Annotated in this window: 53 protein-coding genes and 1 pseudogene (1 of these 54 running past the window's edge); 24 read left to right on the top strand and 30 right to left on the bottom strand. The window is 59.0% G+C overall.

Annotated features, from left to right (window positions below; genetic code table 11):
- The 4 genes from KF827_RS09095 to KF827_RS09080 form a co-directional block, all read right to left on the bottom strand.
- Positions 1-27, bottom strand: partial view of an ABC transporter ATP-binding protein gene (locus tag KF827_RS09095; RefSeq protein WP_291003759.1) — the 5' portion only. Its footprint begins 741 nt before the window's first position; only the first 27 of its 768 coding nucleotides appear in the window; it begins with the start codon at positions 25-27; its stop codon lies beyond the left edge, outside the window.
- On the bottom strand, positions 20-820 hold the full coding sequence (locus KF827_RS09090) for an ABC transporter permease (protein WP_291003756.1): 801 nt from the start codon (positions 818-820) through the stop codon (positions 20-22). The genes KF827_RS09095 and KF827_RS09090 overlap by 8 nt, the downstream gene beginning before the upstream one ends.
- Before the next feature lie 10 nt (positions 821-830).
- Positions 831-1,805, bottom strand: coding sequence for an NrtA/SsuA/CpmA family ABC transporter substrate-binding protein (locus KF827_RS09085; protein ID WP_291003753.1), 975 nt, complete (start codon positions 1,803-1,805; stop codon positions 831-833).
- A gap of 246 nt (positions 1,806-2,051) precedes the next feature.
- A complete protein-coding gene (locus tag KF827_RS09080) occupies positions 2,052-2,993 on the bottom strand; it encodes an acetamidase/formamidase family protein (protein ID WP_291003750.1) in 942 nt (313 codons plus the stop codon).
- Positions 2,994-3,148: 155 nt separating this feature from the next.
- Between KF827_RS09080 and KF827_RS09075 the strand changes: the two genes are divergently transcribed.
- Entirely contained in the window at positions 3,149-3,811 is a 663-nt protein-coding gene (locus KF827_RS09075; protein ID WP_291003746.1) for a TetR family transcriptional regulator, read from the top strand.
- A 310-nt stretch (positions 3,812-4,121) separates the two neighbouring features.
- Here KF827_RS09075 and KF827_RS09070 read toward each other — a convergent pair whose 3' ends face one another.
- From KF827_RS09070 to KF827_RS09020, 11 genes are all read right to left on the bottom strand, one after another.
- Positions 4,122-5,402 (bottom strand): PepSY-associated TM helix domain-containing protein, encoded by a 1,281-nt coding sequence (locus KF827_RS09070; RefSeq protein ID WP_291003743.1) that lies wholly within the window; start codon positions 5,400-5,402, stop codon positions 4,122-4,124.
- 71 nt (positions 5,403-5,473) lie between these two features.
- Positions 5,474-7,741, bottom strand: a complete 2,268-nt coding sequence (locus KF827_RS09065; RefSeq protein WP_291003740.1) for a TonB-dependent receptor — start codon at positions 7,739-7,741, stop codon at positions 5,474-5,476.
- Positions 7,742-7,884: 143 nt separating this feature from the next.
- Positions 7,885-8,856: a FecR family protein gene (locus tag KF827_RS09060; RefSeq protein ID WP_291003737.1), complete on the bottom strand. Its 972-nt coding sequence runs from the start codon at positions 8,854-8,856 to the stop codon at positions 7,885-7,887.
- A 90-nt stretch (positions 8,857-8,946) separates the two neighbouring features.
- The gene (locus KF827_RS09055) at positions 8,947-9,477 is read right to left on the bottom strand and encodes a sigma-70 family RNA polymerase sigma factor (RefSeq protein ID WP_291003734.1); all 531 of its coding nucleotides are present in this window, start codon (positions 9,475-9,477) and stop codon (positions 8,947-8,949) included.
- Positions 9,478-9,818: 341 nt separating this feature from the next.
- The gene (locus KF827_RS09050; protein ID WP_291003732.1) at positions 9,819-10,595 is read right to left on the bottom strand and encodes an ABC transporter ATP-binding protein; all 777 of its coding nucleotides are present in this window, start codon (positions 10,593-10,595) and stop codon (positions 9,819-9,821) included.
- Complete coding sequence (locus KF827_RS09045; protein ID WP_291003730.1) at positions 10,592-11,434, bottom strand: ABC transporter ATP-binding protein; 843 nt, start codon at positions 11,432-11,434, stop codon at positions 10,592-10,594. Before KF827_RS09045 ends, KF827_RS09050 begins: the two co-directional genes overlap by 4 nt.
- Positions 11,427-12,317 carry an ABC transporter permease gene (locus tag KF827_RS09040; protein ID WP_291003728.1) on the bottom strand — a complete coding sequence of 297 codons (891 nt, stop codon included), beginning with the start codon at positions 12,315-12,317 and terminating at the stop codon, positions 11,427-11,429. Before KF827_RS09040 ends, KF827_RS09045 begins: the two co-directional genes overlap by 8 nt.
- Positions 12,314-13,342 (bottom strand): ABC transporter permease, encoded by a 1,029-nt coding sequence (locus KF827_RS09035; protein WP_291003726.1) that lies wholly within the window; start codon positions 13,340-13,342, stop codon positions 12,314-12,316. The genes KF827_RS09040 and KF827_RS09035 overlap by 4 nt, the downstream gene beginning before the upstream one ends.
- A 10-nt stretch (positions 13,343-13,352) precedes the next feature.
- Positions 13,353-14,945, bottom strand: a complete 1,593-nt coding sequence (locus tag KF827_RS09030) for an ABC transporter substrate-binding protein (RefSeq protein ID WP_291003724.1) — start codon at positions 14,943-14,945, stop codon at positions 13,353-13,355.
- Between the two features lie 39 nt (positions 14,946-14,984).
- Positions 14,985-15,473: a GAF domain-containing protein gene (locus tag KF827_RS09025; protein WP_291003721.1), complete on the bottom strand. Its 489-nt coding sequence runs from the start codon at positions 15,471-15,473 to the stop codon at positions 14,985-14,987.
- Positions 15,470-16,132: an XRE family transcriptional regulator gene (locus KF827_RS09020; protein ID WP_291003718.1), complete on the bottom strand. Its 663-nt coding sequence runs from the start codon at positions 16,130-16,132 to the stop codon at positions 15,470-15,472. Before KF827_RS09020 ends, KF827_RS09025 begins: the two co-directional genes overlap by 4 nt.
- 251 nt (positions 16,133-16,383) lie before the next feature.
- Here KF827_RS09020 and KF827_RS09015 point away from each other — a divergent pair, with 251 nt between their 5' ends.
- Positions 16,384-17,265, top strand: coding sequence for a helix-turn-helix transcriptional regulator (locus KF827_RS09015; protein ID WP_291003714.1), 882 nt, complete (start codon positions 16,384-16,386; stop codon positions 17,263-17,265).
- An 11-nt stretch (positions 17,266-17,276) separates the two neighbouring features.
- On the opposite strand, the gene KF827_RS09010 is transcribed toward KF827_RS09015, so the two are convergent.
- The 4 genes from KF827_RS09010 to KF827_RS08995 all read right to left on the bottom strand — a co-directional run bounded on the left by KF827_RS09010 (position 17,277) and on the right by KF827_RS08995 (position 21,191).
- Positions 17,277-18,074: an ABC transporter permease gene (locus tag KF827_RS09010; protein ID WP_291003711.1), complete on the bottom strand. Its 798-nt coding sequence runs from the start codon at positions 18,072-18,074 to the stop codon at positions 17,277-17,279.
- Entirely contained in the window at positions 18,071-18,913 is an 843-nt protein-coding gene (locus tag KF827_RS09005; protein WP_291003708.1) for an ABC transporter permease, read from the bottom strand. Before KF827_RS09005 ends, KF827_RS09010 begins: the two co-directional genes overlap by 4 nt.
- Positions 18,910-19,998 carry an ABC transporter ATP-binding protein gene (locus KF827_RS09000; RefSeq protein ID WP_291003705.1) on the bottom strand — a complete coding sequence of 363 codons (1,089 nt, stop codon included), beginning with the start codon at positions 19,996-19,998 and terminating at the stop codon, positions 18,910-18,912. Before KF827_RS09000 ends, KF827_RS09005 begins: the two co-directional genes overlap by 4 nt.
- Positions 19,999-20,075: 77 nt before the next feature.
- Positions 20,076-21,191: an extracellular solute-binding protein gene (locus tag KF827_RS08995; RefSeq protein WP_291003702.1), complete on the bottom strand. Its 1,116-nt coding sequence runs from the start codon at positions 21,189-21,191 to the stop codon at positions 20,076-20,078.
- A gap of 400 nt (positions 21,192-21,591) precedes the next feature.
- On the opposite strand from KF827_RS08995, the gene KF827_RS08990 reads away from it, so the two are divergent.
- Both KF827_RS08990 and KF827_RS08985 read left to right on the top strand, forming a co-directional pair.
- Positions 21,592-23,184 (top strand): amidohydrolase family protein, encoded by a 1,593-nt coding sequence (locus tag KF827_RS08990; RefSeq protein WP_291003699.1) that lies wholly within the window; start codon positions 21,592-21,594, stop codon positions 23,182-23,184.
- 19 nt (positions 23,185-23,203) lie between these two features.
- A complete protein-coding gene (locus tag KF827_RS08985; protein WP_291003696.1) occupies positions 23,204-24,175 on the top strand; it encodes a 2-oxoglutarate and iron-dependent oxygenase domain-containing protein in 972 nt (323 codons plus the stop codon).
- 68 nt (positions 24,176-24,243) lie between these two features.
- Here KF827_RS08985 and katG read toward each other — a convergent pair whose 3' ends face one another.
- The gene (gene katG, locus KF827_RS08980) at positions 24,244-26,427 is read right to left on the bottom strand and encodes a catalase/peroxidase HPI (RefSeq protein ID WP_291003693.1); all 2,184 of its coding nucleotides are present in this window, start codon (positions 26,425-26,427) and stop codon (positions 24,244-24,246) included.
- Between the two features lie 420 nt (positions 26,428-26,847).
- On the opposite strand from katG, the gene KF827_RS08975 reads away from it, so the two are divergent.
- Together KF827_RS08975 and kynU are read left to right on the top strand one after the other, a co-directional pair.
- Positions 26,848-27,717 (top strand): alpha/beta hydrolase, encoded by an 870-nt coding sequence (locus KF827_RS08975; protein ID WP_291003690.1) that lies wholly within the window; start codon positions 26,848-26,850, stop codon positions 27,715-27,717.
- Positions 27,718-27,724: 7 nt separating this feature from the next.
- Complete coding sequence (gene kynU, locus KF827_RS08970; RefSeq protein ID WP_291003687.1) at positions 27,725-28,972, top strand: kynureninase; 1,248 nt, start codon at positions 27,725-27,727, stop codon at positions 28,970-28,972.
- A 3-nt stretch (positions 28,973-28,975) separates the two neighbouring features.
- Here kynU and KF827_RS08965 read toward each other — a convergent pair whose 3' ends face one another.
- Genes KF827_RS08965 through KF827_RS08950 form a run of 4 tightly spaced genes read right to left on the bottom strand, consistent with a single transcriptional unit; the run spans position 28,976 to position 32,305 of the window.
- On the bottom strand, positions 28,976-29,932 hold the full coding sequence (locus KF827_RS08965) for a branched-chain amino acid ABC transporter permease (protein WP_291003684.1): 957 nt from the start codon (positions 29,930-29,932) through the stop codon (positions 28,976-28,978).
- Complete coding sequence (locus tag KF827_RS08960) at positions 29,929-30,819, bottom strand: branched-chain amino acid ABC transporter permease (protein WP_291003681.1); 891 nt, start codon at positions 30,817-30,819, stop codon at positions 29,929-29,931. The genes KF827_RS08965 and KF827_RS08960 overlap by 4 nt, the downstream gene beginning before the upstream one ends.
- The gene (locus KF827_RS08955; RefSeq protein WP_291003678.1) at positions 30,816-31,550 is read right to left on the bottom strand and encodes an ABC transporter ATP-binding protein; all 735 of its coding nucleotides are present in this window, start codon (positions 31,548-31,550) and stop codon (positions 30,816-30,818) included. Before KF827_RS08955 ends, KF827_RS08960 begins: the two co-directional genes overlap by 4 nt.
- Positions 31,547-32,305, bottom strand: coding sequence for an ABC transporter ATP-binding protein (locus tag KF827_RS08950; RefSeq protein ID WP_291003675.1), 759 nt, complete (start codon positions 32,303-32,305; stop codon positions 31,547-31,549). Before KF827_RS08950 ends, KF827_RS08955 begins: the two co-directional genes overlap by 4 nt.
- A 186-nt stretch (positions 32,306-32,491) precedes the next feature.
- On the opposite strand from KF827_RS08950, the gene KF827_RS08945 reads away from it, so the two are divergent.
- The 5 genes from KF827_RS08945 (at position 32,492) to KF827_RS08925 (ending at position 37,109) form a co-directional block, all read left to right on the top strand.
- Positions 32,492-33,199, top strand: a complete 708-nt coding sequence (locus KF827_RS08945; RefSeq protein ID WP_291003668.1) for a GntR family transcriptional regulator — start codon at positions 32,492-32,494, stop codon at positions 33,197-33,199.
- 9 nt (positions 33,200-33,208) lie between these two features.
- The gene (locus tag KF827_RS08940; protein WP_291003664.1) at positions 33,209-33,574 is read left to right on the top strand and encodes a TIGR04076 family protein; all 366 of its coding nucleotides are present in this window, start codon (positions 33,209-33,211) and stop codon (positions 33,572-33,574) included.
- Positions 33,575-33,612: 38 nt separating this feature from the next.
- Positions 33,613-34,668, top strand: a complete 1,056-nt coding sequence (locus tag KF827_RS08935) for an aldo/keto reductase (protein WP_291003661.1) — start codon at positions 33,613-33,615, stop codon at positions 34,666-34,668.
- Between the two features lie 77 nt (positions 34,669-34,745).
- Positions 34,746-36,017, top strand: coding sequence for an ABC transporter substrate-binding protein (locus KF827_RS08930; RefSeq protein WP_291003659.1), 1,272 nt, complete (start codon positions 34,746-34,748; stop codon positions 36,015-36,017).
- Between the two features lie 54 nt (positions 36,018-36,071).
- On the top strand, positions 36,072-37,109 hold the full coding sequence (locus tag KF827_RS08925) for an aldo/keto reductase (protein WP_291003656.1): 1,038 nt from the start codon (positions 36,072-36,074) through the stop codon (positions 37,107-37,109).
- Positions 37,110-37,118: 9 nt separating this feature from the next.
- On the opposite strand, the gene KF827_RS08920 is transcribed toward KF827_RS08925, so the two are convergent.
- Positions 37,119-37,922 carry a tryptophan 2,3-dioxygenase family protein gene (locus KF827_RS08920; RefSeq protein WP_291003653.1) on the bottom strand — a complete coding sequence of 268 codons (804 nt, stop codon included), beginning with the start codon at positions 37,920-37,922 and terminating at the stop codon, positions 37,119-37,121.
- Between the two features lie 259 nt (positions 37,923-38,181).
- On the opposite strand from KF827_RS08920, the gene KF827_RS08915 reads away from it, so the two are divergent.
- The gene (locus KF827_RS08915) at positions 38,182-38,556 is read left to right on the top strand and encodes a RidA family protein (protein WP_291003648.1); all 375 of its coding nucleotides are present in this window, start codon (positions 38,182-38,184) and stop codon (positions 38,554-38,556) included.
- 13 nt (positions 38,557-38,569) lie between these two features.
- On the opposite strand, the gene KF827_RS08910 is transcribed toward KF827_RS08915, so the two are convergent.
- Positions 38,570-38,911 (bottom strand): hypothetical protein, encoded by a 342-nt coding sequence (locus tag KF827_RS08910; RefSeq protein WP_291003645.1) that lies wholly within the window; start codon positions 38,909-38,911, stop codon positions 38,570-38,572.
- Between the two features lie 327 nt (positions 38,912-39,238).
- Between KF827_RS08910 and mgtA the strand changes: the two genes are divergently transcribed.
- The 12 genes from mgtA (at position 39,239) to KF827_RS08850 (ending at position 54,580) form a co-directional block, all read left to right on the top strand.
- Positions 39,239-41,794 (top strand): magnesium-translocating P-type ATPase, encoded by a 2,556-nt coding sequence (mgtA, locus tag KF827_RS08905; protein WP_291003642.1) that lies wholly within the window; start codon positions 39,239-39,241, stop codon positions 41,792-41,794.
- A 9-nt stretch (positions 41,795-41,803) separates the two neighbouring features.
- Entirely contained in the window at positions 41,804-42,301 is a 498-nt protein-coding gene (locus KF827_RS08900) for a peptide deformylase (RefSeq protein ID WP_291003639.1), read from the top strand.
- A gap of 155 nt (positions 42,302-42,456) precedes the next feature.
- Complete coding sequence (locus KF827_RS08895) at positions 42,457-43,941, top strand: PLP-dependent aminotransferase family protein (protein WP_291003633.1); 1,485 nt, start codon at positions 42,457-42,459, stop codon at positions 43,939-43,941.
- A 104-nt stretch (positions 43,942-44,045) separates the two neighbouring features.
- Positions 44,046-45,686 carry an amidohydrolase gene (locus KF827_RS08890; RefSeq protein WP_291003630.1) on the top strand — a complete coding sequence of 547 codons (1,641 nt, stop codon included), beginning with the start codon at positions 44,046-44,048 and terminating at the stop codon, positions 45,684-45,686.
- Positions 45,683-46,687 (top strand): GTP-binding protein, encoded by a 1,005-nt coding sequence (locus tag KF827_RS08885; RefSeq protein WP_291003627.1) that lies wholly within the window; start codon positions 45,683-45,685, stop codon positions 46,685-46,687. The genes KF827_RS08890 and KF827_RS08885 overlap by 4 nt, the downstream gene beginning before the upstream one ends.
- A 56-nt stretch (positions 46,688-46,743) precedes the next feature.
- Entirely contained in the window at positions 46,744-48,258 is a 1,515-nt protein-coding gene (locus tag KF827_RS08880) for an aldehyde dehydrogenase family protein (RefSeq protein WP_291003624.1), read from the top strand.
- Entirely contained in the window at positions 48,258-49,040 is a 783-nt protein-coding gene (locus tag KF827_RS08875) for a sulfite exporter TauE/SafE family protein (RefSeq protein WP_291003621.1), read from the top strand. The genes KF827_RS08880 and KF827_RS08875 overlap by 1 nt, the downstream gene beginning before the upstream one ends.
- Positions 49,041-49,068: 28 nt before the next feature.
- A complete protein-coding gene (locus KF827_RS08870; protein WP_291003617.1) occupies positions 49,069-50,667 on the top strand; it encodes an ABC transporter substrate-binding protein in 1,599 nt (532 codons plus the stop codon).
- 35 nt (positions 50,668-50,702) lie between these two features.
- The gene (locus KF827_RS08865) at positions 50,703-51,674 is read left to right on the top strand and encodes an ABC transporter permease (protein WP_291003612.1); all 972 of its coding nucleotides are present in this window, start codon (positions 50,703-50,705) and stop codon (positions 51,672-51,674) included.
- On the top strand, positions 51,671-52,573 hold the full coding sequence (locus tag KF827_RS08860) for an ABC transporter permease (RefSeq protein WP_291003609.1): 903 nt from the start codon (positions 51,671-51,673) through the stop codon (positions 52,571-52,573). Before KF827_RS08865 ends, KF827_RS08860 begins: the two co-directional genes overlap by 4 nt.
- Before the next feature lie 4 nt (positions 52,574-52,577).
- Positions 52,578-53,567, top strand: coding sequence for an ABC transporter ATP-binding protein (locus KF827_RS08855; protein ID WP_291003606.1), 990 nt, complete (start codon positions 52,578-52,580; stop codon positions 53,565-53,567).
- The gene (locus KF827_RS08850) at positions 53,564-54,580 is read left to right on the top strand and encodes an ABC transporter ATP-binding protein (protein ID WP_291003603.1); all 1,017 of its coding nucleotides are present in this window, start codon (positions 53,564-53,566) and stop codon (positions 54,578-54,580) included. Before KF827_RS08855 ends, KF827_RS08850 begins: the two co-directional genes overlap by 4 nt.
- Here the strand turns inward: KF827_RS08850 and KF827_RS08845 are convergent.
- From KF827_RS08845 to KF827_RS08830, 4 genes and pseudogenes are all read right to left on the bottom strand, one after another.
- A complete protein-coding gene (locus KF827_RS08845) occupies positions 54,577-55,347 on the bottom strand; it encodes an SDR family oxidoreductase (protein WP_291003601.1) in 771 nt (256 codons plus the stop codon). The two genes, KF827_RS08850 and KF827_RS08845, sit on opposite strands and share 4 nt — an antisense overlap.
- A gap of 27 nt (positions 55,348-55,374) precedes the next feature.
- Complete coding sequence (locus tag KF827_RS08840; RefSeq protein ID WP_291003598.1) at positions 55,375-56,430, bottom strand: SDR family oxidoreductase; 1,056 nt, start codon at positions 56,428-56,430, stop codon at positions 55,375-55,377.
- 15 nt (positions 56,431-56,445) lie between these two features.
- Positions 56,446-56,865, bottom strand: coding sequence for an OB-fold domain-containing protein (locus tag KF827_RS08835; RefSeq protein WP_291003596.1), 420 nt, complete (start codon positions 56,863-56,865; stop codon positions 56,446-56,448).
- Positions 56,866-56,870: 5 nt separating this feature from the next.
- Positions 56,871-57,671 (bottom strand): annotated as a pseudogene (locus tag KF827_RS08830) (thiolase family protein); the annotation flags it as partial.

The raw sequence follows: 57,671 nt of genomic DNA, 5'->3' as shown, positions 1-57,671 counted from the left end.
AATAGGCTGCATCTGGCGGTCAAACATGCTGTGGACTCCAGCGCAGCAGCCAGCGTCCGAGCAGTTGCACGACCTGATCGGACAGAAAGCCGAGAATGCCGATCGTAACCATGCCGCACAGCACGACTTCCGTGCGCGACATCTGCCTGGCTTCCATGATGATCGCCCCGAGGCCGGTCTGCACGCCGGTCATTTCACCGATGACGATGACGACCCAGGCAATGCCCAGCCCGAGTCTCAGGCCGGTAAAAATCGATGGCAGGGAGGCGGGTAGTACGACTTTCCAGAACACGGCCTGCGACGAAACACCAAGCATCGCGGCGGCTTCGAACAACCGCTCCTCCACATTGCGTACGCCAAACACCGTGTTCATCAGGATGGGATAGAAAGAACCGAGGAAAACCAGAAAGAATGCGGATTTAGGCCCGATACCGAACAGGATGAGCGCCAGCGGTAGCCAGGCCGTCACCGGAATCGGTCGCAACAGCTGCAGCAGCGGATCGAACAGATTCCGGATCAACGGGACACGCCCGATCAGCATGCCGAGCGGTATTGCAACGACTGCCGCCAGCGCAAAGCCACCAAAGACCCGACCAAGGCTGGCCAGCGTATGCGTCATCAACATGGCGGAATACGCATCGTTCCAGACGCCGCCGACCGCCAGATCCCACCACTGGACTGCCACGGTCCAGGGCGGTGGGATCAGACTGTAACCACGGTTGCTGGTCGCCAGATGCCAGGCGGCCAGCCCCAGAGCCGGTACTGCCAAAGCGAGCAGTATCCGGCTCAAGGACATGCTTTTTCCGAGACGCAGGCGCATTGCCGCTCCGTCAGACCTTCGCCAGGGCGTTCGAGAAGCTGGGGTCCATCAGCGTGGCAAAGTCCGGGATCGCCCGAATCTGCTGCATATCCAGCATATGCTTGGCGTAGATGCTGGCTCGGCGGATCAGTTCAGGGGAAAGCTGCCAGTTCAATTCAATATTCGGCAGGCTGATTTCCACCGCTTCACGCTTCATGCCGAACAGCTTCACTGCCGCCACAATGGTTTCCTCGCGGTTTTTCATGCAGAACTCGCTCGCCTGACGGTGCACATCCAGCATCGCCCGCACCAGATCCGTCTTCTCTTTGATCAGCGCCGGATGGGTAGCCAGAATCACATTGAGCGACCCCATCGGCGTCGAATACGGATATTCGATGATCTTGCCAATGCCGGATGACACCGAAATGCCCGGGGCGGGTTCGGCACCGACATAGGCATCGACGTCCCCATTCGCCAGCGCCGCATGCATTTCGCTGAAGAATATGCGAACCGGCGTGATGTCCGTCTTGCTCAGTCCCTCAGCGCGCAGGCGCTCCATGATGAAGATTTCCTGCGTCGAGCCGGGCCAGATGGCAACCTTGCGACCCTTCAGATCCGTCAGTTTTGCAATCGGCAAATCTTTTTTGGCCACCACGGCCATACCGCCATCGCACAGCCCGCCAATCACCGTCAGAGGCTCACCCGCGGCCGCGCCCGAGATAGCGGCCGCCACGCCAAATCCGGCGAAATCGATCGAGCGGCCAACCACGGCATTCTTGCACTCGGCGGGACTGGCAAAGGGGACAACTTCGATTTTCATGCCCGTGGGGGCGAACCGTTCATACATGAACTGGGCAATGGCTGGGATCGTGCGCAATGCGCCGACCTTGACGGTCGCCTGCTGCGCGAAAACGCGGGACGGTGCAAAACCAGCCGCGCCCGCGGCAACCAACGCCAGGTTGGAAACCGCAAGATGACGGAGGAACGTGCGTCGGGTCGATATCATGGCATTACTCTCCTATTAGTATATATTCACTTACTATTATTTCAAAAGCAATTGTCGTGCCATTTCTGCTCACACGAAATTTCAATGGTTTGACCTGCGAAGGCGAAACCGGTCGCGCTGAAAATTTGGATGTCAGATTAAATAGTGAGCATCGATTGAGGATATGCGTGCTTCGCCTGCACCGGTTCCGCACAACGATAGCCCCTCTCTCGTCGCAGAGAGTGGGCCACCGCACCTGATGGCAAGTTATGGCTGCGACAACACGCTTTTCGGGAGCATTACATGGATGCCCTTATGCTCGTTCACCAGCTGGGTGACACGAACATCCGCACTCAGGCTCATCAGCATGAAGGCTTGGTGCCGCGACAGGTTTGAATTGGTCGTCACCAGTTCCATCATGCGACGCAAGGCATGGCTCGCGGCATCATCGAGGTCCGGGTCCATACCCATTGTTACGTAATGCGTCGGCGTTTCTGCATGCGGATAGGTGAAGTTCAGATCCTTGCGCAGAATCACCTCGATCGTGCCTTCCAGCGCCGTTTCTATGGCGGTGGTGCAGACTTCACCATCGCCCTGGACACCATGCCCGTCGCCCAGCGACAAATGCCCGCCCTCCGTAAGAACCGGCAGGTAAAGCGTCGCGCCGGGAATCAGCTCTTTATTGTCGAGATTTCCGCCATGCGCGCGCGGCTGGATCGATGAAATGCTGCCCCAGGCCGGCGGCGGCGCAACGCCCATGACGCCGAAGAACGGGCGCAGCGGCAACTCCGTCCCCCAGGGGAGACGGGCCATATTCCTGTCACGATCCAACGCGACGATCATCTGCTCGCCGGTGTCGAAATCATTCGGCAGGGCGCCGGCCAGCGGGCGGATGAAGGTATATCCCCAGTCCTGCCGGAGGCTGATGTCCAGAATACGGATTTCCAGCACGTCGCCAGGTTCAGCCCCGCGTATGCGGATCGGACCGGTCAGGATATGGCCCGGCAGCCGGCGCTGGCATTTCTCGTGGATACGATAGAGTTCCGGGGGAACGTAAAAGTCTTCGCCCGGCAGATTGCCCGGACCGCCGGAGACCGTCTCGACCGTCACCCGGTCACCGCTCTCAATCGTCAGGACAGGCGGTAAGGCGGCCTCAAACCACCCCCAATGCACAGTCTCAGGTTCCGCAATCAGCCGATGATGCTGCATGAGCACTCCTGTCCAGGCAATCCTGACAGAAACCTGCCAGATCACAATAGTAATTATATGCTTATTATTTGTGCATCCCATGACTTTTACAAAGACAGACTTGTCCGCTCCAGTTGATCTCGTTAATCATGAGCCTACGGCGAAGCGAGGAAATCGTGCGAGCGAAAAAGAAACCTATCGGGGCACCCGTCGGTCCACGCGCGGCCAATGTGGCCGAGACCAAGGAAAAGATCCTGCGCGCCGCCATCGACCAATTTGCCCAGAACGGCTTTGCCGGCGCGAGAATTGATGTGATCTGCGAGATGGCAGGCGTCAATGCGCGTATGATCTACCATTACTACGACGACAAGGCTGGATTATATGTTGCCGTTCTTGAGCACGTTCTCGGCCAGTTGCGCACTGAAGAGCTTAAGCTGGATGTGACGACCAGCGAACCGCTCGAAGGCCTGATCAGCATGTTCAACTTCACCTTCGAGCACTTTTCCAGGCATCCGGAACTCATTCGCCTGCTCTCTGCTGAAAATCTCGAGGAAGCCAAATTTCTCAAGGAATCCATTGCAACGCCGACTGTCGCCTCGCCCGTGCTGGATCAGATCGGCACCCTGCTGAAACGAGGGCAGGCACAGGGCACCATCCGCGCAGGCATCCCCCCCCTGCACCTGTATGTCACCATGGTCGCGTTAGCATATTTCCATAAATCGAACGGTTATACCCTGGCCGCGATCTTTGACAAGCGCGTCCTGTCGAAGCCTTGGCAGAATGAGCATTACTCCATGGCCCGAGAAATTCTCGCGACGTATCTTAAGAAGCCGGCCTGAACGAGGGACATCAATGCGCAGGCAACGATGCGCTTCATACCTGGTTGGCAAGCTTTTGCATCCCCAAGCGTCGTCGCTGGTACCCACAACTCTACCCACAAATCCGTGGCCGCTTTGTACCTCATTGGAATAATTAGGTAAACACAGCTCGTATCTAACTATTTGCTTTTCAAAGAATATTGCCGACGCGATCTTACGCAGCCTTACGCGCAAGTATGGCGGAAGCATCCTCCCTCTCCGCCAAAATTTCATAGCCTTCGGCGCGCAGTCAGGTCAGGTAAAGCAGTCAGGTTAGGTAAAGCTGGCCCAATCATTCAGCCGGCTGCTTGGCCAATCTGCCTGCCAATACGGCCTTCCGCTGTCGGCTTACCCGCTTGCGATACCAGATCACCACACCGGTAACCGACAGTACCGCACAGACGATCCCCATGATCGAGATGAGGATGCGCCCCGGCAGACCGAGGATACGCCCCGAATGCAGCGGGAACTGCGCCTGCATGAAGATATCGGCTGCGGTGCCTTGCCATGGAATACGGGCGCCGAGCACCTCGCCAGTCATGCCGTCGATGTAAATCCGCGCCGGTCCAACGCCGGCATTGCTATGATCGTCGCCGGCCTCGTAAAAGCGTGGACTGTAAAAGCCAAACCGCGGTGCATAGGAAATCGCGCCGACCGGAGTGTTCCAGCCGCGCCGCGCTGCTTCCGCCTCAGCCAGCCCCTTGATCTGCTGGTAATCCAGCACCGGTTCGATCTGTGCCGTGGCGGGAAACGGCTTGCGTGTATCGAATGGCGTCGGCGTCAGCCGTGACACGGCCGAGAGAACAGGGCGGAAAATCTCGCTGTACAGGTTCAGGTAGATGCTGGTGAAGGCCAGCATGAACAGCAACAGCCACGTCCAAAGACTGAAAGCGCGATGAATATCGAAATTGATGCGATAGGCGCTGCCGGACCATTTTACCATCCAGGCCGGTTTCCAGCGCGTCCACCAGCTCTTATCGAGCTGCCGCTGCACGCTGGCGGTACGCGCGGCGCGCGCCTGCCGCCGCAACGGCAGTGTCAGGTAAAAACCGACGAAACAGTCGAACGCCCAGATGATGGCGATGGCGCCCAATAGCCATACGCCCCATTTGTCGGTGCCCCAGATTTTCGGAATATGCAGTGTGTAATGCAGCTTGTAGAGAAATGGGATCAGGTTCTCGCTGCTGACCGGCCACATCCGCCCCCATTCGCGCCGACCGAGTTCAGCACCGGTCACTGGATCCAGGAAAATCTGGTTGTAGTTCAGCACATATGGCCGCTTCGTCTCTGGATCGGTGCGCGGCACCCCGAACAGAGCCAGCGGCTTGCCAGGTTCGACCAGCAAAGGGAGATACGTGATGCGGATATGCGGGTCGCGTGCCTCCACCTGACGCACCAGTTCGACGGCCGGCAGCGCCGGACCACGGCTGCTCACCCGCATCAGATGCGGGTTGAGTAGAGCATCTAGTTCATGATCCCAGGCGATGATCGCGCCGGTGATACCGGTAACGAAAACAAAGGCGGCAATCACCAGGCCGAACCAGCGATGGATAATGGTGAATATCGCGCGCATCGAATCCCCGAAAACGGAATTCCCCGGGTCGCGGCGGCGGCCCGGGGATCAAATATGAAAGACCGCTCGCCTCAGAACTTGGCTTTGGCCATCAGCATCACCGACCTGCCCGGCTCATAAAGCGGACGCACATTGGTGAATTCCTGACCATAGGTGGCACGGTCGGCATAGATTTCGTCGAATAGATTGTTGACCTCCAGCCGCAGGGTGAGGAATTCGGCCTGGGCTGGCTGGTATTCCGTGTAAAGGCTGACGACCGTATAGCCCGGCAAGGGACCGGTGTTGGATGCCACTTTGGCATTCTTGAGGGTCTTGTCGATCGTGCCGCCGACCCGGACACCCAGATCCTCGAAGCGATGCGACGCTTCCAACGAAATGATGCGGCCGATCGGCGTGCCGAGATACTGGCTGGCATCAGACTCCGTAAGGGCGCCATTCAGTTTGAGCAGCGCATTCGTGTAGGTGGCGCGGACGAAGCCGTTTCCCCAGTTATAGCCGCCACCGAGATCGTAACCGCGGGTCTCGAAATTCAGCATGATCGCCGGACCGCCGTTGAAGCTGGCATCGCGGAAGTTCTCGAAGTTGTTGCGGAACAAGCCCGCATTGAACGTGAAACCGCCGACATGGGCATCGAAGCCAGTGGTGTAGTTCTCCGAATGGACCGGGCTAATGCCCGTTCTGTAATTCCAGTTCCGGTTAAAGATGAAGTTCTCCGCCAGCGCCACGCCACCCCAGATATTCGAATAGCCGGCCTTGAGCGTCAGATTATCGGTCACATCCGACGCGGCTGAGACATTGCCGCTCAAGCCGGTTTCGGTTTGCGAGTATCCGCTGACCCCTTTGAATTCCTGACGGTCGCCGCGACCGCCGAACGACAGCCGCAGCAGGTCGTGCGGCTGAATGCGGGCCTGTGCGTAGACGCCGGTATTCGACGCCGTCTCGGCGATCTCTCTGGTTGTTGCATCGTGGTAGGATGCTTCGTCGTCATAAAAATCGACACCCGCAGTCAGAGTATTCCGGCTGTCGAAGTTGAAATCATTCTCGAATTTTCCGGAGATGCCGCCGGTCTCGCCGATGCTGCCAGACGGCACGCCGAGCCGCAGCTCGGACGCGCTATACGCCAGCACGATCTTCGGATCCCACAGACCGGTCGCGTCTGGCATGGAATAATTCAGTACGAAATTCCGGCGCTGCAGATCGTATGTACGCTCACGCTCCGCTGGTCGATTGGTCAGGGATCCTATGTTGCCACGATATGGACGTGCCGCGCGGTCCCTCACCTGCTCTGCCGAAAGTTCCAGTCGGTGCCGGTCGGATTCCAGTGCGGTCTTGAACAGGCCCGAGCGCATGTCGGCGCCGGTGCCGATGGTCTGGGCGCCGTTGCCGGCGTCGTAGTCGTCGCCCTTGGTCCATTTGAAAAAGCCCAGCACCTCGGCGCCACCGATCTTGCCATAGGCCGAGTTGCCGTTGGTCACGGTACCGCCATTGCTTTCGTAGCTGAGCGTGGCGAAGCCGCCGAAATTGCGGCCGGGGGCCAGCACGTCGGCAACATCGACGGTTTCGTAAACGATGGCGCCACCCAGCGCGGCCGGACCGGCATCGGCCGGCGCCACACCGGGATCGATGCGCGCCGCCTTCAGCAGGCTAGGATCCATCAGATTCGTGCCGCTGTGATGGAATATCTTGTTGTTCTGGCGCGCGCCATCGATGCTGACGGCGAGATTGGTTTCCTCGACGCCATGCACATAGACCTTCTGGCTGAGCGGAATACCGCCGCCGACCGAGACACCCGCCTCGCCCGCAAACACCTCGCGGATATTGGTCGGCGCTCGGCGCTCCAGATCGGTCTGCGTGACCGTCAGCGACGAGGCACGATCCGCAGCGCCGAAACGGTCATCGGTCATGCGGCCTTCAACGGTGATGTGACTCAGCATGGTGACAGAAGACGTGGTCGCACCGCCGGCCTGCAGCGTGATAGCGCCGTCCGCGCCGATGCGATACAGCAGGCCGGTTCCGGCCAGCAGCTGGCGCAGCGCCACCTCGGTCGGCATCGAACCCTTCACCGGGCTCGAGCGCAGGCCGCTCACCAGATCGCCATGGGCCAGAATCTGCACATTGGCCTGCCGGCCGAACAGCGCCAGCGCATCCGACAACGGCAACGCAGCAATGTCGAAATTATGCTGGGCCGGACCGGCCTGTGGCACCGGAGACGGCGCCTGCGTCTGGGCGCGGGCGAGACTGGCTGCCACAGGCAGGGCCAGAACCGTCGTGGCGAACAACACGCAACGCAACACTGTGGCCGACCGGGCACGCGCCTGCGGCAGAACTTCCCCCAACATCTTCCGATTTCTCCACTTTACTACTACGCCAACGGGCCTACTGCACATGCGACTGATGCGCAGATTCCCAATGGATTGACGATGGCGGAGCTCGGCCGTTCAGAAAAAAATCGCGCCAGGCAGAAAAAACTGCCCCAGGAGGGTCAGTTGCTGGAAATCACCAGCAACCAGGGCGAAATCTCGTGCACCGTCGCCCCCTGTACCCGGGCAATAGCCGCGAGCGAAGCCCTGGGGTTGGACAGCGCATAGACGCCGGTCAGCGGCTGCCGGCCCAGATTGTCGTCGGCGACGATAATCCAGCCGTCGAAATAGCGATTCAGCGCGGCGGCTGCTTCGCGGATGGTCTGGTTCTTGGCCACCAGCTGGCCGCTGCGCCAGCTGGCGATCAATTCGGGACTGACCTTCTCGACCTGCAGCTGGCGGCCGTCTCCGAGATGCAGCACTTCGCCGGCGCCAAGAACCTGCGACATCGCCGCGAAATCAACCTGCACGCGGCCATGATCGACGGCCACACTGACATCCCGGCCATCGCGGCGAACCTCGAAACCGGTACCGAGCACGCTCACCTTCACATCGCCGGCGACCACGCGGAAGGTCTGCCCGGTCATGGGCACGACATCGAACCAGGCTTCCCCGCGCAGCAGTTCGACCTGCCGACGATCGGCATCAAAACTGAAAGCGACAGTACTTTGCGGTGCCAGCTGTAACCGGCTGCCATCCGGCAGATCGAGGGTACGGATTTCGCCACTGGCCGTCGCCACGTCGGCCCCGAGCCGGCGGATTGTGTGCGGCAGGACTGCGACGGCAAGCACTGCGGCAATTGCAGCTGCGGCTGCAAGCGCAACGCGACCTCGGCGCTGCGGCAGCGGCACGACAGTGTCGCCGCAGGCCTTGCCAAGCTGACGCCCCCAGGCCTCGACATGCGCCGGCACGGTGCGATCCAGCATCTGCCAGACATGCAGACTCTCGTTCCAGTCGCGGCGGTTTCTGTCGCTCTGTTCCAGCCACTGGCTGTGCTGTTGGCGCAATCTGCCGTCCGCCGGATTGTCGTTCAGGGCGACAATCCATTCATCGGCAGAATTGGGGGCGGAATTGGGTATGGTCCTGTAGGTCACGAGCGGGCTGGTCCTCGAACGATCTTAAGACATAGACCTGAAAATGGGGCAGATGCAATTGGGTTGGCGGCCCGGGCCTTGATCATGGGCTTACCGTCCAGTGTAGACGCGCTGCCGGCAATGCCGCAGAGCCTCAACCACAAGCTTGTGCGCCGTGCCGACCGATACGTCGAGATGCTCGGCAATATCGCTGAAGCGACAGCCTCCGAAGCGGTACATCTCCAGCGCGATCCTCGAGCGTTCCGGCAATTCCGCCAGCGCATCCGTCAGCAGGCGCAGTTCGTTACGGGCAATGGCGGTGGCTTCAGGACCGGGACGCTCCTCGGCAATGGCCGCGGTATCGGCCAGCGCATCGGAGACGATATGCGCGTTTTCGCGGCCCAGCCGCCGGCGATGGTCGATCGCAAGATTACGCACAATGCGGAACAAATAGGCGACAGGGCCATCCAGACGGTCTGCGCCACCGGCCACGCCTCTGCCGACGCGGTCTATACGGATATAGGCGTCCTGCACGATATCCTCGGCCAGACCCTGGTCGCCGACGATGGCACGCGCATAGCCGATCAACTCGCGCTGGTGCGAAACAAACAGGCCAAGGATGTCGTGATCGGTGGCTCGCATACCCGTTCCGTCGCGCTGTCCCCCGATAGGCCAGCCTGCTATTGCGAATTGTTTGCATTTAGCTGCAGTGTCTGTTGCTTGTCAAACGAAGCGCAGGGGCCAGCCCCCACGTCAGCAGGCTGGGAGAGGTTGCCCGGCACGGTCTGTGCCAGAGCCGGCACGCGGCACGCGCGATATCAGGCCCCAGCGGCAAAGACAGTCAACTCGCGGCACGCAGAACAACCTTTGGTTGCTCAGCCGAACCGGACCGCATCACATGATCGGTGACCAGGGCTTTGATCCACTCACCCCCCCCCTCTTCTGTCGAGGCTTTGGGCTGAACCGTCAGCGCCGGCGCGCCATCAGGCCGCTGGGTCGATGCCGGAAAGGCCTTCCGATGCGGCCAGCAATTGGCGGGTATAGGGGTGGCTCACCTGCCGGGAAATCAGTTCATCGGCGGTAAGGTGTTCCACAATACTGCCATGCTGCATCACCGCAACGCGGTCGCAGATATGTGCGATCACGGCAAGATCGTGGCTGACGAAAACGCAAGTGACCGGGCGTTGCTGGCGGATCGTCATCAGCAGGTTGAGGATTTCCGCCTGCACCGATGCATCCAACGCACTGGTCGGCTCATCCAGCAGCAGAATCTGGGGTTCTAGCGAGATGGCGCGGGCAATCGCCACGCGCTGGCGCTGGCCGCCGGATAGTTCGTGGGGATAGCGGAAGCGGAAACGCGGGCCGAGGCCGACCTGATCCAGCACATCGCGGATACGCTGTTCGGCATCCCGGAATCCATGCAGAGCCAAGCCCTCGGAAAGGATGCGATCCACCGTGTGGCGCGGATTGAGCGAGGCATAGGGATCCTGGAACACCATCTGCACATGGCGATGGAATGCGCGCGGCGGCCGCTGGCCAGGGGGCATCGCCTCGCCGGCCATGGTGATGCTGCCGCTCCAGTTTGGCGACAGGCCGGCCAGCACGCGCAGCAGGCTGGATTTGCCGGAGCCAGAGCCGCCCACCAGACCAAATGTTTCGCGCGGTGCAATCGAAAGAGAAGCCTGCTTCACGGCATGGAAGCGCTGTGCTCCCTGGCCATGGAACACATCCACGCCCTGTATGACGATGGTCGCGTTCATGCCTGCTCCCAGGCCGGATCACGGCTAAGGCTGGGCAGCATCTGCCCACGATAAGCCGGCTGCGGCAGGCAGGCCATCAGCCCCTTCGTATAGGGATGGTTGGCACGATCGAGATGATGCGCATCAAGGGTTTCGACGATGCGGCCGCGATACATGACCAGAATGCGGTCGCAGAACCGCGCCACCATGGGCAGGTCGTGGCTGATCAAGATCAAGCCGATGCCACGTGTGGTGACAAGATCATCGAGCAGCTTCAACACCTGTTCGCGCACCAGCACATCCAATGCACTGGTGGGTTCGTCTGCGATGATCAATTCGGGACTGGAAATCAGCATGGCGGCGATCATCGCGCGCTGCCCCATACCGCCTGACAATTCATGCGGATAGGCAGCATAGACACGCTCGGGATCATCGATGCCCACGGCCTGCAGAATGGCAATGGCGCGGCGGCGTTGTTCGGCACGATCGAGCTTTTCATGCAGGCGCAGGGTTTCGGTGATCTGGTCGCCGATGCGCATTACCGGATTGAGGGAGAATTTCGGATCCTGCATGATCATGCCGGCATACTTGCCGCGTATGCCCCGCCAGCCGGCAGAATCCAATGCCAGCAGATTTCTGTTGCCGAGTTGCATACGCCGCGCCGTGGTTTGGCCAGGATGCGGCACCAGCCCCAAGATCGCCCGCGCGGTGATCGACTTGCCGGAGCCGGACTCGCCCACGATGCCGATTTTCTCGCGCCCCATGCGCAAGGCAAAGTCCCGCACCACGGAAACCCGTCCGCTGTCGGATGGAAAGCTGACCGTGAGGCCTTCGATATCCAGCAGGGAAGCGTCAGTCATGATGCTTGGGATCCAGCACATCGCGCAGGCCATCGCCCAGCAGGTTGAAGCCCAGGCTGACCAGCAGGATGGCAATGCCGGGCACGGCAGCCACCCACCAGGCATCGAAAATATGATCACGGCCGGTGCCGATCATGGCGCCCCATTCGGCCATCGGCGGCTGCGCGCCAAGCCCCAGAAAGCCCAGGCCCGCGGCCGTGAGAATGATGCCGGCCATATCCAGCGTGGCACGGATGGCGGCAGACGACAAACACAGCGGCAATATCTGGCCGATCACGATGCGCGTGCCGGTCTGGCCCAGGCCGCGCGCGGCCTCGACAAAATCGGCATGGCGCAAGGCAAGCGTTTCGGCGCGTGCCAGGCGCGCATAGGATGGCCAGGCCGTAATCGCGATGGCGATCACCGCATTGGTAAGGCCAGGCTTGAGCGCCGAGACCAGGGCCAAGGCCAGGATCAGGCGCGGAAACGCCATAAAGATATCGGTAAGGCGCATCAACGCGCTTTCAACCCAACCGCCCATATAGCCTGCCACCATGCCGATGATGAGGCCAAGCGGCGCCGAGAAGGCGATCACCAGAATAACGATCATCAAAGTGGGTTGCGCGCCGTATAGCAGCCGGCTGTAGATATCGCGGCCCAATTGATCGGTGCCCAGCCAATGCTGCGCGCCCGGGGGCGTAAGGCGATCCACCAGGCTTTGCGCCATCGGATCATGGGTGGCCAGCAGCGGCGCCAGCGCCGCCATCACCAGCAACAACAGCACAAGAATGCCGCCCACCAACGTGGAGGGATTGCGCAACACCCGGCGCAGACCGATGCGCAACTGAATCAGCCGCGCTTCGCGCCGCGAATTCGGGATCAGGCTATCGGCGGCGGCACTCATCGGGCGCGCGTCCTGGGATCGAGGAAGGGATAGATCAGTTCGGTGGCCTTGTTCAACAACACGAAGCAAACGCCCACCACCAGCGTGCCGCCCAGCACGGCGGGCATATCGGCAGAGAACAGGCTTTTGGTGATATAAAGCCCAAGGCCCGGCCAGGCGAAAACCGTTTCGGTGAGCACGGCCCCCTCAAGCAGATGGCCGAAAGACAACGCAATCACGGTGACAACCGGCACCAGCGCATTGGGAAAGGCATGGCGCCAGAGGATGCGGGTTTCCGAGGCCCCCTTGATGCGCGCCATGGTGACATATTCCTTGTTCAATTCCTCGATCATGAAATTGCGCGTCATCCGCGCGATATAGGCAAGCGAGAAATACCCCAGCAGCAGGCCGGGCAGGATGATATGCGAGAAGGCGCTGCGAAAAGCATTCCAATCGCCGCTGCGTAGGGTATCGATCAGCAGCAGGCCACTCCATTCCTGCACCGTGTAGCGATAGGCGGTGCCGATCCGTCCCGGCCCACTGGTCCAGCCCAACTGGGCATAGAAGATCAGCAGCGCAATCAGCCCAAGCCAGAAGACCGGTGTGGAATAACCGAACAGCGACATAAATCGCGCGGCATGATCGAACCAGGTGTTGCGCCGATGCGCGGCATAAACACCCAGCGGCAAGCCCACCAGCACGCCGATCACGATGGCGAAAACCGAAAGTTCCAGTGTGGCCGGGAAAGCCCGGGCAATATCTTCCACCACAGGCTGGCCGCTGGAGGAAGACTGCCCCAGATCGCCACGCGCAACGCCCTCGATATAACGGCCGAATTGCACCCAGATGGGTTTATCGAGGCCCATTTCCTCGCGGGCGCGGGCATAGGTTTCTTGCGAAGCCTTGTCGCCCACCACCGCAACCACTGGGTCGATCGGCATCACCCGGCCGATCACGAATGTGATGAAGAGGAGCCCCGCCAGCGTGATCACCAGGGTGGTCACGCCGCGCAGAAAGGCAAATGCCTTCACGGAGCTCCTCTGCATCTTACGGCGCTTACTTGCTTACGTTGCGGTACAGCACCAGGTCGTTGGTCGGGCCATGGATGAAGCCGGACACTTCCTTGCGCAGGGCCACCTGGGCCTGGGCCTGGAAGGTCATCACCCAGGGCGACGACTTCAACACATCGCGCTGCAATTCACGATACATGTCGAGCCGCTTGGCCGGATCGCGCTCAACTAGCGCGGCGCGGGTGCGAGCCGACAATTCGGGCACCAGCCAGGAATTGCGCCAGGTGGTGGTGGATTGCGGCGCGGTATCGGCATTGTCCACGTTATAGGCGAAGGCCTTGGCGTTGGAATGCGGATCCATAAAGTCCGGGCCCCAATAAAGCAGCATCATTTCATGCTGACGGGCACGGTACTTGGTGATCACCTGGGCCGAGGTGCCCGGCAGCAGGTTCAGCTTGATGCCGGCCTGGGCCATGGTGGCCTGCATGGATTGTCCGATATCGGTAAATGGCGCCGACGAGATCATGTCCATGTCGACGGTCAGGCCCGGCTGGATATTGGCCTTGGCGAGAATTTCCTTGGCCTTGGCTACATCCAGCTTGTAGGGACGATCTTCCACCGCGCCCGGGAAACCGGTGGGCCAGAAGGTTTGGTGCACCTTCATCTGGCCGCGCAACAGCGTGGTGGCGATGCCATCATAATCGATCAGGTAACGCATGGCTTCCCACAAGGCGGGATCGCGCAGCTTTTCATGCTTCAGATTGAGGCTGAAGAAATGCAGCGCGGCCTGCGGATAGGTTTCGATCTTGATCGGCGCCTTGTCGCGCAAAGCCGCGATCTGATCGGGGCCCAGGTTGCGAGCGATATCCACATCGCCGGATTCGATCATCAGGCGCTGGGTGGATGCTTCGGCCACGTGATTGAGAATCACCTGGTTCATCTTCGGTGCACCGCCGGCAAAATTCTTGTTGGCTTCAAGAACCAGCGATTCACCCGGCCGCCAAACGCGCAGCGTGAACGGGCCGGAACCGGCCGAATTGCGCGACAGCCAGGCATTGCCAAGATCGTTATCCTTGGCATTCTTCACCGCTTCTTTTTCATCCACGATGGAAGCTGGGCGGGCAGCCAGCGCATTGAGCACGAAAGACGGAGCAAAATTTTCGGCAATGGTGATGGTCACCTGATCATTGCCGGTCTTGCGCACCATCTGGTCGATATTGTCGGCATTCCAGCCGAACTGCGCCAGGATGAAAGCAGGCGCCTTCTTCAGCACGATCACGCGGCGCAGCGAAAACACCACGTCTTCAGGGCGCACCGGATTGCCGGAGGCGAATTTCACGCCGCTCTTCAGCTTGAAGATGATGGTTTTGCCATCATCGGAGATGGTCCAGCTTTCAGCCAGGCCGGGCATCACCTTCTCAACATCGGCCGGGTTGTATTCCACCAGCTTGTTATAGATGTTGGAAACAACTTCGCCGCTGGTGAATTCATAGGCCTGAGCGGGATCCAGGCTCACGATGTCGTCGATATTCTTCGCCACCACCAACACGTTGGGCGGCGTCTTCGCCTCCAGGTCGGCAGCGCCGGCAGCCAGGGCGAAAACCGCAGCCGTCAGCGCAAGGCTCACTCTCTTGATCATGGCACTCCCCTCTCCTGTTGAGACTTCAGTTACGTTGTTTCAAGAGTCCGCCGTGATGAAAGCCGGCAGCAATTGCCGCGCGATAATCATGGCCGGTTCGAGATGATGGGTGTCGTAGGCGCCAGGGCGATCCAGAATATTGACCGTGCCCAGAACATGGCCGCCATACACCACCGGCAGATTGATCACAGAGCCAAGGCCAAGGCCGGCAATGGTTTCATGATCGGGAAAATACGGCGCGAAATCCGCCACCTGGCGGCCCAAAAACGGCTGCTGCTGTTTGCGGACCCGCTCGTTGAACGCATTGGGCAGAACGGCCTTGCGGCCCCCGACGGGATACACATCCGGATTGGTGGAATACAGCCGTTCCACCTCGCGTCCGCCCTTCAACATCTGCGTAGCAGTGTAGAGCCGATGACCAGCCACCTTGGCCAAGGCCGCGCCCACGGCTTCGAACAGCGGCTGCGGCTGGCCGGGCTGCGCCCAGGATTTCTGGATATCGAGAACGAGTTCGGCAATCTGGCTCATGGATGAAATCCTTGGGTATTTTCGTTACTGCGAAAAACCGGCACCGTACCAACCCAGATCACCGCCGTGGGGACGGCACCGCGATTGCCATAGGAATGCGGTGTATCGCCACGGAAATGGCAGGTATCGCCCGGCCCCAGGGTTACGGTTTCGCCATCAATGGTCTGCTCCAATTCGCCGGCCAGCACATACAGCCATTCCTCGCCGGCATGGGCGATGGTTTCAGCGCTATAGCCCGGCGGCACATGGATGATCACGGCATCCATCTGCTGGCCCGGAAATACGGTGGACAAACGCTCGTAGCGCAGGCCCGATTCTTCCACGCCGAATTGCGCCCGCTGATGCGCCCGGGTGATGGCGCCGGCGGTGGAACTGACATGCACGAAGGTGGAAACCGGCACATTCAGGGCGGCGGCAATCCCGGCCAGACTGCCCAGCGAAGGCGTAGCCAGGCCACGCTCGACCAGAGACAGGAAAGCCGGCGACAATCTTGCCTTTTTGCTTACCTGGGTAAGGGTGAGTTTGCGCTTCTGCCGCTCCTGCCTGATCATCAGGCCGATGCTGGAAACCATGGAATCCGTGCCGGAGGCCAGTTCGGCTGGCTCATCATGATCGGCAAAATCCTTGGCATCGCGCTCCATGGCGTCCTTATAATGCATTTTTAAACAAACTTAAATTTTTTTAGTCTGATAAAAATTCAGTGATAATCGGACCGAGACGGGAAATTTCCTGCCCTCTCGCAAAGACACCGGTGAATCCCGATTCGTAGCCGCTTGTTGCTGCTGAAAGCCGCCGTTTTCCGTGCCCAAGGCTGCTTGCGACCGGCCCACGATCCTGGCCAATCGAGAAGCCGCCGTGCCATAGTGGCTGCCCTGTTTCGCCTGTTCATTTCGGACCTTGAAACCGCCGCATGCCTATTCGCTACGACCAGATTGCCGAACGCCTGCGGGCTTATCGCCTGGGCAAGGGGCTGAGTTCGGATGAAGTGGCGCAACAACTCGGCCTGTCGCGCGCCGCCGTCTACCGGATGGAGAAAGGCGAACTCATCAAGATCGAAACGCTGGAGCGAGTGTCTGAATTGCTCGGCGTGTCGCTGGCTTCGCTGCTGGATGCCGGCGTGGAATACCACAGCAACGCGGTCAGCTTCCTGGAACGCATGCGACAGATCGAGCAAACCTCGGAACGCGTGCTGGCGCATTACGAGCCGATCTCCTTCCTGCTGACCACCGATGCCTATAACGACCATCTACGGCAGATGATGATGGAAACCATGCCGCCTTCGGCCTCACGCGCCGAATTCAAGCGGCAGGTGGATGATGTGCTGAGCATCCTGCTGGAACGCAAACAATCGGTGCGGCAGCGCCAGCCGAATATCGCCAGCGTGATCGGCCTGCTGGAAATCGAGCGCTTCCTGCGACTGGGCCTGGTTGGGCGACTGGACTTGCCGCCTGCCATACAGCGCCAGCGCCGCAAGGCTGCCGCCGTGGAGGTGGAACGCATTGCCGATGTAATGGAACAGGAGCCGGTGGGTGTGCAGATCGGCTTGGTGGAAGGCGTGCTGCCCAGCCAGACCTTCCAGATTTTCCGCCGGCCTGAAGGCGCGCTGGTCTCGGTGAGCCCTTATCGCCTGGGTGAATTGCCCAATATCAATACCGGCGTGGCCACTGTAACTGCCGCCGCCGAGGCCGTGGCGCTGCATGAAGCGATGTTCCGCCAGCTCTGGAGCCAGGCTGTGCGTGGGTCGGTTGGTGCCAATATCCTGCGCAAGCTGATCCGCAAGATCGAAGCCTAGCGCAAGCGCCGCTATCCGCGCCTTGCGCTGGCGCGCTGCTCGATGCTCAGCATGATCACGGTGACCACGATCAATGCCACCGCCACACAGGCAATCGCCGGATCGAGATTCTCGCTCAGGCCCTCCCACATCTTGCGCGGCAGGGTGTGAACCGCACGGCTAGACACAAACAACGTGACCACCACTTCATCCCAGGAATGCAGAAAGGCGAAAATCGCGGCCGATATCAGCCCGGTCTTGATATTGGGCAAGATCACCGACACCGCCGTGCGCAACAAACCGGCCCCCAGGCTGCGCGCGGCCCGCACCAGAGCGATATCCACATATTCAAGATTGGTGCTGATCGCCACGAACACGAACGGCACCGAACCTACGGTGTGCACCATGATTACGCCGATCAAAGTGTCGTATAGCCCGATCTCGACGAACACACGGTACACACCAAGCGCATAGATGATCGATGGGATCACCAGCGGCAGCAGATTCACCACCCGGAAAAGACCCACCTTGCCCTGCTTTGCACTGCCATGGCCAAGCATCCAGCAGCCGATAGCGCTGAACACGCCCAGAAACAGCGCCAGAAAAGTAGAGGCCACGCCGATCAGCAGGCTTTGCAAAGCCGAACCCAGCCATTCGCGGCTGTTGAAAACGGTTTCGTAATGCTGCAGCGAAATTCCATCCACGGGCAGAGACAACATACGCTGATCGGTAAGCGATACCGGTATCACCACAGCCAGAGGGGCTATCAGGTAGACCAGCGCCAATACGGCGCAAAGCCGCAACAGAAGTGTGGGCAATTGCGCCTTCATGCTCCCCCCTGCCGCAATACGGTAAGTTTGCGGAAGGCAAACACGAAAAGCAGAACCACCACCAGCAGCGTAGTGGCCAGCATCGTACCAAGGCCCCAGCGCAAGGTTTCGGTGATCTGTACGCTGATATATTCGGCCACCATCACCACCTTGCCGCCACCGAGCACGATGGGCGTGATGTAAAAGCCGATACTGATGATGAAAACCAGAATCATCGCGGCGCCGATGCCTGGCAAGGTCAGCGGAAAGAAGATGCGCCAAAAGGCAGGCCAAGATGTCGCGCCCAGGGAACGGGCCGCCTGATTGAGCCGCGGATCTATGCCGCGCATGGCGGAATAGATCGGCAGCGTGGCGTAGGGCACCATCACATGTACCATGCCGATCAGCACGCCAAGTTCGTTGCGGATCAAAGCCGCCGGCCGATCAAGCAGCCCTATCTGGATCAGCCAAGCATTGAGCAAGCCGTTATTCTGCAGCAGCACCACCCAGGAAAACGCCCGCACCAGAACGGATGTCCATAGCGGAAACATCAAACAGAAAACGATGATGCGCAATTCCACCGGCCCGGCCATATGCATGCGATAGGCCAGCACATAACCGATGATCACCGATATCAGCATGGTGAGCACGGCAATGCGGATCGTGGTGAGAAACACCCGGCGGAGAGCTGGATTTTCCACCAACAGCATATAATTGCCCAGGCCCGGCTGCGGATCGGAAACGCTGATCATCAGCACTTTCAACACCGGATAGATGAATAATCCGCCGACAAACAAAAAGGCCGGCAGAAGGAAGAGCAGGATTATCCTGGCCTCCAGTGAGCGCAGCAGCGTGTTCATTGCGCGCCGTCATCAGGCAGCAGAAAACCCGCCGATGCGCTCCAGGAAAGCTTTACACGTTCGCCTATGCGCGGCATCGCATGCAGACCACCGGTATCCAGCCGAACATTCAGCAGGCCCAGATCGGTGCGGACCGCAGCACCGATATCCGCGCCGCGATAACTGAGATCGACAATCTCGCCAGCCACGACATTGGCATCGCCATCCACACCATGGCCATTCACCAGGCGGATGCGTTCGGGCCGGAGGGCAAGCACCATGCGGTTATTGGAAGTATTGCCGGGCAGCGGCGCGTGCTGGCTATGCCGCAGGTTTTGGCCTGCCGCCTGCAAGGTCATGGCATCCGGTGCGCCGGAAGCCGCCTGAACCGGAATGAAATTGCTCTTCCCCAGGAATTCCGCCACGAAGCGGCTGGCCGGTGCATTATACAGCGTGGCTGGATCGGCGAATTGCTCCAGCCGGCCATTGTTGATGATCGCCACGCTGTCGGAAAGCTCCAACGCCTCATCCTGGTCATGCGTTACCAGGATGAAGGTCATTCCCACTGCCTTGTGTAAATGACGCAGTTCCTCGCGCAGACTGTCGCGCAAGCTCTTGTCCAAGGCGCTCAGCGGCTCGTCCAGCAACACCAGGCTGGGATCGAAAACCAATGCGCGCGCCAGGGCAACGCGCTGCTGCTGACCGCCCGATAACTCGCGCGGATAGCGTTCGGCATAGGGCTGCAACTGCACCAATTCCAGCGCCTGCTTCACCTTCTTTTCGATATCGGCCTTGCTCAAACCGCGCATACGCAGCGGAAAGGCAACGTTTTCGTGCACCCGCAGATGCGGAAACAGCGCATAGCCCTGGAACACAATGCCGAAATTGCGTTTCTCAGCGGAAACATCCAGCAGCGAACGCCCCTCCAGCCGAATATCGCCGGAAGTAGGCGCCACGAAACCTGCAACATTGAGCAACAACGTGCTCTTGCCCGAGCCAGATGGCCCGAGAATGGTGGTGAAACTGCCTTTATTGATCGAAAACGAAACATCCGTCAGCGCATGGGCCGAGCCGTACGTTTTGCTCAGGTGAAGTATATCGAGCACCTTGCCCCCAACGCTTCAAATCCGCCGCGGCAATCCTGCCCGGCCCACACTGACGCGATAATCGATTCCAACGCTGTTTACGACAGGACCGTGTCGATGAACTGGTTGAGCGTGGCAGCTGCATTGGCAGCATACCAGTTGGGGTCCGTAATCACCATGCGCTTCATATTTTCGGGCGAAGACGGATTGATCTGCGCCAGTTCCGGCGGGATCATCGCCACCGCAGCAGGATTGACCGGGCCATTGCCCATCTGCTTGAGCATTTCGATCTGTGATTCCGGATTCAGCGTGGCATCGATCAACTTCCAAACCCGCTTGCCGCCCGGATTGCCCTTCGGCACGATCCAATTCGACACCCAGAAGATGCCCTGATTGAAGGTGAAGTCCACCGTGCCATTGGTGTCGCGCTTCAACAGCACGGCGCGGGTATGCGCCAGGCAGCCCATGGTGGCTTCGCCATCGCGCAACAGCTTGTAGCTATCGGCATGGCTGCTCCAGAAGGTGACGCGATCCTTGATCTGCTTCACCTTGGCGAAAGCACGCTTCACATCGATAGGATAAATCTTGTCGATCGGCACGCCATCGGCCATCAACGCGGCTTCCAGGGTGCTGTCGGTATGCCGGCGCAGGGTGCGGCCGCCAGGAAAATCCTTCAGATTCCAGAAATCCGCCCAGGTTTCCGGTTTGCGCCCGCCAAAGGCGTCGGTCCTGAAGGTGAGCACATTGGCAAAACTGTAATTGCCCACGCCCCAGCGATTGGCAAAGCCGGGCAGGGTCTTGTTCTTGTCGACGATGCTGTAATCCACCTCTTCCAGCAAACCGACCGGGCCGAGTTCGAGTGAGCTTTGGGAGGCACGATCGCACATATCCCAGATCACGCGGTTGGCATCCACCATGGCCTTGATCTTGCCATTGGTGGGGCCGGAAGAATCGATTTTCACGCTCTCATTGGGATTCGCGGCCAAGAAAGGCTGCACATAGGCGGTATCCATCGCCTTCACGGAATCGCCGCCCCAATTGGCCAGCACCAAATCCGGTTCTTTCGCATTCACAGATGTGAGGCTGACAAAGGCCGGCGACAGGCCCAACGCGGCCAGTGCAGCGGTGAATGCGCGCCGGCTCACGGTTTTGCCATCGGTGGCGCGTTGAAGCTCGAGAATATCGCTTTCAAGATCACTCAGGTGGCGTCGCATTCTTTTCCCCTCTGCCCTGCTGTATCCGGCCTGCTGTATCCGGGATGCTTTGGCTGGATGTTTCTGCTGTCTATGTAACGGCCCCGCAGCATGGTTCCGAGGGGTCATCACAGTTCGTATCAAAATTGAGATATCTCTCTTTTCCTGTCAAATGTTTTTCTTATCGTTGATATAACAAGTTCGAAATTGCTCAATAATCCCTTTATATTCGGCAATATGTCTAAGATTTCGGCGCTTGGCTATTTTTTCTGCAAATTCTAATTTTTGAGAAAAAACTGTTGACTTACGCATCGCGGCGCAGAATTCTGGGGCCGCCGGAAGAGCGCAGAGCTTCGCCCGGCTATATCCGTGGATGCCGGGCCGGTGCCTAAGCATCGGAAATTCAAGACGGTATGGGCGAATGAGCAGTCAGTCGAAAGCGATTCTGATCACTGCAGGTAGAGTATACGACCACTTCGACACGTCGGACCGCCCTGCCCGTGCCGATATCCTGATCCTTGGCGACCGTATCGAGGCGGTGGAGCCCAACCTCGCTGAAAAGCTGGGAGGCGCTGCCGGCCCGCAGGTTTTCGGCGCGCCGGTGGAAACCGTGATCGATGCCAGTGACCGCCTTGTGCTGCCTGGCTTGGTGAATGCCCATTATCATTCGCATGATACGCTGCTGAAAGGCTGCTTCGAGACCATTCCGCGCGAAACCTGGCTGCTCAATGCCCTGCCGCCGAATTACAGCCGGCGCAGCCCGGCCGAGATTCGTGCGCGCACTCTGCTTGGCGCCGTGGAATGCCTGCGCGCCGGGATCACCACGGTGCAGGACATGCTCACCCTGGCACCGCTGGATCCCCAGGATATCGAGGTGGTATTGCAGGCCTATGAGGATGCGGGCATACGCTGCGTACTCGGCCTGCAAACCGGCGATGTGCACGGCGCCAAGGTGACGCCATTCTGGGATGAAATCTTTCCCGAGGCTGTGGCCAATGGCCTGAGCGGTGTGGTGGTGAATGATTCGGGCGCGCTTGCCCTGGCCGAGGAATTGCGCCGTATCCACGAGCGCTTTTCAGGCCGCAAGGAAACCATCAGTTGGGGGCTGGCCCCTTCCAGCCCGGAACGTTGCTCGCCGGCCTTCCTGCGCGCTCTGGCACAACTGGCCACCGATATGAATCTGCCGGTGTTTACCCATATCTACGAATCACGCGCCACCACGCTGATTGCGCGGCAGAAATTCGCTCAATGGGGCGGTTCGCTGGTTTCCTATCTCGCTGCCCATGACATGCTGGGCGCGCGCACCAGCCTGGCTCATGGCGTATGGATGCTGCCCTATGAGATCGACATGGTGGCCGAAGCCGGCGCCAGCGTTGTGCTGAATCCGGTGGGCAATCTGAAAACCCGCAGCGGCGTGGCGCCTGCCGCGCAATATCTGGCGGCTGGAATCAATCTCGGCCTGGGTTGCGACAACAATTCCTGCTCTGATGCGCAAAATCTGTTTCAGGCCATGAAGGCCCTGGCCGGTTTGGCTGCGGTGAGCAATGTGGAAGCCGAGCGGCCCACCGCGCGCGATGCCTTGCTCGCAGCTACTGCCGGCGGCGCCCGTGCGCTTGGGCTGGCTAACGCTGTCGGCGCCATCCGGCCCGGCCTGAAAGCCGACCTGACGCTGCTGCGCCTGGATGACCCGTCTTTCATGCCGTTCAACAATGCCGCCCGACAGGTGGTGTTCAGCGAATGCGGTCGTGCGGTGGATACCGTGCTGGTGAATGGCCGTATCCTGGTGCGCGATGGTCGCTGCATAAGCGTGAATGAATCCCAATTGCGCGATCAGGTGGAAGACGCCATGGCGGCCCTGCGGGAAGAAATCGCCAGCGTATCCGCCCGCACCGAAACCTTGCGACCGCAATTGTCGGAAGCGCATCGGCGCACCTGGGATGCGCCTTTGGAAGTTCATCGCTATGTCGGCAACGACACCCCCGCCTTCACTGTTGCTGCGGGCAAGATCAACTAAGATAACCAGGGAGAATCGCATGCTTGGTCAACCCACCCAAACCAAACTGGCGGCCTTCAACGAAGTGCCGATCGTCGATATCAGCGGCGCCGGCGATCCGCAGCAGCGGCCCGCCTTGGTGAAACAGGTGATATCCGTGGCCGAGGAAGTGGGTTTCATGTATGTGGTTGGCCATGGTATCGGCAACGATATCCTCGATGGCATTTTCGATATGAGCCGAAGCTTCTTCGACCTGCCCGATGTCGAAAAGCGCAAGATTCATATCACAAAATCGCGCGAATATCGCGGCTATCTTGGCCTGCTGGAAAAAGGCAATACCGACCCCACCTTCAAAGGCAACAACCTGGAAGCCTTCCATTGCTCGGTGGAACTGAGCGCTGATGATCCGGATGTGAAGGCCGGCAAGCCGTTGCGCGGGCCGAATCTCTGGCCCGATGCTCCGGCCGGATTCCGCGATATCGTCTATTCCTATTACGACCGCACCTTCAAGGTGGGCACCACCTTGCTGGAATTATTCGCCGAAGGCCTGGGCCAGCCCAGCGATTTCTTTACCCGGCATTATCAGCACAGCCTGGCCCAACTGCGCCTGTTGCGCTATGCCCAGATAGACGATCCGAAGGTGGAATTGCTGGCCCGCTCGCATTGCGACACGGGCATGATCACCATCCTGTCGCAGGACGATACGGGCGGGCTGCAGGTGCTGAACAAGGCCGGCGAATGGATCGCTGCGCCGCCGGTGCGCGGTGCCTATATCATCAATATCGGCAACACGCTGCAATTTTGGAGCGGCGGCCGCTTTTCTTCCACCAATCACCGGGTAGCCAATCGCGGCGGCGTACCGCGCTTCTCGATCCCGTTCTTCATGACCCCGGATTTCGACACCGTGGTGCGGCCGTTGGGCCAAGAGAACGATCCAAGTGCGCCGACCTTCCATGTGGGCGATGAAATGATGGCCACCTATCGCCGCATCTGGCCGTCGGCTGCGGATTGACGCTATAAAAAACAACGGCGCGCCAGGATTGCTCCGGGCGCGCCGCCGCGTGAAATGTATCCCTAATCTTAGGCCAGATCGAAACGATCCAGGGTCATCACCTTGGCCCAGGCCTGCACGAAATCCTGCACGAATTTCTCGCCGGCATCGGCGCTGCCATAAACTTCGGCAAGGGCCCGCAACTGCGAATTCGAGCCGAACAGCAGATCGACCCGGGTTCCGGTCCACTTGACCGTACCGGTCTTGCGATCACGCCCCTCGAATAACTCCTGTCCATCCGCCGCAGCCGGCTTCCACTCGGTCGCCATATCCAGCAGATTGACGAAGAAGTCGTTGCTCAGCACTTCAGGCCGCTTGGTGAAAACACCATGTTTGCTCTTGCCGGCATTGGCGCCCAGCACACGCAAGCCCCCCACCAGCACCGTCATTTCCGGCGCGGTAAGGGTAAGCAATTGCGCCTTGTCGATGAGCAATTCCTCAGCCGATATGCTGTACTTGCCCTTCACGTAATTGCGGAAACCGTCGGCAATCGGTTCCAGCACCGCAAAGGCCTCAACATCGGTCTGCTCAAGCGCGGCATCGGTACGGCCCGGCGCGAAGGGAACCGTGACCGAATATCCTGCCGCTTTGGCGGCCTGCTCTACGGCGGCAGAACCACCCAGCACGATCAGATCGGCCAGGGATACCTTTTTGCCACCGGTTTGCGCGGTATTGAAAGCAGCCTGAACCTCCTCCAGCGCCTTCAACACCTTGGCCAACTGAGCCGGCTGATTCACCGCCCAGTCTTTTTGCGGGGCCAGACGAATGCGCGCGCCATTCGCACCACCGCGCTTGTCGGAACCACGGAAGGTGGAAGCCGAAGCCCAAGCCGTGGCGACCAGTTCGGAAACCGAAAGGCCGGATGACAGCAGCTTTGCCTTAAGGGCCGCGATATCGGCATCATCGATCAGCTTGTGATCGACGGCGGGCACCGGATCCTGCCAGATCAATTCCTCCGCCGGCACTTCCGGGCCGAGATAGCGTGCGCGCGGCCCCATATCGCGGTGCGTCAGTTTGAACCAGGCCCGGGCAAAGGCATCCGCGAACTGATCCGGGTTTTCCATGAAGCGACGCGAAATCTTTTCGTAGGCCGGATCGAAACGCAGCGAAAGATCGGTGGTGAGCATCGCTGGCGCATGGCGCTTGGACGCATCATGGGCATCAGGCACCGTGCCGGCACCGCTGCCATGTTTCGGTTTCCATTGATGGGCGCCGGCCGGGCTCTTGGTCAATTCCCATTCATAACCGAACAGATTCCAGAAAAAATTGCCGCTCCATTTGGTTGGCGTCGTTGTCCAGGTCACCTCAAGGCCGCTGGTGATGGTGTCTCCGCCCTTGCCCGAGCCGAAGCTGCTCTTCCAGCCCAAGCCCTGTTCCTCGATGCCCGCGGCTTCCGGCTCCGGCCCAACATGGCTTGCCGGACCGGCGCCATGGGTTTTACCGAAAGTGTGGCCACCAGCAATCAGCGCCACGGTTTCCTCGTCATCCATCGCCATGCGGGCGAAGGTTTCGCGGATATCCTTGGCCGCGGCAACCGGATCAGGATTGCCATTCGGGCCTTCTGGATTCACATAGATAAGGCCCATCTGCACAGCGGCCAGCGGGTTCTCCAGGTCACGATCCCCGGAATAGCGTTTGTCGTCGAGCCATTTGCTTTCCTTGCCCCAATACACATCGCGATCCGGCTCCCACACATCTTCGCGGCCGCCGCCAAAGCCGAAGGTTTTGAACCCCATGCTTTCCAGCGCCACATTGCCGGCGAGGATCATCAGATCGGCCCAGGAAATCTTGCGGCCATATTTCTGCTTGATAGGCCATAACAGGCGTCGCGCCTTGTCCAGGCTTACATTGTCTGGCCAGGAATTGAGCGGAGCGAAACGCTGCTGCCCACGGCCACCACCACCACGGCCATCGCCGGTGCGATAGGTTCCGGCGCTATGCCAGGCCATGCGAATGAATAGCGGCCCATAATGCCCGAAATCCGCCGGCCACCAATCCTGCGATTGGGTCATCAGGTCTTTCAGATCTTTCTTCAGAGCTTGGTAATCAAGGCTTTTAAACGCCTTGGCATAATTGAAATCCTGCCCCATCGGGTCGGACTTTGAGGAATGCTGATGCAGCAAATCCAGCTTCAACTGATTGGGCCACCAATCCTGATTTGTCGTGCCGCCACCGGCAGGCGGATGGAACGGGCATTTAGCTTCGGTAGACATGGGGCTTTCTCCCTCGCTGGCCAGAGTTTATTTTAGAACTATTCTAAAGTTATTGCACTTTCCCACCAAGGCAATAGGATAGGCAAACAAAAACGCGTCCCTTTCAGCGCCTTCCGCTATACCGGATCCGGAAGCAGCAGAGCCTGTGCTGTGCCGTCTGTGCACGGCACCTATGGGCAGCATGATACAAAGCCGACAGGGCAAATCCATGATGCTTGAGTATAACGAAACCGTGCTCAGGTATGCGTCTGGTGCGAATGCTGATGCGTAGGGCACAGCTTTCATTGCGTATGATTGCCTAGCGCATCTATCACCAACAAAAGGACTTGCCCGCTTGCCCGGATTTTTTTGTTCCAATCCTGCCCGTCCGGATATACTTTATATCTAAAGTATTTTCTCCGTCGCGCAGATTGGAAGGCCATGTCGGATTTCCGCTTCCCGGATTGGCGCAGCCTTGATCAGGCCAGGCTTGACCATGAATATTCGCCGAGCCGGATTGCCAAGGATTTCCATGGCGACCTCGCACGCTATGCCGCGCAAACGGCACAAGCACGCCAGACCGGCATCTGCCTTGAACGCGCCTATGGCAAAGCCCCGCGCCAGTTGCTCGATATCTATCTGCCACCCACCCCAAGCAGCAGCGCAGCGCCGATCCATGTGTTTATCCATGGCGGCTTCTGGCAGGATCTGAACAAGGATTATGCCGGCTTTGCCGCCCCCGCTTTCACCCGCGAAGGGATGATTTTCATTGCTGTGAACTACACCCTGGCACCGCAGGCCAGTCTGGCTGCCATCACGGCCGAGATTCGCCAGGCAATGGATTGGATCCTGGCACAGGCAACCACGCTCAATGGCGATAGACAGCGCATCGTGGTATCCGGCCATTCGGCTGGCGGCTATCTGGCAGCATCGTTGATTGCCGGCAGTCTGGCCGAAACGCGAGGCCCCGCCCCCATTGCCGGCCTGCTGCCGATCAGCGGCGTGTTCGATCTGCCGCCGATTGCCGCTTGTTATGTGAATAAGGCACTGGGGCTGGATGCAGCCGAAGCGACGCGGCTGGACCTGATGCAGGCGAAGCCCTTGCTGGATATCCCGGTGCATTTCGCCGTGGGTCAGGATGAATCCGCCGAGTTCCGCCGCCACAGCCAGGCTTTGCATGCCGCCTGGGCGCCGCAACTGCGGCAATCTGTTTGCGACCTGCGCCCCGGCCGCGACCATTTCGATATTCTGTTCGAACTTTCCACGCCGGGCGCTCCGTTGCATCGTGCCGCCATGGCCCTGATTTCGTGAGGATGATATGATCTTGCTCAAAGATGCCGAAGCCCTGGATGCCAAGGATCCGCTAGCATCTTTCCGCACTCGTTTTGCCCTACCGCAAAATACGATCTACCTGGATGGCAATTCCCTGGGTGTGCTGCCCAAGGGCGTTACCGAGCGTGTGGCCGGCACCATCGCCGGCGAATGGGGGCAGGATTTAATCGCAAGTTGGAACAAAGCCGGCTGGATTTCGCTGCCATTGGCGGTGGGCGACATGATCGCGCCGTTGATCGGCGCCGATGCAGGCGATGTGGTGGTGGGCGATTCCACCTCGGTGAATTTGTTCAAATGCCTGAGCGCCGCATTCGCCGCCCAATCCGCGCAACCGGGGCAAAACCGCAAGGTAATCGTTTCGGAAGCGGAAAACTTCCCCACCGATAATTACATCATCCAAGGCGCGGCCAAGCTGCTTGGCGCGGAAATCCGCTATACCGCACCGGGCGCATCGCCCATCCCGCTGATCGACGGGCAGACCGCCGTTGTATTGCTCACGCATGTGAATTACCGCACGGCGGCGATGTATGACATGGCAGCCATCACCAAGGCCGCCCATGACAATGGCGCTTTGATGATCTGGGATCTATCGCATTCCACCGGCGCCGTGTCGCTCAACCTGAAGGCCTGCGATGTCGATTTCGCCGTGGGCTGCAGTTATAAATACCTGAATGGCGGGCCGGGCGCGCCGGCTTTCACTTATGCACCCAAGCGCATCGCCAACACACTCACACAGCCGTTGAGCGGCTGGATGGGCCACAAAAACCCGTTTGCCTTCGTGCTGGATTACGAGCCGGGCGACGCCATCAAACGCTTTTTGTGCGGCACACCGCAGGTGTTGAGCCTGGTGGCATTGCAAGCCGCGCTGGCGCTGTGGCGCGATGTGGATATGGCAACACTGCGGGCGAAATCCTTAAGCCTGACCAGCTTATTCATGGATCTGGTGGCGCAGGAATGCGGCCGGTTCGGTCTGAAAATCGTAACCCCCAGAGACCCGGCCCGGCGCGGCAGCCATGTATCCCTGCGTTTCGAGCATGGCTATCAGGTGATGCGGGCCATGGCCGATCGCGGCGTGGTGGGCGATTTTCGCGCACCCGATCTGATGCGCTTCGGCTTTACGCCGCTTTACATCTCCCATGCCGAAACCTTCGAGGCCGTGCAGCGGCTGAAAGCTGTACTGGAAAGCGGCGCCTGGCAGGATGAAAAATATCAAACCCGCCTTGCGGTAACCTGAGAGCTATTTCTCCGGCAAACGCGCCTCGGGCGAAACCACGCGCTCCTCGGGGAACAGGCCCTGCGGGCGATACAACAACATGCCCACCAGGATGATACCCACCAGCACAACGCGGGCCGATGCCACCTGGTTTTTCAACACGGCCGGCAATATTGCTCCCAGGATGGTTTCGGTAACGGTCCATAGGCCCCAAATCAAAAGGCTGCCCACGATGGCCCCTTTGTTGTTGCCATTGCCGCCCACGATCAGCATCACAAAAACCTGGAAAGTGAAAATCGGCAGCATGTCTTGCGGGCTGACAAAACCGGTGAAGCTGGCATAAAGCGCCCCGGAAAGCCCCATCAGCATCGAGCCAAGCACGAAGGATTGCAGGCGGAAGCTGAAAGCATTTTTGCCCAGGGCGCCGGCGGCTTCTTCATCCTCGCGGATCGCCCGCAGCACCCGGCCCCAGGGCGAGCGCAGCATGCGTTCCAGCGCCCAGTAAATCAGGCCGACCAGGAAGATCACGATACCGAGGAAAACCAGGTTGTTGCCCAGCGGCGTGCCCGGCCAGCCGGCAAAGGGCTTGGGGATGCCGAACAGACCATCGAAGCCGCGGGTTACGCTTTTCCAATTCATTGCCAGCAGCTGAATGCAAATGGCGATGCCGAAAGTGCCGATAGCCAGAAAATCATGGCGCAATCGTATAGTCGGCACCCCCACGATCAACGCAAAAAGGCCCGAAAGCAGCATGGCACCGAGCCAGCCGACAGGCACCGGCAAGCCGAAACCGCCCAGTGCATCGGGATAATGCGGCCCGGTAAGAAACGCAGTTGCATAAGCGCCCACGCCGAAAAAGCCGACAATGCCCACGCTCATCAGCCCGGTGAAACCCCATTGCAGATTCAGGCCAAGCGTGCTGATCGAATAGATACCGGCAATGATCAGGAAAAACACGATATAGGAGAAGAGATCCATCATTCCTTCTCCCCGAACAGACCTTGCGGGCGGAACATCAACACCACGATCACGGCAAGGAATGATACCGCCTGGCGATATTCGGCTGCGAAATATTTCACCGTGATGCTTTCCGCTACGCCGATCAGGATCGCGCCCAAAATGGCGCCATAGATATTGGTCATGCCGCCAACGATCAGCGCGGCGAACATCGGGAGCAAAAGCTCGAAACCGAAAAACGGCTGCATGCCGATAGCCATGCCAAACAGCACGCCGCCGATGGCGGCAAGCCCGGCCCCTATCAGCCAGGTCCAGCGGATCACGCCATCCACATCGATGCCATTCACCCGCGCCAGCGAAGGATTTTCGGCAACAGCGCGCATCGCCTTGCCCAGTCGCGTGCGGCTGAGAAAGAGATGCAGCCCAACCACCATAACGGCAGTAACACCAAGCACCACAAGTTCATTCGGCGTGATGCGTATGCCCCAAAAGCGAATCGCCGGCTGGATGGCAAAACTGTAATAGACCGGATCTGGGCCGAAAAACATCACCACAATATGGCGCAGCATCAATGCCACGCCGAAAGAGGCGATGATCAGCGTGATGCGCGACGATCCCTTGCGGCGCAACTGGCCATAAATCGCGCGATCCAGAATTTGTGCCAACAGGCCAGTCAGTATCGCAGCAAAAAAGGTGGCAACAATAAGCGGCCAGCCGAAAGTGAGTACGCCGATGCTGCCCGCCGTGCCTATCACCAACACCACCACAAGGCCGAAATAAGCCCCGATGGTGAGGTGGTCGCCATGAGCGAAGCTTGGAAAATTCAGAATATTGTAAATCAGCGACAGGCCGATCACGCCCAGCGCAATGAAGGAGGCGGCGACCAGCCCATCGACCAGAACCTGTATCATGATGCAAGCCTCGTATGCGCACCCAGGTACAGCGCGCCAACTTCCGGGCTGGTTAAAAGATCGCTGGCCGCGCCGGCAAAGCGCTGCTGGCCCTCGGCAAGCACATAGCCACGATCGGAAATCGCCAAGGCTGCCTTGGCATTCTGCTCCACCATCAAGATGCCAATGCCCTGGCTGCGGATTTCTATCAGTTTGGCGAACAGGATTTCCGTCATCTTCGGCGAAAGTCCGGCCGATGGTTCATCCAGCATCAGCACTTGCGGCCCCGCCATCAGCGCGCGGCCAACCGCCACCATCTGGCGCTGGCCGCCGGAAAGCTTGCCAGCCGCCAATTTGCGAAATCGCGCCAGATCGGGAAACAGCGTGAAAATCTGATCCAGCCTGTCGGGCGGCAGCTTCTCGGCGGCAAACCCGCCCAATTCCAGATTCTCTTGCACCGAAAGCCGCACAAACACATTGCCGGTCTGCGGCACATAGGCCAGGCCTTCACGCACCAACAAATGGGTTTTGCGACCGGTGATGTCCTTACCCTGCAAGAACACCTTGCCGGACTGGATCGGCACCAGCCCGACTATCGCCTTGATCATGGTGGATTTGCCGGCACCATTAGGCCCCAGCACCGTAACAATCTCATTGGCTCGCAATTCGACCGAAACGCCGCGCAAAATCGGCATGCCGGGCACATAGCCGGCAACCACATCCTGAATGCTGAGGGGCAGTTGCTCACTCATGCAGGCACCCCGCCCAAATAGGCATCCAAGACGCGCGGATCGCGCTGCACTTCGGCCGGCTCGCCCTGCATCAGCAGCTTGCCGGCTGCCAACACCACCACGGGCCGGCACAGATTCATCACCAAGTCCATGTTATGCTCGATGATAAGAAAGGTGATGCCGCGCTGATTGAGCGCTGCGATACGTTCGGCGATCTCGCCCAGCAAGGTGGGGTTCACTCCCGCACCAGGCTCATCAAGCAACAGCATCTTGGGATCTGACATCAGCGCCCGACCGATCTCCAAAAGTTTCTGCTGACCGCCGGAAAGAATACGGGCCGGTTCGTTGGCCAGCCGCGTGAGACCGACAAAATCGAGAATATCGCGGGCCTTGTCGCGATTCCGGCGCTCTTCCGCGCGCACCGCCGCCGGCCGGAACCAGGTATTCCAGAAATGCTCGCCCAATTGCCCCTTAGGCACCAGCATCATGTTTTCCAGCACCGACATTTCGCCGAACGGCCGCGGAATCTGGAAAGTGCGCACGAGGCCACGGGCAAAAATGCGATAATGCGGCAAATGATCGATGCGTTCGCCATCGAAGCGAATTTCACCCGCCGTGGGGCGATAAGCGCCGGCCAGCAAATTGAACAAGGTGGTCTTGCCCGCGCCATTTGGGCCGATCAGACCGGTAATGGTGCCGCGCGCGATGGAAAAGGACACATCATCAACGGCGCGCAAGCCGCCGAATTCCTTCACCACGCCAACGAGTTCCAGCATCGCGCGCGCCGCCTTAGTTAATTTGTCGCCATCGCTTTTATCGCCGCGCCGGGCCGCCAAATACCCCCTGGCCAAGCCCGACCGTCTTTGGTAGGATATCTTTGATCAAAGATCATCGCAAGATGAAATTACCGCCGCGCGCGGACCGGCATCAAGCGGTGGCAGCAACAAGCAAGGCGGTGAAGCATGGCCGTTCTGTCCAGCCTTTCGACTGCAGATCTGGGCGTTACCCCAATCCAGCGTGAAACCGTGCAGGACCGCATTCATCGCCAGTTGCGCGACCTTCTGATGCGCGGGCGTTTTCAGCCTGGCCAGCCGCTGAAAATCCAGGAGATGGCCGATCTGTTCGGCACCAGCACCCAGCCTGTGCGCGAAGCGATTCGCCAATTGGTGGCCGAGAATGCATTGGAAGCCCTGCCCAACCGTTCGGCCCGGGTGCCGATCTTCGACCGCGAGCGGCTGGACGACCTGCGCCGCGCCCGCATCGCCATCGAAGGTCTGGCCGCCGAACTAGCCACCACGCGGGCCACCAAGGCCGATATAAAGATGCTGGAATCCCTGGTGGATGAGGAAACCGCCGCAGACGATGCCGATCAGGCGGAATTGAGCGTGGCGCAGAATCAGCGTTTTCACTTCGCGCTCTATCGCATGTCGGGATCCAACGTGCTGCTGCCGATCATCGAAGGGCTATGGCTGCAGATTGGCCCCTTCATCCGTAAATCCGCGGAATATTTCGATGCCCGCGGCGGTCGCGGTGCGGAATTCCATGTAGCGGCGCTTTCGGCTATCAAGCGGCGTGATGCCGCCCGCGTGCGCCGCGCGCTGGAAGCCGATATCAACCGCTCCTGCGATATTGCGCGGGATGCCATGTTTCCCGATGAACGCGCAGCCTGAGGCAACAGCATGAGCTATGGCGAGATCAAAGGCGAGATCGAAGATGCCTTCGAACTCTACGATCTGCGGGTGGAAGTGGTGGCTCCGCCGGGTGCGAAGCTGATGTGCAACAGCGAGGTTGGCGATTATTTCGAGGTGCGCGGAGAATTGCTGCATTTCCCCCAAGGCAAGGGATTCAGCATGTATAACCTCGCCGCCATCATCCCGATGCTGCCGGCGAAACAGCGCCCTACCCACAAGAATGATTGGATGACCACCGATGCCGAGGTGGCCTGCCCCGATCCCAATTGCCCAAGCCGCTTTCGCATCACGCGGCTGGGCAAGCGGCGCTTCAGCCATGCCGAAACCACTTTCGTGCCATTGCCGCAAGACTGAACACCACACGATTTCGCGTTATCCCGGAGGATTGAACTTTGTCACAGGTTGAACGCATCGAACTGACCCCGGGCTACACCATGTCTCGCCTGCTGAAAGGCGGCTGGCACCTTGCCGGTGGCCATGGCCAGGTTGATCGCAGCCAAGCAATCAAGGATATGGCTGCTTTCGTGGAAGCCGGCATCACCAGCTTTGATTGCGCCGACCATTATATCGGCGTGGAGGAATTGATCGGCGATTTCCGCCGGGATTATCCCAGTCTGGCACCGCTGGTGCAGGTGCATACCAAATTCGTGCCCGATCTTAGCGCCCTGGCTAGCATGAACCGCCAGAGCGTTGTTTCGATCATCGACCGCTCGCTGAAACGGCTGCGCGTGGAACAGCTCGATCTGGTGCAATATTTCTGGTGGGATTGGAATGTGAAGGGGGCGGTGGAAACCGCCCTGGTACTGAAAGAATTGCAGCAGGAAGGCAAGATCGCACGCATTGGCGTAACCAACTTCAACACGGATTATCTGGCCGAACTGGTGGATGCCGGCGTGCCCGTTGTGGCCAACCAGATTCAGTATTCGCTGGTCGATCGCCGCCCCGATTGGAAAATGAACGCCTATTGCCAGGCGCACGGCATCAAGATTCTGACTTATGGCCATCTGCTGGGCGGCTTCTTCTCGGAGGATTGGCTGGGCAAGCCGGAACCGAAAGGCCCCTTCGAAAACCGCTCCTGGACCAAATACAAACTGATCATCGACGAATTCGGCGAATGGTCGCTGTTCCAGGAACTGCTGGCAGCCCTGCAGCGCGTCGGCCAACGCCATGGCGTGGGCATCGGCGAAGTGGCTGTGCGCTGGGTGCTGGATCGCCCCAATGTGGCCGGCTGCATCATAGGCGCCACATCCACCCGGCATCTGGCGCGCAACCTGAAGATTTTCGATTTCGCGCTTAGCCGCGAAGACCGTGCCGAACTAGCGCTGGTAACCGACAATCGCCGCGGCCCGCCCGGCGATTGCTATCAGCTCGAGAATGATCGCAACGGCCCCCATGGCCGCATCATGCGCTACAATCAGAATGAGATTAATCAAAAGCCGGCAGCCTAAGACCGGCGCATCGTCGGGGAACAGCCCAGATTCAACCAGTCGAAAAACACCGCAAGAAACAGGAATGGAGGCTTAAGATGATCAACAAACGGCATATGATGCTGGCGGCATTCGCCGCAGCAGGATTGAGTGTCAGCGCGCCTGCCCTGGCATGCCCGGCCAAGATCGGCGCCACATTGTCGATGACCGGCAGCTACTCCACCTTCGGCATTCCGATCAACAACGCGGCACAGCTCGCCGTGGAACGCCTGGCCGAAGCCGGCTGGAAAGTGGGCGATTGTGCCAAGCTGGAATATGTGGTGCGCGACGACCAGACCCAACCTTCCGTAGGTGTGGATGCCGCCCGCCGCCTGGTGGACCTGGATGGCGTGAGCGCCATTGTCGGCCCGATCAGCTCCGGCGTCACCGGCCCGATCCTCTCCTCGGTTACCGTGGAGAAGAACGTGCTGATGATTCCGGCCGCCTCCTCCTCGCCCACCTTCACTGAGATGGCACGTCAGGGCAAACTGAATGGCCTGTTCTTCCGCGTGCAGCCATCCGATGCATTGCAGGCCGTGGCTGCTGCCAAAGCCGCCATCGAAGCCGGCCACAAGAAGATGGCCGTGGTGAATCTGAACAACGATTGGGGCAACAATCTCTCCAAGCAGTTCATCGCCACCTATAAGGCACTGGGCGGCACCGTCACCGGCCAAGTAACCTACAATGCCGAACAGCCCAGCTATCGCGCCGAAGTGAACAAGTCGCTGGAAGGCTCGCCGGACAGTCTGTATCTCGCCGCCTCGGTGATCGATGGCAGCAAGATCATGCGCGACTGGCTGGCACTCGGCGGCCCGCAGAAATTCATTTTCCCGCTGGGTCTGAATGATCAGAAGTTCATCGACCAGATCGGCGAACAATATCTGAAGAACGCGCTGTTCATGACGCCAGGCTCGCCCTCGCCGAATTCCGCAACGATCTATCGTGAGGTCTATGAAAAGCGCTGGAATTCCTCTGGCGTGGGTCCGGGGCGCGATTCCGGCTATGATGCCGCGTCCCTGATCGGCCTGGCCATGCTGGCGGCCAAGGATTACAAGGACGGCAAGAAGATTGCCGCCGCCTTGCCAAAGGTGACAGATCCCAAGGGCGAAGCCATCACGCTGAGCCCTGATGACCTGAAGAAGGCCGTCAAACTGCTCTCGGAAGGCAAGACCATCCGCTATATCGGCGCCACCGGAGCGATGAGCTTCGACCAGTATGGCGATGTCAGCACGCCCTTCGTGGGCTGGGCTGTTGAAGGCGGCAAGTTAGTGCAGAAAAAAGATATCAGCGCGCAGGACGTGGCCGATACCAAGGCCAAGACCGGCACCTGATAGATCCACTGAACAAACGGGCCGGTACAAGCCGGCCCGTTTTTTATTGCCGCCATGATACCGCAGATCATACTCAAACCCGGCCTTGCCATTCCCCGCCTGATACGCGGCACATGGCAGATGCATGAACGTGCCGGCAAACTTGATGAAGCTGCATTATTCGCCGAGTTGCTAGCCGGATACGACCTTGGCTTCACCGCGATAGAAGCCTCCGACAGCTATGCCGGCGTGGAAGAAACGCTCGGCCGTTTCCGTTCGTATCTGCTGCAAAAGCGCGGCAAGGAAGCCCTGCAAAACCTGCGCATTCATACCCGCGTAACGCAATCCGGCGCGGCAACCTTGTCTAGCCACGATATCGCGGCCTCCATCAAGCGCTCGCTGGCAAGGCTGGGGCTTCAGCAATTGCCCCTGGTGCAATTGCAATGGTGGAATCTGGCCCTGCCCGGCTGGCGCGAAGCCGCCGCAACATTGGGGCGCTTGCAACAACAAGGCGTGATTGCCGATATCGGCCTGACCAACTTCCCTACTCCACAGATGCAGCAGTTACTGCAGGATGGCATCCCTGTTCTATCCAATCAGGTGCAGATTTCATTGCTTGATCCGCGCGCCGGCAATGGTTTGGCCCAGGCCTGTCAGCAAAGCGGCGTCAATCTGTTTGGCTATGGTCCGCTGGCCGGCGGTTTTTTAAGCGAAGCCTGGTTGGGGCAACCTGACCCTGGCCTAGAACCCAAAGCCGAAAAACCATTCGGCAAGGTTTACCGGCAATTGATTGAGCGCTTCGGCGGCTGGGATTGGTTGCAAACCCTGCTGCAGACCCTGCATCGCTGCGCCGAAAGCAGACACACCGATATTGCCAGTATTGCCCTGGCCTGGAGTTTGCGAAGCAGCGGAGTGACAGCACTGCTGGTGGGCATGTCGTCGCCCCAACGGGCCGCGATTTATGCAAAAGCCGCCCATCTTGGCCTTGATGATCGGGATATTGCGGCCATCGCAGTCATTCTTGCGCAGCGCGGACCTATATCGGGCGATGTGGCCGATATCGAACGCAGCGAAATGCTGGCTGCTATCCAAGCCAGCTATCAAGGTTCTTGAGCCGATCTGTTACGGCTTGGCAATCTCACCGCCATGCAACGCGGCAATATCATGGCGCAATTCCCAAAGTTCGGGGAAGAACAGATAGCCCATGGTGGCGCTGAGATAATCCCGGCCAAAGGTGCCGCCAGTACCCTTGGTGCGCATGCCGATCTGGCGGCGTACCATCAAAATATGGTTGAAACGCCAGGATTGGAACCGGCGATCCAACTCCATGGCATTTTCAGCCAGGGCAAAAAGCTGTGGATGTTGCCAACGCTTATCGTAGATTTCGAGCAGGCTGGTTTCTGAACGGTTGATCAGGTTGAAAAAAGCCTGCCGGAGCGTGACCGGATATGCCTCGATCATTCCAGGCCAGGCCTTGCGCACACTGGCGACATAATTCTCCCCACCCAATTCGCAGAGGCCGCATATCACCTCAACCTCGCGGAATTGCCGCGACTGCATGCCACTGGCCCCGGTAAGGTAGGGCCGGAATTCATGGAAATCAGGCGACGACAGGGTTTCCAGCACGGTCCAATGCCCGTCTGCCAGCCGCATGATCTCGCCAAGGCGCTTCAGCAGCCAGTTGGCCTCAGCCAACCGGTCGGCCTCCAACATCGGAATGATGCGCTTGAGGTCGTAAATCACGTGCTTGAACCAGATTTCCAGCGCGTGATGGGTGGTGAGGAAAATATGCTCTTCCGGGTGCGGGGTGATCGGCTTCATGGCCGATAGCAGCGTATCCAACTGCAGATGCGTGATATAGCTGAATTGGTCAGCGCTCGGCGGCGCACCTACGGGCTTGTTGTCGGTCTGGGGTGAATCTGACATTGAGCACCTATCCGGCCTGACTCCAGGCAGCAATTACTTTAGATATAAAATATATCGCAAAATCGCCGCTTGTAATAGGGAAAAACAGCGTCGTCTTGCATATAAAGACAACGCCCGTGACATAGATTCCGGCGCCGCTGAAACAGCCGATAGCACTGGCTGCCAATCTCTTTCTGCAAAGAGCAGCTTACGCTATACCACGCTGCGGCCGACGCTGAACCGGCCTCCCTCTCAGCACATAAGATTGGAAGACAGAGCAATGATTTCCGTTGTGAAGACCGGCATCGCAGCATCCAAGGCCCCGGTAAGCGGCACGGTGAGGGCCGGCAATATCGTTTATTCAGTGCATGTCTCGAAAGATCCGGAAACCGGAGCGGTGGTAACAGGCGACATCGAGACGCAAACCCGACGCGCGCTGACAAATCTGAAGATGGCGATGGAAGCCGCCGGTGGCAGCCTGGCCAATGTGGCGCAGATGACGATCTATCTGATCGACGATGCCGATGCCCCCGGCATGAATACGGCTTACCGCGAGATCATGCCCGAACCCTATCCGGTGCGCGCAACCGTGGTGGTGAACAAACTGCTGGGCATCGGCACACGCATAGAATTGGTGGCCATGGCGGTGATTTGAAGCCGCCAGCCGCTCAGCGGTCGAATGGCAGCAGCGAAAGCGCTACAACATTCGGCACACCCAGCCAATCGGGCGGCAATGCCAGAGGATCTACCAGCGAATACGCATCCTCGTCATGCCTGACCGGCAGATCGCCGCCCGTTACGCTTTGTGCAGCGCCGGTGCGCACATCATGCAGCAGCCGCTCGGCGGCACGCTCAGCCTCCGAAGGCCGGCGAAACAGCTTGTTTTCGATGGCGGCGAATAATGCGCTGGCCGCGAAAAAACGGAATCCGCCGCGTTCGCGTTTTACCAAACCAGCCTCAATACGCTCGCCGAAGCGCCGACCTGTTTCAATAACGTATACTTCACTCATTTTGTCCTCCAGGCCGTTGCACGGCCGTATGCACTTGCTGCTTGCCTTGTGATGCCGTGGTCTGGGGAGGCCTCAGCAGCAACACATTCGGGCGCAGCACATGCGCGATGGGTGGTTATGAGCTGTGATACGGTTCATGGCCGCGATTTTTGCCGCAGCTGGTCGCCTGTTTCAAATCAATAGAATTTGGTCCTTTCCGTAAGAAAATTCATCATCTCAATTGTGTAATTTGGGGCTGTTTCCCGCCCTGAACCGGGTGTATATCAATGAACAAGACGCTTGATATTCCCTCAAGTTCGCAACAAGCCGCATGGTCGCAGATTGAGCATGCCCGACCCAAACGCCCCTACCCTTGCAGACCCCACACAAACGGCCTGGTCTGCCCCCTTGGCAGACATCTGCGGCCTCATGCAAAGCAGCGCCGATGGTCTAAGCCAAACGGAAGCTTTGGCGCGGCTGGCCAGCACAGGTAAAAATCTGCTGGAAGCGCCCGAAAGCCAACGAATGGCAATTGCGCTGCTGAAGCGCTTCGGCAATCCACTGGTGCTGATCCTGCTGTTTGCCGCAGGTATTGCCGCGATCAGTGGCGAGCAAGCCAGCTTTTACATCATCGCCACCATCGTCGTCCTATCGGTTCTGATCGATTTCATCCAGGAACATCGGGCGGAAAACGCCGCAGCAGCCTTGCGCCAGCGCGTGGCATTGAGTGTGCGCGCTCTGCGCGATGGCAAAGTACAAGATATTCCGGCTGCCGATCTGGCGCCCGGTGATATCGTGGTGCTTTCAGCCGGCAATCTTGTGCCTGCCGATTGCCGGCTGTTGGAAGCCCGCGATCTATTCGTGAACGAAGCCCTGCTTACCGGCGAACCCTATCCGGTGGAAAAGAATGCCAAGGCAGAATCGCCGCCGGTAGATGAAGCGACCCCGGATAACGCAGTATTCATGGGCAGTTCGGTGATCAGCGGCAGTGCCAAAGCCATTGTCTTGGCAACCGGGCGCCGCACCCGGATCGGTGCGATTGCCGGAGTCTTGCGTAAGCCACCGCAGCCGACCGCCTTCACTCTAGGCATTCATAATTTCGGCCTGCTGATCATGCGGATCACCGCGCTGTTGCTGTTGTTTGTGTTGCTGATCAATCTGCTGTTCGATCGACCGCTGATCGAATCCTTCCTGTTCGCTCTGGCCCTTGCCGTGGGCCTCACGCCGGAATTGCTGCCGATGGTGGTGTCGGTCACCCTGGCGCGCGGGGCCGTGCGCATGTCGCGCCAGCATGTGATCGTTAAGCGATTATCGGCAATCCACGATCTCGGCAGCATGAATGTGTTGTGTAGCGACAAGACCGGCACATTGACGGAAGCGCATATCAAACTGGTGCGCGAAGTTGACATCGCCGGCGCCAAAAACAACGATGTACTGCATTGGGCCTATATCAATGCCGCTTTTGAAACCGGCCTCAAAAGCCCGCTGGATGATGCCATCATGGAAGCGGCGCCGACCGATATTGGCGGTTGGCGCAAGATCGACGAAGTGCCGTTCGATTTCGAGCGGCGGCGGGTATCCATCCTGGCCGAGCAGGCAGGGCGCCGCTATCTGGTTGTGAAAGGCGCGCCGGAGGATGTGCTGAAGCATTCATCCACCTATCGCCAAGCAGGCAGCGATGCATCTCGACCGCTGGATGATACAGCCCGTTCCAGCGCGTTGGCCACGTTGGAACGCCTGGGCGATGAAGGCTTCCGGCTGCTGGGCATCGCCTGGCGCGAGGTGGAACCAGACCGCGACCATGCCGACATTGCCGATGAAAGCGAACTGACCTTCGCGGGTTTTGCCGCCTTTCTCGACCCACCCAAGGAAAGTGCACGCGAGGCTATCGCTGCACTGGCCGGGCTCGGGGTGGCTGTGAAGGTGGTGACTGGCGATAACGAACGGGTTACGCGCCATGTCTGCGCGGCGCTTGGCATTGCCGTAAGCGGCGCCATAAACGGACCAGAGTTAGAGAAAATGACCGACGAGGCGCTATCGGCCCGGTTGGCCGATACCACGCTATTCTGCAGGGTATCCCCACCGCAAAAAGCCCGGGTGATACGCGCGCTGCGCCGTCGCGGCCATGTCGTGGGCTATCTGGGCGATGGCATCAACGATGCGCCCTCTCTGCAGGCCGCCGATGTGGGGCTTTCGGTGCAAGATGCCGTGGATGTGGCCAAGGAAGCCGCCGCTATGATTCTGCTGAAGCAGGATCTGAATGTGCTGGCCGAGGGTGTGCGCGAAGGCAGGCGCACATTTTCCAACATCATGAAATACGTGATGATGGGCACCAGTTCCAATTTCGGCAACATGTTCTCCATGGCCGGAGCGGTGATTCTACTGCCCTTTCTGCCGATGCTGCCAATCCAGATTCTCCTCAACAATCTGCTTTACGACGCATCCGAAATCGCCATTCCGCTCGATAAGGTGGATGATGCGATGATCACCCAGCCGCGCCATTGGGACATGGCTTTTGTGCGCAATTTCATGTTGGTGCTGGGATCGGTGAGTTCGCTATTCGATTTTCTCACCTTCGGATTGCTATTGTGGATATTCAAGGCCGGCGAGAGCTTGTTTCAAACCAGTTGGTTCGTGGAATCGCTGATGACCCAGGTGCTGGTGATTTTCGTGATTCGCACGCGTGGGCGGCCTTGGCAGAGTTGGCCGCATCCCGCACTGATGGCGTGTTCCCTCGGCATAGTGGCCCTGGCCATATTGCTGCCGTATACGCCACTGGCTGCATGGTTCGGCTTCGTGCCTCTGCCGCCGCAGATTCTGCTCAGCCTGCTGGGTGTCAGCGCTGTCTATCTGGTGATCGCGGAACAGGTGAAACGCTGGTTTCTCAGCCGGCATGCCGACTAGAATCCAACCATGACGATCCGATCCATCCTGCGCTATCCTGATCCCCGCCTGCGTCAACAGACCGTCGCTATCACACAATTCGATGCAGCGCTGGCCGCCTTGGCCGTAGACCTGCAAGAGACAATGCGGGCAGCACCCGGCATTGGCATCACCGGACCGCATATCGGCGCCATGCAGCGGCTTGTAGTGCTGGAACTGGAGGGGCCGGCCAGTACGCGCATCTATGTGAATCCCATCATCACCTGGCAATCGACAGAAACCGCACGGCATGTCGAGGGCAGCGTATCCATGCCCGGTATCTCCGAAGAGGTGGAGCGGCCAGCGCGCATCCATCTCACCTACCAGGACTTGAACGGCCAGAACCACGCCGAGGAAGCCGATGGCTTTCTGGCTGTATGTCTGCAGCACGAGATCGATCAGTTGGACGGCGTCTTCTGGATATTCCGCCTATCTCGCCTGAAACGAGACCGCCTCATGAAACGATTCGAACGCCAACGCAGTGGATAACCCCCTATAAAATAAAATCTTTTTTTCACAAAAGATATTTGCTTAATTTTACGGCAAATATTCATTTGCCCTTTTCATGCGCATGCAGCTTGTAATCGGCAGGAGCTGCTCGCCATAATTCCCGCCAACCGCGACCAGAGCCATGAGCAAACCGGGTGAATTGGGCCTTTCTCCTCCCCCAGCGTGAAGCCGGGCAGACCATACAAAGTGCGCTGCGCCAATCCATCGTTGGCGCCATCGGCGATGGCCGGCTGGCGTCTGGCCAGCAGATGCCCCCTTCTCGGGCGCTGGCCGAACAGATGGGCGTGGCCCGCAATACGGTGATTGCGGTTTATGAGGAATTGGTGGCACGCGGTTATCTGGTTTCGACCGAGCGGCGTGGTTATTTCGTGGAAGGCAATGCCAGCCAGCTGGCCGTAAACGAGCGTGCGGTGAATGAAAATGACGCCGGCCCAGCCCCTCGCGCACAAACCGACTGGACCGAGCGTTTTGCCATCACGCCAGCAGCCTGGCGCAATATCTCCAAACCCACCAACTGGCAGGATTACCGCTACCCTTTCATCTACGGCCAGGTCGACCCCGAATTGTTTCCCATCGCCGTATGGCGCGCATGCTCACGCGATGCCTTGGGCCGCTCGGCTGTGAATTACTGGGCAGCCGACCATGCGGTGAACGACGATCCGCTGCTGATCGAGCAGATTTGCCGCCAGATACTGCCCCAGCACGGCGTTTTCGCCCGGCCAGAGGAAGTGTTGATCACGCTCGGTTCGCAACATGGGCTGTATCTGCTGTCGCAATTGCTGGTGCGGCCAGGCGAATGGGTTGGCATCGAGGATCCCGGCTATACCGATGCCCGCAACATATTCAGCCTCAGCCGTGGCAAGGTGCGTTCGGTACCGGTGGACGAAAGCGGCCTGCGGCTGGGGCCTTGGCTGGATAAACTGGGGTATCTGGTGGTGACGCCGGCGCATCAATGCCCCACCATGGTGACCATGCCCAATGATCGCCGCCAGGCCCTGCTGGATTGGGCGCGGGCCTCCGATGCCATCCTGATCGAAGATGATTATGAAGGCGAAACCCGCTTCGAGGCGGCGATGCCGGCCCTGAAGTCGCTGGATCGTGATGGCCGCGTGATCTATCTCGGCACATTGTCGAAATTGCTGGCGCCCGGCGTGCGCATCGGTTTCATGGTGGCCCCCGCCGCAGTGATCCGCGAGGCCCGCGCCTTGCGCCGCCTGATGCATCGCAGCGCACCGCTCAACAATCAGCGCACAGCCGCCATCTTTCTGGCCGAGGGCCATTGCCAAGGCCTGGTACGCACGTTGCGCAATGCGCTGAAAGACCGCTGGGAGGCCATCTGCGCCGCCGTGGCCGTGCATCTGCCGGATTTCCAGCGCTCGCCCAGCATAGGCGGCTCCAGTATCTGGCTCACCTGCCCGCCCGATATCGATCCGGTGGATTTACTGGAAACGGCCGCAAAACGCGGCGTGCTCTTCGAGCCCGGCGAGCCCTTCTATGCAACACCGCCAAGCAGCGGACATCTGCGCCTGGGTTTCTCGTCGATTCCGGCCAGCAGGATTCCAGACGGCGTGCGGGCTTTGGCAGATGCCGTGTCGGACCTGCGTAAACAAAGGCACTAAAGCCGCCTGGACCATTCCGGCATACTCTTCTGGACCTACCATGCAAACCCCGGGCAAGACCAATCTGGGGCAATAAGAAAGTCCCGCCAGCCTCAGGAGTAGCCATGCCGGCCACCACGATTATTACCGCCCGCAAGATCATCACCATGAACCCGGGCCTGCCTGAGGCCAGCCATGTCGCCATCCGGGATGGCCGAATCCTTGCTGTCGGTAATGCCGAGGACATGAAATTCTGGCCCGACGCTGTGATCGATACGCGCTTTGCCGACAAAGTGTTGATGCCCGGATTCGTGGAAGGCCACAGCCACATCATGGAGGGCAGCATCTGGCCCTACAGCTATGTGGGCTATTTCGACCGCGTTTCGCCCGATGGCGTGATGGTAAGCGGCCTGAAAAGCATCGATGCCGTGGTGGAGCGCCTGAAGGCAGTTTCGGATGCCATGAGCGACCCGAACGCCATCCTGTTTGCCTGGGGCTTCGACCCGATTTACTTCAACGACCGGCGCATGACCCGGCTAGACCTGGACCGCGTTTCCACCACCCGCCCGGTTTTGATCATCCATGCCAGCTTCCACATCATCAATACCAACAGTTTCACCCTGCAAAAGGTCGGGATCGATCGCAGCACGAATATCGACGGCGTGCCTAAGGATGCGGATGGCGAGCCGGCCGGTGAATTGCAAGGCCCGGCAGCGCGGATAAGGCTATTTCGCGGCCTGCAATGGAATGCCCTGAGCGATAGCGTATCATCCGATAGCGTGCGGCGTTTCAGCCGGTCTGCGGTGATCAACGGCGCCACCACTGTCACCGATCTGCATAATGAACTGACCGAACTATGCCTGGCGGATTTCCGCAAGGAAACCTCGGCTGCCGATTTCCCTATGCGTCTTGTGCCGGCGCTTTCGCGGATCGGCGCCACCACCGAGCAGATCATCGAACGCATCGGCAAGCTGAAAACCACCAACAGCGAGAAGCTATATTTCGGCATGGTGAAACTGGTTGTGGATGGCTCCATTCAAGGCTTCACCGGTCGCCTGCGCTGGCCGGGTTATCACAACGGTGCCGAGAACGGCCTGTGGTATATCGCACCCAATGAGCTGGACGAAATCGTTGGCAAGCTGCATGCCGCCCATGTGCATATGCATATCCACACCAATGGCGACGAGGCTACCGAACTGGCCATCAATGCCATTGAAGCCGCTCAAATTGCCCATTACTGGGCCGATCATCGCCACACGTTGCAACATTGCCAGATGGCCAGCCCAGCGCAATTCAAGCGCATGAAGGCCCTGGGCATCTGCGCCAACCTGTTTTCCAATCACATCTATTATTGGGGCGATCAGCATTATGCCATCACCATGGGGCCGGAGCGCGCCAACCGCCTCAACGCCGCCGGCACGGCGAAAAACCTGGGCGTACCATTCGGCCTGCATTCAGATGCGCCAGTGACGCCGCTGCGGCCGCTTTTCACCGCCTGGTGCGCCGTGAACCGCATCACCGCCAGCGGGCGCCTGCTAGGGCCGGACGAGCGCCTGAGCGTAGCCGACGCCCTGGCCGGCATTACCATCGGCCCGGCCTATACGATGCGGATGGATCATCTGGTGGGCAGCATCGAAACCGGAAAATTCGCCGATTTCGTGGTGCTGGAACAGGATCCTTTCGCCGTCGACCCAATGACATTGAAGGATATTCCAATCTGGGGCACGATCTGCGGCGGCCAGGTCTTTCAAGCCCCGAAGCCATGATCCTGAACGCACCGGAGCAGCATGCGGACCAGAACAACGCCATCCCCCTCACGGTGATCGGCGGCTTTCTAGGTGCGGGCAAAACCACCTTCCTGAACCACCTGCTACGGCAGGCAAGCTGTCGCTATGCCGTATTGGTGAATGATTTCGGGGCCGTGAATGTGGATGTTGCGCTGATTGCCAGCCACGATGGCAACACCATCAATCTGAATAACGGCTGCATTTGTTGCACGATGGCCGATGGCCTGGGCGAAGCGCTGATCCGCGTACTTTCTGCGCCGGTTCTGCCCGAGCATATCGTGATCGAAGCCAGCGGCGTGGGTGATCCCTGGCAGATAGCCGAAGTGGCCATGCTGGAGCCCGATCTGCAGCTGGCCGCCGTGATCGTGCTGGCCGATGCCGAACAATTGCCCGCGCAATTGGCGGATTCCTATATCGGCGACACTGTAAGGCGCCAGCTTCGCCGTGCCGACTTGCTGATGCTCAACAAGATCGATCTGGTAGATGCCGCACGCCTGCAAACGGCACATGAAACCCTGGCCGGTTTACAGCCAGGGCTGCGGGTGATCGAAACCCGCGATGCCAAACCGCCGGCTATGCTGATGCAGTTCGATCATGCCACAACGCCGGAGCGACTGCCGTTGTTTGCACCGGAAGACACGCCGGATCATGGCATTCAGCGCTGGCTTTATCGCCGTAATATCCGTTTCGAACGCGAAAAGCTTGAGCGCCTGCTGGATAGCCTGCCGGCATCGCTGTTGCGACTGAAGGGTTGGTGCTGGATCGAAGGAGAGAACGCACCTTTTCTATTGCAAATGACAGGATCGCGCTGGAGCCTTGGCGCCACCGAAAAATCCTCGCATCCGCTATTAACCTCTCTTCTTGGCGAAGACAGCCTGCTGATTGGCCTGGGCACTGCCCGCTTGCCCGAAGATGCTGTTTTGACGGCACTTTTCGAATCGGCATTCGCCAAAACCAGCCTTGAAATGCCCGTGGCATAGTTGATCTTGCCGCCGTGGCCCTACGGGCGGGGCCAGCGCTTTGCCATGCTGCCCGAATGAACACCTTGCCATTCACGCCGCAAACCTCCGATGCCTATCGTGCTGCCATTCAATGGCTCGCGCGGCTACAAAATAACCATTTGATCGACAATGATTTTGTCCCGTCGGAAACCGGCGGATCGCTTGCCGTTCTGAACCCGGCCACGCAGGAAACACTAGGTTTGGCCGCCGCTGGTCAAACCGCCGATGTAAACCGTGCCGTGGCCGCTGCCAAACGTGCGCAGCCCAGTTGGGCCGGCATGGCCGCCCGCGAACGCGGCAAGCGCGTGGCAGAGGCAGGCCGTTTACTGGCAGCGCAATCCGAGGCGATTGCCGTCTTGCTGGCGCTGGAAACCGGCAAGGCGATCCGTACCGAATGCCGTGGCGAATTGCGCGTTGCTGCGGATTTGCTGGAATTCTATGGCGGTCTGGCCTCCGAACTGAAAGGCGAAACCCTGCCTTTCAGCCCCGATACGCTTTCCGTGACGATCCGCGAGCCGCTGGGCGTGGTAGCCGCCATCCTGCCCTGGAATGTGCCGCTGGTGCTGATGATGTTGAAAGTGGCCCCAGCCCTGGTGGCAGGCAATGCCGTGGTGATCAAGGCCGCCGAAGAGGCCCCCTTTGCTACCCTGGCCGCCGCGCGGATTTTGGCCGATATGCTGCCCGCCGGTGTGGTGAATGTGCTGATGGGCGATGGCCCCGATTGCGGCGCCCCGCTCACCGCGCATCCCGATGTGGCCAAGATCACCTTCACGGGTTCGCAGCCGGTAGGCGAGATTGTTTATGCCGAAGGCGCCAAACGCATCGTCCCGGTAAGCCTGGAACTCGGCGGCAAAAGCCCGATGCTGGTGTTTCCCGATGCCGATCTGGAGCGCGCGGTGGATGGCGCCATAGCCGGCATGCGCTTCACCCGTCAGGGCCAAAGCTGCACGGCTGCCAGCCGCATTTATGTTCATCGCAGCCTGATCGATGCCTTCGTTGCCCGACTACGCGAAAAGCTGGATGCCATGGTGATCGGCGACCCGTTGGACGAGGCAACCGATATCGGCACTGTTATCTCGGCCACGCAGAAATCCATCATAGACCGCTATGTCGCTCTCGGTGAGGCCACGCCAGGCGCACAGGCAATCCGCTGCGGGCGGATGAATGTTTCCGCCCCTCTCAAATTAGACCTTTTCATGCAGGCGGTGTTGTTTGTCGGCCTGCCCGAAAACAGCCCGGTTATGCGCGAAGAAGTGTTCGGCCCGGTTACCGCCATCACCGCCTGGGATGATTATGAACAGGTTCTGGCGGCTGCCAACGATAGTCCATTCGGCCTGGCGGCTTCGGTCTGGACGCGCGATCTCGGGCGCGCCCTCGATTCGACGCGTCGACTGAATGCAGGCTATGTTCAGGTGAACCAGAATCTCACGATCCAACCGAATTTGAGTTATGGTGGCTTCGGCAAATCCGGGCTGGGCAAGGAAGCATCTTTGGAAGCCATGCAGGAACATTTTACGCGCAAGAAAACCATAGTATTCAGCGGCATGTGATGCTGGTGCTGGAACAGCTGCAAGCCGCCGGCCTCGCCTCTCCAGCCCCCCTTGCGGGAACCGCCCTGGCGTTTCTGGCGGCGGCAATCCTGCGTGGTTTCACCGGCTTTGGCTTTGCTCTGGTAGCGGTTCCATTCAGCAGCCTGGCCTTGCCGCCATCGCGCTCGGTACCGGTGGTTTTCATTCTGCAATTGATGATCGGCGCAATTGACACAATGCGCCATCACAGGAATCTCGATAGACGCTTTATCACCATCGCCGCATTCGCCGTAATCACCACGCCTTTGGGCGTTTATCTACTATCCATCGCGCAGCCCAGCATGGCGCGCATTGCGATTGCAACCATTGTGCTTGCTGGCGCCACGATGATGTGGCGTCCATTTCGGCTTCCTATGCAGCCCAGCCAAAAGTTGGCGGCCTGCACCGGGATAAGTGTTGGCTTGTGCAATGGGATGGCTGCAATGCCAGGCCCACCGGCAATCGCCTATTCAATGCTCACTCATATGCCGGCCGATAAGGCACGCTCATCTTTAATGATACTTTTTTTCACGACCGCTCTGGCGGGTGTACCGAGTACATTGGCATTCGGAATCGCAGACAGCATAACTCTGTTGCTTGCTATGGCCGCATTGCCGATCATTATGCTGGGCTCCGCCCTCGGAGCGATGCTTTTTCGTCGGTATGGTACAAAAATATATAGGGAGGCTGCGCTGTTCACGCTTATTGGTACGGCGCTTGCAATGATGATCCGAGAAGTCTGGCCGCTCATTTCGCCGTCATAGAAACAGCTATAAAATCGGAGCAAGACGCATGACACTCTGGACTCGACGCCTCTTCGGCACCGTAGCCGCAAGCATGCTGGCCCTGTCGTTCACCGCCGCTAGCAGCTTTGCACAACCAAAGCCCGGCGGCACCCTGGTGATCGCTACGCCGCAGATTCCCCGGCATTTCAATGGCGCTGTACAATCCGGTGTAGCCACGGCCCTGCCCAGCACGCAGATTTTCGCCAGCCCGCTGCGCTACGATGACAAATGGAATCCGCAGCCCTATCTGGCCGAGGCTTGGGAAACCGCATCCGACGGCAAGAGCGTTACGCTCAAACTGGTGAAGAATGCGGTATTCCACGATGGCAAGCCGATCACCTCCGAGGATGTGGCCTTCTCGATCATGACGATCAAGGCCAATCATCCATTCCAGACCATGCTGGCCCCAGTGGAAGCGGTGGAAACGCCCGATCCGCACACCGCTGTGATCAAGCTTTCCCAACCGCATCCGGCTTTGCTGCTGGCAATGTCTCCTGGCCTGATGCCCATCCTGCCCAAGCATGTCTATGGCGTTGGTGGCGATATCAAGGTGCATCCGGCCAATCTGAAACCGGTCGGTTCCGGCCCCTATAAACTCACCGAATACAAACAAGGCGAATATTACACCCTGGAGAAATTCGACAAATACTTCCGCGCCGGCCTACCGTATCTGGACAAGATCGTTGTGCGCTTGATGCCCGATGAGAACAGCATGCTGCTCGCATTGGAACGGGGCGATATTCATAGCGCCACGATTGCCGGCGTGCGCTCGCTGGAACGGCTCGACAAGATGAAGAATATCATCGTGGCGCCCAAGGGTTTCGAAGGGATCGGCGCCATCAACTGGTTGGCCTTCAACACCAAGAAGAAGCCATTGGATGACGTGCGGGTACGCCAGGCGATTGCCTATGCCGTTAACCGCGACTTCATCACCGGCAAGCTTATGGCCGGCAAGGCGGAGCCAGCTTACGGCCCGATTTTCCCGACCTCACCGCTTGCAACCAAAGATGTAGAGCAATACAAGCTCGATCTGAAGAAAGCTGAAAAGCTTCTGGACGAAGCCGGCTATAAAAAAGGCAGCGATGGTGTGCGGTTTCCGCTGCAGATCGATTTCATCCCGGGCACCGACGAGCAGCAGCGCAACATAGCGGAATATCTGCGTCCGCAATTGAAAAAAATCGGCATCGCGCTGGAAGTGCGCGCGGCACCAGACTTCCCTACCTGGGCACAGCGCATTGCCACATTCGATTTCGACCTAACTATGGATAGCGTGTTCAACTGGGGCGATCCTGTGATCGGCGTAGCGCGCACATACTTAACGTCGAATATCCGCAAGGGCATCATCTGGTCCAACACCCAGCAATATTCCAACCCACGCGTGGATGAACTGCTGCAACAGGCGGCCGTGGAAACCAATCTGGAAAAACGCAAGGCACTCTATGCCGAATTCCAGAAAATCGTGGTGTCGGAAGTGCCCATCTTTTTCATCAACGTCATTCCGTATCACAGTGTGTTTCACACCAGCCTCGGCAACCTGCCCACTACGATCTGGGGCTCGATGTCACCACTGGACGAGTTGTACTGGCAATCCCAGCCGGCACGCTGATAGTCTCGATTTAACCTGCGCTGGATAGCCAAGCCTTGATCACGGATATTCTCGTCAAAATCGCCAATGCAGCTTTACTGCTGCTGGCTGTCGTTGTCTTGAATTTCTGCCTGATTCACGCTGCTCCTGGCGACCCAGCGCAGGTCATTGCCGGCGAAATGGGGGGGGCCTCGCAAGAGGTTCTCGATCAGATTCGCCGGCTTTATGACCTCGACAAACCCATGCTGCACCAATTGGCGATCTATATTGGCAAGGTGCTGCAGGGCGATTTCGGCCATTCCTTCTACTTCAATGAATCCGTTACCAAGCTGATCCTTCAGCGGCTGCCCGCCACGGTTATTCTGGTATTGGCAGCGCTGAGCCTTGCAGTTCTGGCCGGCACCTTCCTTGGCGTATTAAGCGCGCGCAAACCAAACGGCCTGCTCAATCACTTTGTCACATTCTTTTCGCTCGCTGGTTATGCCGCGCCGGTTTTTTGGACCGGCCTGATGCTGATTCTTTTATTCGCTTCCGCCATACCGTTGTTTCCAATCAGCGGCATGGCCGATGTGGCGCGCCCCAAACAGGGAGCAGCCTATATATTGGACGTGCTGCACCATCTGGTTTTACCCGCCCTTACGCTTGCCATTGTTTACATGGCGCAATATAGCCGCCTCTCTCGCACCAGCATGATAGATGCCCTGCGTGCCGACTATATCCGTACTGCGCGCGCGAAAGGCCTAAGCGAGCGCACGGTGGTATTCAAGCATGCCCTGCGCAATGCACTGATACCGGTGGTGACCATGGTGGGGTTGCAATTCGGCCATCTTTTCGCCGGCGCCGTTCTGGTGGAAACGGTATTTGGCTGGCCCGGATTGGGCCGCCTGGTTTTTGAATCGATCCTGCGCCGCGATTATCCTACTTTGCTGGGCGTACTGTTTTTTTCGGCTTTGTTGGTGATGCTTGCCAACATCGCCACCGACATTGCCTATCGCCTGGTGGATCCACGCATTAGGTTGCGCCGATGAACACAGCGCCCCCCGTGCCGCCAGCATTAACTCCCGCTAACGAAACGGTAGCGATTGTTCGCATATCGCCATTACGCGAAACATTCCGTCTTTTTGTGCAGAACCCCACCGGCATGATCGGCGCATGCTTATTTGGCATGATTCTGCTTCTCACATTGTTTGGGCCGACGCTGTATGAAATCGATCCCTTCGATATTGCGGGCGCACCTTTTACGTCACCCGATGCCGAATATTGGTTTGGCACCGATTACCTGGGCCGCGACATCCTGGCCGGCATTCTGGTGGGCGGGCGGGCCACATTAACAGTGGGCGCAGTTGCAGCCATCATCACCCTTGCCATCGGCATTGCCATGGGCTCGTTGAGCGGTTTTTTCGGCGGCATGCTTGATACCACATTGATGAAAATCACCGAATTCTTCCAGGTATTGCCCACTTTGCTGTTTGCCATGGTTCTCGTAACGCTATTCGGCGCTTCGCTGCAAACCATCACATTGGCCATCGGCGTGGTGAGTTGGACCGGCGTTGCCCGCCTGACCCGAGCCGAATTCCTCCGCATCCGCGAACTCGATTACGTAAAGGCCGCAACGGCGGCCGGTGCCGGCAGCTCTTATACCATTCTGCGCGTGATACTGCCGAATGCCCTGCCGCCAATTATCGTTGCCGCTGCCTTCGCCATCGGTATCTCCATCCTGTTCGAAGGCGGCATGAGCTTTCTCGGATTGGGGGATCCAAACGTGATGAGCTGGGGCATGATGATCGGGCAGAACCGTAATTATGCCCTGGATGCCTGGTGGGTGGTGGTTATGCCTGGCGCTGCGATATTCCTGGCGGTTCTCAGCATCAGCCTTATCGGCGATGGCATTAACGACGCGCTGAATCCGCGTCTGCGCAAGCGGTGACGCCATGTCCGCCATTCTCGATATAAAAAATCTTACCGTTACCCTTCAGCAATCCCCTGGCGTGGTGCCAGTGCTGGAAAATCTCTCTTTCTCGGTGAAGGCCGGAAAAACCATTGCGCTGGTAGGGGAATCCGGTTGCGGCAAGAGCATGACCGCCTTGGCCATCATGGGCCTGCTGCCCGATGGCTTCCAAATAGCCGGCGGCAGCATTGCCCTGGAAGGCCAGGATGTGGCCAAGCTGCCGGGCGACGCGCTGCGCCAATTGCGTGGCAATCGTATGTCTATGATCTTCCAGGAGCCGATGACGGCTTTGAATCCGGTCTACACCGTCGGCGACCAAATCAGCGAGGCGCTGAGGCTGCATCAGGGCCTGTCGCGCCAGACCGCCCGCGAGCGCGCTATTGCCATGCTGCGTGCTGTGCAGATACCGGCGCCAGAGCGACGCATCGATGCCTATCCACATCAGCTGTCTGGCGGCATGCGGCAGCGTGTAATGATTGCCATGGCATTGGCCTGCCGACCGCGCTTGCTGATCGCCGATGAACCAACCACGGCTCTGGATGTTACCGTGCAGGCGCAGATTTTCGACTTGCTGCGCGAAATGCAGCAGGATATTGGCACCGCCATCGTTCTGATCACTCATGATCTCAGCGCGGTAGCCGATATCACCGACGAGGTGGCCGTACTTTATGCCGGTCGATGCATCGAACAAGGCCCTACCGCCACGATCCTAAACCAACCACAGCATCCCTATACACGCGGCTTGATTGCCAGCGTACCCCATCTTCGCCTGGGCCTTGCCGCCGCGCAGCCATCCGAAGCTCTGGAAGAGATTCCCGGTATGGTGCCTGGCCTGGGCAAACGCGGGCCGCTCTGCGGCTTTGCCCCGCGCTGCCGCTATTCCGCCGGCCCCTGTCTGGAAGCGCCTCCTCCCACCACCGGCACCGGCTCACACCAGGTTGCCTGCTGGCACCCTCAGGGAGAGGCCGCATGAGCAACGATACCTTGCTTGAAGTGAACGATCTCAAGGTTCATTTCCCAGCCGGGCGAGCCGGCGCCTTTGGGCAGCGACTGACCGTGCATGCCGTGGATGGCGTCAGTTTTCGGGTGCCTCGGCAAAGCACCTTCGGCATTGTGGGCGAAAGCGGCTCCGGGAAATCCACCACGGCACAAGCCATTATGCGCTTAGCGCCCATCACAGCAGGCAATATCCGCCTGGGCGAAACCGATCTGACCACATTACGCGGCGATGCCTTACGAAAGGCGCGCCGGCATTTTCAGATGATTTTTCAGGATCCCTATTCGGCGCTTAATCCGCGCCGGCGCGCCGGCGACTTGATCCGTGAACCGCTGGATCTTCTGGAAGTAGGCAGCGCTGATGACCGCGCCGAACGGCTGGAATCCTTGCTGCGCGTGGTAGGCCTGCCGCCGGAAGCCGCCATGCTGTTCCCTCACCAATTCTCCGGAGGGCAGCGTCAGCGCCTGGTAATAGCGCGAGCATTGTCCACTCAGCCCGATCTGATTGTTTGCGACGAACCTGTTTCGGCATTGGATGTGGCAATTCAAGCGCAGATATTGAATCTGCTAAAGCGCCTGCAACGCGATCACGGCCTGACCTATGTATTCATCTCCCATGATCTTGGCGTGGTGCAGTATCTCTGCGATCAGATCGCCGTGATGTATCTTGGCCAGATTGTCGAGCAAGCGCCGAGCGCTCAGCTATTTGCCGGCCCTCGCCACCCCTATACCTGGTCGCTGATGACCGCGGCAGCGCCGCCTGGTGGTTTGCGGCAGAGTTTAAAACAGCGGTTTAGCCTGCGCGGTGAACCGCCGAGCCCGATCAATCCGCCTGCTGGCTGCCGCTTTGCCGCCCGGTGTCCCTTTGCCGATGAGCGCTGTCGCAAGGAAACTCCGCAATTGTCGGTAGCCGGCAGCGGTCATTTTGTGGCCTGCCATAAGACCGAAGAAGTAAGCGCCGCAGGCCGCAGCATCATGGCTGCCGCCTAAGCCGCGGATATGCCTCCTGTCACGCTGATTGTCTGGCCTGTGAGCCGCTCCGCCCCCGGCCCGGCCAGAAAAACCACCAAAGCCGCAAGATCATCCGGCTGCACCACACCCAATTGCGCCCGCTCCTCGGCTTTGCGGAATAGACGCGACGCAAAGGGATCGGACATTACCTTGGCATAGAGCGGCGTGCCCTGCACAATGCTGGGCGTAATGCAGTTAACACGGATGCCGGAGCGACGCGCCTCAATGGCCAAACTGCGGCAAAACATTGCCACTGCGGCCATCGCACCGCCGATGATGGTTTCACCAGGCGTGGCCAGTTTGGCCGCATCGGAAGCAATACAGATCATTGATCCGCCTTTTTGCCGCATCATATGTGGCAGCGCGGCCCGCAAAGGCAGCAGGATGCCCGATGTTATGCTGCGAAACACCTCTGGCATGGCCTCGATTGGCGTTTCGTGCAGCAACCGCGGCATAGGATCGCCAGCAGCATTGCTTACCAGGGTGTCGACGCGACCAAATCTACTGATACACGCCTCTACGGCGCGATCGGCATATTCCGGCTGAGACACATCAGCCGAAACAAATTCGATCTCTGCGCCTGGATGATGGGCTTTCAAATCGGCCAGGGCTTTCTGCCCTCTCGCTTCGTTGCGGCCTACAATTACAGCCCGCCTCATCCCGGCGCGCAAAAGGTTCTCGGTTATAGACAAGCCAATGCCTGCCGTAGCGCCACAAACAAGACCAACCTGCTCGGAATATTCCATATAGGCCTCCACCAGCTCTGATGCTGGCTAACTCGGTATCAATTTTCTGCATCGCATTTCTGCGATGATATCGAGCATGCTTTTTTCGGTCGCCAAAGGCCGGTCGAAACCGGCTTGACGTATTTTCACTGTCGAGGATAGGGCATCCCATTCAGTCTTGAACAGAAAATCCGCAAAATGCCAGTTGGCCAACATATCCAGCCGCACGGATGCCAATCCATGACGAGAAACAAGAGCATCCCAGCGATTATCGCTATCCGCCATCAGTTCACTCATGCGCCGGGAAACCGGCTCGCCGCAGCGCAGACCGAAGCTGTCCGCCAATGACGGCCAGAGATTACACCAACGGAAATAATCGCCGTTGATCACATTGAAATCCTGGTTGGCGGCTTCAGACGATTGTGCCGACCAGATCATGGCATCGGCCAGAAGATTGGTATCGGTTGCCTGGCTGAGAGCATTATAGGCCCTGGCACCGCCGGGAAAATCCAATGCCGCACCGGATTCACGACATAGCGAAGCATAAGCAGCAAGAGTGGCTACCAGATTAAACGGATAGCCAACAGCAATGCCAAAAACGATGTGTGGCCGGACAGTAGACCAAGTCCAGGCCTTTCCTTTTTGATAAGCCGTGATGAAATCGTGCTGATCGAAATACCAGTTCGATCCGGCATGGCGCGGATCTTCCTCCCGCGCCGGTGTGCGGAAAGCACCAAGATGGCTGCCATACCACTTGGTGCCATGCACAAGACAGACATGCCGCAATCCGTCTGCCTGACTCAGCAATTGCTCCATGACAATACGCAACATGCCGAGATTGGCTGCGATCTCTGCTGCCGGTTCTGGCGCCGAGGCGCGCGCCGTATAAAAAACGTGGCTAACCGAGCGCAATTCCGGGGCTATCGCCGCGCAGGCCGCTGGATTCAGCAGGTCGCAGCCGATATGCTGATAATTCGGTCGTGTCGGCCCGCCATCGCCGCGTGAAACACCGATAACGCGCCAGCCTTGCTGCAAAAGCCGGTCGACGAGATTACCCCCGACAATGCCGCGTGCCCCGGCTACCAGCGCCAACTTCTCTGGCATGCAGAACCCGCTTCGCTATTGCACGCGCCAACGCGGCACAACAACACCGGGATTGGTTTCTTCAAACTCGACCTTAACCGGCATGCCTCCCTGCACATCAGCAGGGGTGCGCCCCAGAATGATGCCAGGAATAAAGCAACCTTTCTGTTCTTCGATCTCCACAATGCCAGTGACAAAAGGTACCCGCTCCTGCCAGACCGGATCCACGGAACGATGCACTACAATCCAGGTCAAAATCTTGCCTCGCCCGGATATATTCACCCATTTATACGATGTGGAACGGCAATCCGGGCAAGCCTCGCTGGGATAGAAGCGAAAGCGGCCACAGGAATCGCATTTTTGCACCTGCAATTTATGTTGCTGGCAGGCATCCCAGAAAGGCTTGCTGATCGCGGTTATTTGCGGGACCGGATAACTAGATGCAGACATATTCATAATACTCAATGCCTCCCCAGGATCACTGCACTGCCCGTTTGGGTGGCGCCGCCTGCCGTGACCAAGCCAAGTTCAGCATCCTTAACCTGACGCGGCCCGGCTTCGCCGCGCAATTGGCTGACGGCCTCAACAACGCTATTCAAGCCGTGGATATAACCCTCGGAAAGCAGGCCGCCATGAGTGTTGATAGGCAGCCGCCCATTGATGCGACCGGCACCAGAGCGGAAGAAATCGCCGGCCCCGCCGCGATCGATCAAGCCAAAACCCTCCATCTGCCCGATGATGCTGTACGTAAAGCAGTCGTATATCTGGGCAAAATCCAGGTCGTCGCGACCGATCCCGGCGCGACTGAACAAACGGTCGGCATGAAACTCGGCATATGTGGTGGTTGGATCGATATTAAAATTACCCCACATGGAACCGCGGTTGCGCGGCCCCGTGGCAGTGAAACCGGCCAAGATGTCTACCGGGGCCTTCTTCAAATCCTGAGCACGTTCCACACTTGTAACCAGCAGCGCACAAGCCCCATCGGTTTGCAAACAGCAATCAAATACGCGGAATGGTTCCGCAACCCAACGCGAATTCTGATAATCCTCCAAGCTCATCGGCTTGCGCATCTGCGCACGAGGATTATCAATCGCATTAGCCCGGCCAGACATCGCTACCGCTGCCAGGTCATCCGTGGTGGTACCGTATTTCTGCATATGCAGACGGCAAAGCAACGCAAATTCCTGGGCAGGCATGGTGATGCCGGCAGTATCCAGAAATTGTTGCTCAGCATCGGTATGCACACCATGTTCAGCCAG

Origin of the sequence: Ferrovibrio sp. (genome assembly GCF_019636075.1) — a bacterium.
GTDB lineage: Bacteria > Pseudomonadota > Alphaproteobacteria > Ferrovibrionales > Ferrovibrionaceae > Ferrovibrio.
Note: the sequence above shows the minus strand (reverse complement) of the source record. Positions and strands in the feature narration are given on the sequence as shown.

Excerpts from the sequence above, each read along its gene's own strand:
- KF827_RS09090 (WP_291003756.1), bottom strand. The coding sequence starts at position 820 with ATGCGCCTGCGTCTCGGAAAAAGCATGTCCTTGAGCCGGATACTGCTC.
- KF827_RS09085 (WP_291003753.1), bottom strand. The coding sequence starts at position 1,805 with ATGATATCGACCCGACGCACGTTCCTCCGTCATCTTGCGGTTTCCAAC.
- KF827_RS09080 (WP_291003750.1), bottom strand. The coding sequence starts at position 2,993 with ATGCAGCATCATCGGCTGATTGCGGAACCTGAGACTGTGCATTGGGGG.
- KF827_RS09070 (WP_291003743.1), bottom strand. The coding sequence starts at position 5,402 with ATGCGCGCGATATTCACCATTATCCATCGCTGGTTCGGCCTGGTGATT.
- KF827_RS09065 (WP_291003740.1), bottom strand. The coding sequence starts at position 7,741 with ATGTTGGGGGAAGTTCTGCCGCAGGCGCGTGCCCGGTCGGCCACAGTG.
- KF827_RS09055 (WP_291003734.1), bottom strand. The coding sequence starts at position 9,477 with ATGCGAGCCACCGATCACGACATCCTTGGCCTGTTTGTTTCGCACCAG.
- KF827_RS09050 (WP_291003732.1), bottom strand. The coding sequence starts at position 10,595 with ATGAACGCGACCATCGTCATACAGGGCGTGGATGTGTTCCATGGCCAG.
- KF827_RS09045 (WP_291003730.1), bottom strand. The coding sequence starts at position 11,434 with ATGACTGACGCTTCCCTGCTGGATATCGAAGGCCTCACGGTCAGCTTT.
- KF827_RS09040 (WP_291003728.1), bottom strand. The coding sequence starts at position 12,317 with ATGAGTGCCGCCGCCGATAGCCTGATCCCGAATTCGCGGCGCGAAGCG.
- KF827_RS09035 (WP_291003726.1), bottom strand. The coding sequence starts at position 13,342 with ATGCAGAGGAGCTCCGTGAAGGCATTTGCCTTTCTGCGCGGCGTGACC.
- KF827_RS09030 (WP_291003724.1), bottom strand. The coding sequence starts at position 14,945 with ATGATCAAGAGAGTGAGCCTTGCGCTGACGGCTGCGGTTTTCGCCCTG.
- KF827_RS09025 (WP_291003721.1), bottom strand. The coding sequence starts at position 15,473 with ATGAGCCAGATTGCCGAACTCGTTCTCGATATCCAGAAATCCTGGGCG.
- KF827_RS09020 (WP_291003718.1), bottom strand. The coding sequence starts at position 16,132 with ATGCATTATAAGGACGCCATGGAGCGCGATGCCAAGGATTTTGCCGAT.
- KF827_RS09015 (WP_291003714.1), top strand. The coding sequence starts at position 16,384 with ATGCCTATTCGCTACGACCAGATTGCCGAACGCCTGCGGGCTTATCGC.
- KF827_RS09010 (WP_291003711.1), bottom strand. The coding sequence starts at position 18,074 with ATGAAGGCGCAATTGCCCACACTTCTGTTGCGGCTTTGCGCCGTATTG.
- KF827_RS09005 (WP_291003708.1), bottom strand. The coding sequence starts at position 18,913 with ATGAACACGCTGCTGCGCTCACTGGAGGCCAGGATAATCCTGCTCTTC.
- KF827_RS08995 (WP_291003702.1), bottom strand. The coding sequence starts at position 21,191 with ATGCGACGCCACCTGAGTGATCTTGAAAGCGATATTCTCGAGCTTCAA.
- KF827_RS08990 (WP_291003699.1), top strand. The coding sequence starts at position 21,592 with ATGAGCAGTCAGTCGAAAGCGATTCTGATCACTGCAGGTAGAGTATAC.
- KF827_RS08985 (WP_291003696.1), top strand. The coding sequence starts at position 23,204 with ATGCTTGGTCAACCCACCCAAACCAAACTGGCGGCCTTCAACGAAGTG.
- katG (WP_291003693.1), bottom strand. The coding sequence starts at position 26,427 with ATGTCTACCGAAGCTAAATGCCCGTTCCATCCGCCTGCCGGTGGCGGC.
- KF827_RS08975 (WP_291003690.1), top strand. The coding sequence starts at position 26,848 with ATGTCGGATTTCCGCTTCCCGGATTGGCGCAGCCTTGATCAGGCCAGG.
- kynU (WP_291003687.1), top strand. The coding sequence starts at position 27,725 with ATGATCTTGCTCAAAGATGCCGAAGCCCTGGATGCCAAGGATCCGCTA.
- KF827_RS08965 (WP_291003684.1), bottom strand. The coding sequence starts at position 29,932 with ATGATGGATCTCTTCTCCTATATCGTGTTTTTCCTGATCATTGCCGGT.
- KF827_RS08960 (WP_291003681.1), bottom strand. The coding sequence starts at position 30,819 with ATGATACAGGTTCTGGTCGATGGGCTGGTCGCCGCCTCCTTCATTGCG.
- KF827_RS08955 (WP_291003678.1), bottom strand. The coding sequence starts at position 31,550 with ATGAGTGAGCAACTGCCCCTCAGCATTCAGGATGTGGTTGCCGGCTAT.
- KF827_RS08950 (WP_291003675.1), bottom strand. The coding sequence starts at position 32,305 with ATGCTGGAACTCGTTGGCGTGGTGAAGGAATTCGGCGGCTTGCGCGCC.
- KF827_RS08945 (WP_291003668.1), top strand. The coding sequence starts at position 32,492 with ATGGCCGTTCTGTCCAGCCTTTCGACTGCAGATCTGGGCGTTACCCCA.
- KF827_RS08940 (WP_291003664.1), top strand. The coding sequence starts at position 33,209 with ATGAGCTATGGCGAGATCAAAGGCGAGATCGAAGATGCCTTCGAACTC.
- KF827_RS08930 (WP_291003659.1), top strand. The coding sequence starts at position 34,746 with ATGATCAACAAACGGCATATGATGCTGGCGGCATTCGCCGCAGCAGGA.
- KF827_RS08925 (WP_291003656.1), top strand. The coding sequence starts at position 36,072 with ATGATACCGCAGATCATACTCAAACCCGGCCTTGCCATTCCCCGCCTG.
- KF827_RS08920 (WP_291003653.1), bottom strand. The coding sequence starts at position 37,922 with ATGTCAGATTCACCCCAGACCGACAACAAGCCCGTAGGTGCGCCGCCG.
- KF827_RS08915 (WP_291003648.1), top strand. The coding sequence starts at position 38,182 with ATGATTTCCGTTGTGAAGACCGGCATCGCAGCATCCAAGGCCCCGGTA.
- KF827_RS08910 (WP_291003645.1), bottom strand. The coding sequence starts at position 38,911 with ATGAGTGAAGTATACGTTATTGAAACAGGTCGGCGCTTCGGCGAGCGT.
- mgtA (WP_291003642.1), top strand. The coding sequence starts at position 39,239 with ATGCCCGACCCAAACGCCCCTACCCTTGCAGACCCCACACAAACGGCC.
- KF827_RS08900 (WP_291003639.1), top strand. The coding sequence starts at position 41,804 with ATGACGATCCGATCCATCCTGCGCTATCCTGATCCCCGCCTGCGTCAA.
- KF827_RS08890 (WP_291003630.1), top strand. The coding sequence starts at position 44,046 with ATGCCGGCCACCACGATTATTACCGCCCGCAAGATCATCACCATGAAC.
- KF827_RS08885 (WP_291003627.1), top strand. The coding sequence starts at position 45,683 with ATGATCCTGAACGCACCGGAGCAGCATGCGGACCAGAACAACGCCATC.
- KF827_RS08880 (WP_291003624.1), top strand. The coding sequence starts at position 46,744 with ATGAACACCTTGCCATTCACGCCGCAAACCTCCGATGCCTATCGTGCT.
- KF827_RS08875 (WP_291003621.1), top strand. The coding sequence starts at position 48,258 with ATGCTGGTGCTGGAACAGCTGCAAGCCGCCGGCCTCGCCTCTCCAGCC.
- KF827_RS08870 (WP_291003617.1), top strand. The coding sequence starts at position 49,069 with ATGACACTCTGGACTCGACGCCTCTTCGGCACCGTAGCCGCAAGCATG.
- KF827_RS08860 (WP_291003609.1), top strand. The coding sequence starts at position 51,671 with ATGAACACAGCGCCCCCCGTGCCGCCAGCATTAACTCCCGCTAACGAA.
- KF827_RS08855 (WP_291003606.1), top strand. The coding sequence starts at position 52,578 with ATGTCCGCCATTCTCGATATAAAAAATCTTACCGTTACCCTTCAGCAA.
- KF827_RS08850 (WP_291003603.1), top strand. The coding sequence starts at position 53,564 with ATGAGCAACGATACCTTGCTTGAAGTGAACGATCTCAAGGTTCATTTC.
- KF827_RS08845 (WP_291003601.1), bottom strand. The coding sequence starts at position 55,347 with ATGGAATATTCCGAGCAGGTTGGTCTTGTTTGTGGCGCTACGGCAGGC.
- KF827_RS08840 (WP_291003598.1), bottom strand. The coding sequence starts at position 56,430 with ATGCCAGAGAAGTTGGCGCTGGTAGCCGGGGCACGCGGCATTGTCGGG.
- KF827_RS08835 (WP_291003596.1), bottom strand. The coding sequence starts at position 56,865 with ATGAATATGTCTGCATCTAGTTATCCGGTCCCGCAAATAACCGCGATC.